The sequence below is a fragment of the uncultured Brevundimonas sp. genome (assembly GCF_947305955.1).
In the GTDB taxonomy this organism is placed as follows: Bacteria; Pseudomonadota; Alphaproteobacteria; order Caulobacterales; family Caulobacteraceae; genus Brevundimonas.
Genome location: NZ_CAMZFB010000017.1, coordinates 1 through 47,667, shown reverse-complemented (window position 1 = coordinate 47,667; position 47,667 = coordinate 1). Strand labels below are relative to the sequence as shown.

Sequence of the window (47,667 nt, the reverse complement as noted above, 5' to 3'; positions counted from 1 at the left end):
CAGGCTTCACAATCACCGAGATCGAACCGCGCCTTTTCTCGTTCAACAATCCGTTCGGGGCCTGTTCCAAATGTGATGGTCTGGGTGTGAAGCTGGCGTTTGATGCCGATCTGGTCGTGCCGGATCGCGACAAGTCGCTGCACCATGGGGCCATCGCGCCTTGGGCCAAGGGCCAGTCGCCGCTCTATACCCAGACGCTTCAAGCGCTGTCGCTCCACTATGGCTTCTCCATGGATGTGGCGTGGCGCGAACTGCCGGAAGAGGCGCAAAAGGTCATCCTGCGTGGCACCGGAACTACCAAGATCAAGTTCGTCTATGACGACAATGCCCGGAAGTACGAGGTTTCCAAGCCGTTCGAGGGTATCCTGCCCAACCTCGAGCGTCGCTGGCGCGAAACCGATTCCGCCTGGGTGCGCGAGGAACTGGGCCGCTATCAATCGGAAACGCCGTGCGATGCCTGTGGAGGCAAGCGCCTGAAGCCCGAAGCGCTGGCCGTTAAGGTCGGCGGTGAGGACATCGCCGACATCTCCGAGCTGTCGATCAGCAAGGCCTTCCTGTGGTTCTCGACGCTGGAAGAGACCCTGACCGAGAAACAGGCCGAGATTGCGCGTCGTATCCTGAAGGAAATCACGGACCGGCTGCGGTTCCTGAACAATGTCGGCCTCGACTACCTGAACATGTCGCGCTCGTCCGGCACCCTGTCGGGCGGCGAGAGCCAGCGCATCCGCTTGGCCAGCCAGATCGGTTCGGGTCTAACGGGCGTGCTGTATGTGCTGGACGAACCGTCAATCGGCCTGCACCAGCGCGATAACACCCGCCTGCTGGAGAGCCTGAAGGGTCTGCGCGACCTCGGCAACTCCGTGCTGGTGGTTGAACACGACGAAGAAGCCGTGCTGTCAGCCGACTATGTCATCGACATGGGACCGGGGGCCGGTGTTCACGGCGGCCACGTCTGCGCCCAGGGCACGCCCGAAGAGATCATGGCCAACCCCAAGAGCCTCACAGGTCAGTATTTGACCGGCGAGCGCGAGATTGCCCTGCCCGTCGATGGCCGTCGCCCCGTCAACCGCAAGCGGATGCTCAAGGTCTCCGGCGCGACCGGCAACAACCTGAAGAATGTGACGGGCGAAATCCCCGTTGGTCTGTTCACCTGCATCACGGGTGTGTCGGGCGGCGGTAAGTCCACCTTCACCATCGAGACCTTGTACAAGGCGGCGGCGCGTCGTCTGAACAATGCCTCGGCGGCACCTGCGCCGTTCGACCGGATCGAGGGCCTGAACCACTTCGACAAGGTCATCGATATCGACCAGTCGCCGATTGGCCGTACCCCGCGTTCCAACCCCGCGACCTATACGGGGGCCTTCAACCCGATCCGCGACTGGTTTGCCGGACTGCCGGAATCCAAGGCGCGCGGATATGGGCCGGGTCGTTTCAGCTTCAACGTCAAGGGTGGCCGCTGCGAAGCCTGTCAGGGCGATGGCGTCATCAAGATCGAGATGCACTTCCTCCCGGACGTCTACGTCACCTGCGACGTCTGCAAGGGCAAACGCTACAACCGCGAGACGCTGGAAATCCTGTTCAAGGGCAAGAGCATCTCTGACGTTCTCGAGATGACGGTCGAGGAAGCCGCCCGCTTCTTTGATGCGGTGCCGTCCATCCGCGACAAGATGCTGACCCTGACCCGCGTGGGGTTGGGCTACGTCAAGGTTGGCCAGCCCGCGACAACCCTGTCCGGAGGCGAAGCCCAGCGTGTGAAACTGGCCAAGGAGCTGTCACGCCGCGCAACGGGCAAGACGCTATATATCCTCGACGAGCCGACGACCGGTCTTCATTTCGAGGACATCCGCAAACTTCTGGAAGTGCTTCAGGAGCTGGTCGAGCACGGCAACACCATTGTGGTGATCGAGCACAACCTCGATGTCATCAAGGTGGCCGACTACATCCTCGACTTCGGCCCTGAGGGCGGTGACGGTGGCGGCGAGATTGTTGCCGTCGGCACGCCGGAAGAAGTGGCGGAGAACAAGAACAGCTGGACGGGCCGCTACCTCAAGGAGGTACTGGATCGACACGAGCAACGCCGCAGGGCCCGCGTGGCCGCGCTTGAAAAGGCTCCCAAGTCTAAAACCGCATAGAAAAAGGCCGGAGAGATTGCTCTCCGGCCTTTCTTCTATCCAAGGGCCGACGAGGTTAGCCGCGGAATGCTTTCCAGGCTGCCGCCACCGGCGTGTAGAGCAGCAGCGACTGGACGGCATAAGCGACCGCTGACGTTACGGCCCACACAAACAGGGCTGTCATCAGCATCCCGCTCAGGTTCGTATCGTTTGCCAGTGCGGCAATGCCACCGCCCGTCAGCAGGGTCAGGGGCGTCGTGATGATCGACAGCAGGATGCTGACCACGATCACCAGCACACCCGTCAGGATCATCATCCCCAGCAACGGCCAGAAGCGGCCCTTCGTCACGCGGAAGCTGTCGGCAATGCCGATCTTGCCTTCCGTAAAGCTGATCGGCACCGACAGGCTCAGCTTCACCGCCAGCCAGATCAACGCGGCCACCAACGGGAACACCAGCAGGGCGCCGATGACTGCCACGATCGGGAAGCCGTTCATGCCGAAACCAAAGAGCACACCCACCACGCCGAAGCCCACCATAGAGACAGCCGCTACGATGAGCGTGATCAGCAGGTTGACGATGGTCAGGCGGGCTTCATCCTTGCCCAGACGGATGTAGCCGTAACGCTTGTCTTCCGGACGGAAATAGGCGCGCAGAATGGCGGCCTGCATGATCGAGCCAACGATAAGGTTCGGCACAAAGGTGATGCCCATGATTTTGCCGTACGCCGACATCATCGCCATCATCTCGGCTTCGTCGGGTTGGGCACCGCCTTCCATGGCGGTGACCATGGTCATCACCTCCCTCATCGGACCGTATGTCGCGACGAGGAACAGCGCGGTGAAGACAAAATAGAGCAGCCCCAAGGAGACAATCATCTGCGGCTCGCGGCGCGTCAGACGAAAACCTTCAAAGGCGGCGTCGGTAGGCGAAAAAGTCATTCAGTCTGGCCTTCAGGCTTCGATCTCGGTTGCGGGCGGCACGACTTCGGCGGGAGCCAAGACCCCAGCGCGAGTCATCTGCGCCCAAACGGAGTACCACGGCACAGCATACATCACGACTGAAACTGCTTGCAGGAAGCTAAGCAGAAGGAAGCCGAGAATAGCTGCGGGAATGCCCAGCCCAAACGCCAAGGCGGTATTGGCCGTACCCCAGTCGCCCCCTGACATGAAACCGAGAGGCAGGGCGACAACCAAAACAATGATCCCGAGGATCACCACGGCCAGAATGGAGAAGGCCACCAAGGCCAAAAACGACAGAAGTCCCACCGCAAACAGAGGCCAGAAACGGCCCTTGCTGGCCTTCCAGCCCTCGACGAAGGCAAAGGTTTCACTGTCCACACTGGCTGGCAGGATCAGGACCGCGCGAATGCCGACCCAGACAAAGCCAGCAAAGGCGGCTAGTCCCCCGAGCACTCCGACAAGGATTCCCAGTGGCTTGGACACCATAGCCAAAGGCACGCTGATCAGGCCGATAGCCACAATCGCCACAAACATCACCAGAAACACGCCGAAGTAATAGGCGATGACCAGAACCAGAACGCGAAGCTCATCCATGCCATAACGCATGCCCAGCCACGTCTTCTTCGCTCTGGGGCGCTGCCAGACCATAAAGGCCAGCGCGGCAATGGCAGGCACGATGATAGCCAACTGCGCTAGCTGTCCCAGATTGGAAGCAGCCTGCACAAGAATGGCACTGGCCGGACTGGGATCACCGCCGCCATTGGCTTCCAGTTGGGCCATCTCGACGAACATGGGCACCAAAGCCAGCATGACGACCAGCATCGGCAGATACATCAGCAGCCCCCAGCCCAGCATCCGCCACGGATGCCGCCGGACGATGTTGATCGCGTCGACAACAGCAACGCCAGGGTCGAAACCAGTTTTGTGCATAAGATAGCCAGCCCCTTCGGTGATCCATCGACGCTATACTAACGGATACCAACATGACAGCGGCGCCATAGACGTTTAGAAGCGCCCCCATGTCCACCAACACCCCTATTCGCCCTGTCCACGTCATCGGCGGCGGCATGGCCGGCTCTGAAGCCGCATGGCAAATCGCCAACGCTGGCGTTCCCGTCATCCTCCACGAGATGCGCCGCGACGAGACGACCGCTGACGGCGAAGTCGTAAAAATTCGTACCGACGCGCACCAGACGGCCGGTTTTGCCGAGCTGGTCTGCTCCAACTCGTTCCGCTCGGACGATTGGGAATACAACGCCGTCGGCCTGCTGCATCAGGAAATGCGCGAGCTGAACTCGATCATCATGGCCTGTGGCCACGAGCATCAGGTTCCGGCAGGCGGCGCGCTGGCCGTTGACCGCGAGGGTTTCTCCGCCGACGTGACCAAGCGCCTGATGGAGCATCCGCTCATCACCGTGGTGCGCGAAGAGATCGCAGGCATTCCGCCGGAAGACTGGGACAATGTCATCGTGGCCACCGGCCCCCTGACGTCGGAATCGCTGGCCAACGAGATTCTGAAGCTGGGCGGCGAAGAAGGCCTAAGCTTCTTCGACGCCATCGCACCGATCATCCACGCCGACAGCATCAATTTCGACATCGCGTGGCGCCAGTCGCGCTATGACAAGGAAGGCCCCAGCGGCGAGACGGCGGCCTACGTCAACTGTCCGATGGACAAGGAACAGTACGACGCCTTCATCGACGCTCTGTTGGCCAGCCCGACCGCGGTATCGAAGGAATGGGAACACGTCCCCTATTTCGACGGCTGCCTGCCGATCGAGGTCATGGCCGAACGTGGCCGCGAGACCCTGCGCCACGGCCCGATGAAGCCCGTCGGCCTGACCAATCCGCGCAACCCGACGGTGAAGTGCCACGCCATCGTCCAACTGCGTCAGGACAATGCGCTGGGCACGCTGTTCAACATGGTCGGCTTCCAGACCAAGATGAAGTACGGCGCACAGACCGAGGTCTTCCGCATGATCCCGGGTCTGGAGAATGCCCAGTTCGCCCGCCTCGGCGGCCTGCACCGCAACACCTATCTGAACAGCCCCAAACTGCTGGACAAGCAACTGCGCCTGAAGGCCATGCCGCGCCTGCGCTTTGCCGGTCAGGTCACGGGCGTCGAGGGCTATGTCGAAAGTGCCGCCATGGGCCTGCTGACGGGCCGTCTGGCTGCCGCACAGGCTCTGGGTAAGGAACTGGCCCCGCCGCCGCCGGAAACGGCCATCGGCGCACTGGTGGAACATATCACCGGCGGCCACATGGAAGGCTCGAAATTCCAGCCGATGAACATCAACTACGGCCTGCTTCCGCCTCTGGAAGCCCCCAAGGTGGATGAGGACGGCAAGCGCATCCATCCCAAGGAACGCGGCCGCGCCAAGAAGCGTCTGCAATCCATCCGCGCCCTCAATGCCCTAAAGGCATGGCGCGATAACCAAGCCTGATAGGACAAGGGCGGCTGATCACCTCAGCCGCCCTTTTTCTTACAGCGCCATGATAGCCCGCCATCCGACATAGATGGCAACCAGCAGGATCAGGACCGCGAACATCTGCCGTCCCAGACGGGCGTGCTGGCCCAGCCGCTTGGATATGGGCAGCCCGATCAGGGTACCAAACACGCCGCCCGCAGCCATAGCGCCCACAACCCACCAATTCATCAGGCCGGAAAGGCTGTAGTTAATCGCAGTGCTGGCCCCGAAGGCGACGACGCTGAGCAAGGAGGTAGCCTGCGCCGCCGCCAGCGTCATGTTCGTGGCCCACAGCAGGCCCGGCACGATCAGAAAGCCGCCACCAATACCAAAAAAGCCTGCCATTCCGCCCACGCCCGAGGCCGTAAGGGCGATGCGCGGCGCGATCTGGCGGTTCAGGCGAACCGCCGGATTGCCCTGCCCCTTGGCCGGACGAAGCATCGAGCCGCCGATCAAAGCCATTGCCACAGCAAATGCCAGCAACAGGCTGTCACCGTCGATGGCCTTTGCCAAACTGGAGCCCGCCCACGCGAACGTGGCCCCGACCACGGCGAACAGGATGGCACAGGGCCAGCGGACCCGCCCTGCCCGTGCCTGTCCGGCCAAGGCCGTCAGCCCGTTCAAGGCAACGCCCGCCGCAGACGCCGCAATGGCCACGTGCGGCTGATCAATCCCGACGAGATAGATCAGAAGCGGCACGGCCAGAACCGATCCACCGCCTCCGAACACCGTCAGCAACAGGGCCACCAGCCCTCCACTGAGGGCGGCCAGAAGCAGTTGGATCGGCTCCACGACCTCAGGCCTTCTTCATGGCGCGGTTCCACGGCATCAGCTTCAGGATATTAGCCATGCCGCAGAAACCCGTGGCCCCTGCCACGAACAGGCCCGCGCCGACAAAGGCGCTGATACCCCAGAATGCCTGACTGATGGTCGTGCCGAGCACTGCGCCCAGCAAGATCAGGCCACCGGCAAGCATTTGCACCTGACGCATCAGTTCCAGCGGCTGTTTGGCGTCGACTTGCAGAGGCAGGCCTGCAGCCTTCCAAGTCTCGACACCGCCCTCAAGCACATAGGCGGTGCCCGAAATACGCGCGGCCAGACGCGCGGCGGCCGTACCCGTGCGATTACCCGTGCGGCAGGTGAAGATCACATCCTTGCCAGCCACAGCGGACAGGTCAGCCTTATCGAAGACCGACAAAGGCGACGAGACAGCATTAGCGATATGGGCGCGGGCGAACTCGTCCGGCTCGCGGATATCGACAACAACGGCCCGACCGGATGACAGGCGCGTTTGAACATCCTTCGGCTGAAGGGGGATAAGAGCGTTCATGGGGGAAGTCCTGTTTAGTGAGTGACCGCGCGCCTATCCGGCGGCAGGGGGACAGTAGATTTCGGCCAGGGTGCCAATGACCTTGAGCGCGGAAAGATCGCTTATGCGGTAAAACACCGCCGTCCCATCCCGACGCGAGGTCACCAGCCCGTCATCACGCAGCCGTGCCAAATGCTGCGACAACGCCGACTGGGAAAGACCCAGCTTCAGATCACCGACCTGACATTCGCCCTCGCCGATCTGGCAAAGGATCATCAGGCGGTTTTCATTGGACAAGGCCTTTAACAGTCCCGCGGCATCGGCAGCCCTGGCCTGAAACTGGTCCAAACTCATCTGTGCGAAATCAACCATGGCCCCTATATATTAGGTCTTGCTAAATTAGCAAGTGCTAATATTTTAGCACCATAAGGAGGCCACCATGACGCTTCATTCCTCGGCCATTCGCCCCGATGTCACCGGCTTTTTCGATGACGCGACCAACACCGTGACCTACGTCGTTGCCGATCCCGCGACGGGGGATGCCGCCATCATTGATCCCGTGCTGGATTACGATGCAGCGGCAGCCAGAACTTCGACCCGTTCGATTGAACGCGTCCTTGAATACATCAAAGACAGGGGGCTCAAGCTCGTCCGCGTGTTGGAAACCCACGCGCACGCCGATCACCTGACCGGCGCGGACGAAATCCGAAATCGCACGGGCGTACCCATCGGTATCGGCCGTGAGATTACCAAGGTCCAAAAGGTTTTCGGCACCCTGTTCGATGCCCATGACGTCACGCCCGACGCTGTGGTTTTCGATGAAACCTATGCGGATGGTGATCGCTTCAGCATCGGTTCGCTGCAGGCGCAGGTTCTGCACACACCGGGCCACACCCCCGCATGCGTGACCTATGTCATTGGCGACAGTGCCTTCGTCGGCGACACCCTGTTTATGCCGGACTTTGGCACCGCCCGCTGCGACTTCCCCGGTGGGGATGCGCGGACGCTGTACCGCTCGATCCAAAAGATACTGTCCCTGCCGGACAGCACGCGCATCTTTGTGGGCCACGACTATCTGACGGCCCAACGCAAAGAGTTTAAGTGGGAAACCACGGTGGAAGCCCAGAAGCGGGACAACATCCACGTCGGCCAAGGCCGTAGCGAGGACGAGTTCGTCGCCCTACGCGAGGCCCGCGACGCAGGACTGTCCGCGCCGAAGCTGATACTTCCAGCGCTTCAGATCAATATCCGAGCCGGTGCGCTGCCACCAGCAGAAGCAAACGGCAAACAGTTCCTGAAGCTGCCGCTCAATCAACTTAGCTAAGCTTCTGAACGATAATGCTGATGCACCACATCAGGATAGGTGGCGTGGCAACCACCAGCGATGCCAGATAGTGACGGCGTAGCAAAAGCCACCATGCGACCAAGGGGCAGATCATCAGGCTGACGTAGGGAATCATGGTCCCCATGACCTGCGCCAACCCGATCTGCCCCTCGCGGAACAGCCCCCACGTCAGGACGACGGGCAACAGACCCACAACAGTGCCCGCAAGGCCGAACAGGGTCGTGACCGCCAGCCACATCGCAGCCGGACGTCGAAGTTGTTCCTGTGTCATCAGATGCGGCCCCTCACCGTCGCCCAGAAGATCTGCAGTCGTTTAAAGGGTTCGGGAGCCTGACGCGATAGCGCGGCGTGCGCCACCGCCGGAAACGCTGTCGCAGGCAGTCGTGCCAGATCGCGATTGGCCTTGGCCTTTGCGGCCTTGGCTTCGGTTTCCTGCCCCGTTTGCATCAGGCCAAAGACCTGCCCCGCCCCTGCGACCGTCTCATCGTGCCCCTCGCCCGCCAGAATGCGGACTGCCATCTGCATCGGCCCGACAAACAAGGCCGCCAGATCATGCGGATGGCCATTCACGCGATCCACATGGGCGTCGATCAAAGCCTCAAACGGCGCGCGGGGCAGCGCATGCCGCGTGACCACAGAGGTCAGTGCCTCCAGTACCGGATGGCCAATGCGGGGATTGTTGGAAAAAACACCATCCAGCTGTTCCGACCACCACGTGTAACGCATCTCCGCCAGCATCGGCTGTGTCACCCGCGTGGGGATGGCCAACAGCTCGGCTTCGAGGGCGTAAAGGGCGATCAGGTCCGCACGCTTTTCCGCATCGTCGACGAAGCGGCTGGAAAGCCAGCGGTCGTGTTCGGCGGCGCGCACCTGCGCATCAAGGTCATATCCGGTCATTGCCCCACCCGATGGCCCAAGCCGCAGCATCAGGCAAGGCAAAGGCTCAAAGAAAAAGGCCCGCTCGCGAACGAGCGGACCTTTATTCCATCTGGCCTGACTGCCCCTTACGGGCGGCTGGCCATACCGAACTTCACCGGTTTCAGGTCGTCATCGTCGCCCTTGCCGATCTTGCCACGCCTCACACCCCATAGGAGCACAACCGGCGTACCGACATAGATCGACGAGAAGGTACCGATGATGATGCCGACCATCAGGACGATGGAGAAGCCGAACAGGGCCTCGCCACCGAACAGGGCCAGAACGGCCAGAACGCCCACGGCCGTCACACCGGTGATGATGGTGCGCGACAGGGTTTCGTTCAGCGTCAGGTCGATCAGGTCCTTGAGCGGCATGGTCTTGTACTTGCGCAGGTTCTCGCGCAGGCGGTCGAACACCACCACGGTATCGTTCATCGAATAGCCGATAACCGTCAGGATAGCGGCCACGGTATTCAGGCTGAACTCGAACCGGAACAGGACGATCAGACCGAAGGTCAGGATCACATCGTGCAACAGGCCGATGATGGCACCGAAGCCGAACTGCGGTTCAAAGCGGAACCAGATGTACAGGAACATCAGGAAGATTGCCGCGCCCAGAGCATAGATACCCGAGCGGAACAGCTCGCCCGAAACCTTGGAGCCAACAACGCTCACGTTCGAATAGCTAACCTCGCCCACAGCACCGGCGATGGCGTCCTCGACACGTTTCACGACGACATTCTGGTCCTGTCCCTTGGGAACCTGGAAGCGGACAATCGCCGACGAGGCGCTGTCGATACCTTGGACCTGGACATCGCCAAGACCGAGCTCGCCCACGGCACCGCGCACCTGATCCAGTTCCAGCACCTGCCCTGCGGGCTTGGACACTTCAAGCGAAGCGCCACCGCGGAAATCGATGCCCAGGTTCAGGCCGGGGATGAAGCAGCCCACCAGTGAAGCGATGCAAAGCGTCGCGGCGAGAACGCCCATCGGCTTGGCATACTTCACAAAGTGGAAGTTGGTTTTCTGCGGAAGCAGTTTGATGAGAGGCCATCCACGCATCGGCATTACTCCGCAATCGGCAGTTTTTTCGGCTTGGCCACTTTGAGCCAGTAGCCGAGCAGGACTTGGGCGACCATCACCGACGAGAACATCGAGGTGAACACGCCGATGGTCAGGGTCCATGCGAAGCCGCGCACAGGGCCGGCACCGAACATGAACATGATGATGGCGGCCACGAGGGTCGTCAGGTTGGCGTCGACGATCGTGCCCATGGCGCGGTTGAAGCCCGCATCCATGGTGGCGACCGGCGAGCGGCCCAGGCGGGCTTCATCGCGCATGCGCTCATAGATCAGCACGTTGGCGTCAACGGCCACGGCGAAGGTCAGAACCAGACCGGCGATGCCCGGCAGCGTCAGGGTGGCACCGATGACAGACATCGAAGCTACAATGAGAATGCCGTTCAGGATCAGGCCCAGCACCGAGATGCCGCCGAACAGGAAGCCATAGGCACCGATCATGAAGACGATGATCAGGGCGAAACCGATCAGGGTCGAGATAGCGCCAGCCTTAACGGCGTCCGCACCCAGCTCGGCCGTCACGACGCGGCGTTCCTCGACTTTAAGCGGAGCCGGAAGCGCACCGCCATTCAGCAGGTTTACCAGCTCCGATGCCGAAGCGATGGTGAATTGACCCGTGATCTGGCCGCTGCCGCCGGTGATCGCCGACTGGATGGTCGGAGCCGAAATGACCTTGCCGTCCAGAATGATGGCGAAAGGCTTGCCAATGTTCTGGGCCGTGGCCTCGCCAAAGCGGCGGGTGCCTTGACCGTCGAACTGGAAGTCGATCGACGGACGGCCATTTTGGTCGGAGCCCACGCTGGCGCGGGTCAGGTTTTCACCCGAGACGAGAACGCGACGCTTCACCAGATAGGGCTGGCCTTGGTCGTCAACGAGCAGTTCGGCATCCGGCGGCACACGGCCAGCCAGAGCGTCCTGAAGGCCCGTCGGCGAGGTATCCACCATCTGGAAGGTCAGTTGGGCGGTTTGCCCGACCAGACGCTCCAGTTCGGCCGGATCGCTCTGGCCCGGGGCCTGAACAACGATACGGTCGGCACCCTGACGGGTGATGGAGATTTCCTTGGTGCCCGAGCTGTCCAGACGGCGGCGAACCACTTCAATCGACTGGTCGACGGCCGTCGCGCCCATACCGGCCAAGCCGGCCTCGGTGAAGCCGTAGCGGATACGGTTGCCGCTCAGCTTTGCAGCCGTACGGTCCGAAACGCCTTGGGCACCTGCGCCGGTGTTGGCCATATCGCGCAGAGCCTTGAAGGCTGCGTCATACTGGCTGGCGTCATTGACGGTCACGACCACGCCACCGTCTTCGCGTTGCAGGTTGCCGATGGCAATCTGCTTTTCGCCAAGCGTAACGCGAACGTCTTCCATCAAATTGGTCACGCGCTTTTGACGCATGGCCGGAACGTCGACTTCGAGCAGCAGGTACGAACCGCCCTGCAGGTCGAGACCAAGGTTTACGCCGTTTTTGGGCAGCCAGCCCGGCAGCGCAGCGCGCTGCTCGGGCGAAAGCATGCTGGGAAAGGCCAGCAGTAGCCCGATAACGAGCGACAGCACGACCACGACGACTTTCCAGCGTGAAAGCTGAATCATGTCAGGGCATCTCCGGGCGGAAATCCGCCGTTAAAGGGCCTTAGCCCTTGTCGTTTGCAGCGATTGCGGTGCGGTTACGCACTTCGGCAATCATAGAACGGACCACGCGGACCGAAACGCCTTGGGCGATATCGACCATGGCTTCGTTTTCCTCGACGCGGGTCACCTTGCCGACCATGCCGTTCGACAGAACCACTTCATCGCCGCGCTTCAGGGCTTGCAGCATGGCCTGATGGGCCTTCATGCGCTTCTGCTGCGGGCGGATCATGAGGAAGTAGAAAAGGACGAAGATGAGTACAATCGGTCCGAACTGGACGATTGCCGCCATGGTACCAGCGTCTTGAGTAGGCAAAGTCGTAACTCCCCGAGGTGGGCCGCTCCCCACCGTGGGGGGCCCATTGGAATGAGGCGCGAAAACTAGGGCGCGCTACAGCTATTTGCAACGCGCCCCCCTCGCAGGGACCGGCCATTTCGACCAATAAGTCCCCATTATTCTAGATTATTGACGTTTTAGCGCGGCAAAATGCTCAGCGGGTCGATCGCAATCGGATCATCGCCGCGCATTTGGCGCACCTCGAAGTGGATCGAGGGACGACCGTCACCCGCCGTCAGACCGACGGTGCCGATCGACTGGCCCGCGCGGACCGTGGCACCATCACGCACCGTGGATGAGCCAAGGTGGCTGTAAACTGTGCGCCAGCCGTCGCGGTGGACGATCAAGACCGTCAGCCCCTGCCCCACGATATCATCGCCGACATAGGCCACCGTGCCATCAGCGGCTGCCTTGACCTCGGCTCCCGCAGAGGCACCGATGTTGATGCCGTTATTGCGCTCGCCCAGACCGCTGGGACCAAAGCGACGCAGGATCTCGCCGCGCACTGGCCATTGCAGGCTGACGCGCTGGCCACTGGCGGTCGACGGTGCTGGTGCGGACGGGGCCGCAGGAGTAGGAGTCGGGGCCGGAAGCGGGCGCGGCGGCAGCGGCGCATTACCGCTGGGTGGGGGTGGCGGCGGCGGTGCCGAAGCCCCTGCGGCCACCGAAACGCCCGACGGGGTCGGACCAGTCGCATAGGGGTCCACGCCGCGATCAATAGCCGTGGACGGCAGGGTCAGGCGCTGGCCAGCGGTGATCGCACCGCGCGGACCAAGGTTGTTCAGGTCAATCAGAGACTGGACCGGAACACCAAAGCGGCGACCGACGCCGGAAATCGTATCGCCCTGTTGAATCACATAGGCCGCGCCAGCCTGAACCGGAGCCGATGGGGCCGGCGCCGGAGCGGGTGTCGGCGCGTACGGCGAGCTCGGTGCGGGCGCAGGCGCGGGAGCCACCGAACCACCAGCCGGAGGCAGGCCGCCGCCTTCAATCGATCCGCTGGAGGCAATCGGCCCCTGCTCTACGATCGGTCCAGTGTCTGGACGGTAATAGGGGTTGGCCGGAGCCGTGGGCGCAGCCGGTTGTGCGGGCGGCGCATAGGGATTCGGTGCCGTCGAACCCTGCGCATACGGCGACGGCAGTTCACTGACGGGGACCGGATGGGTCGGATAGCGCGGCTCTGTCGGATAGGTTGAGCAGGCTGCGAGGGTTATTGCACTGCCCGCAAGCAATCCCGCCTTCATCCAGTTGCGGCTGCTAAGCATTCCGGCCTCCGTCGTCACTAATCACAAATGGAATATCCGGGTTGGCCGGATTCGAATCCAGACCAAAACGGGTAACTCGCGCGAAAGTGGGGCGAAATGGTTAAGGGCGGATTTACCCTTCCTTGGCCATGCCCTCGACCAGAGGCACGAAACGCACCTCGCACAGGCTTTCGCGGGTAAAACTGCCGTCTTCTTGACCGGTATAGCGGTTCAGCATCTGCACCGAGGTCCGGCCCACAGGCGCGACCAGCACGCCATTGGGCTTGAGCTGTTTCAGCAGTTCGGTGGGTTCGTGCGGGGAAGCCGCCGTCACCATGATGCGGTCGAACGGAGCTTGCTCGTTCCACCCCTGCCCGCCATCGCCGTGACGAGTGAAGACGTTTTCGATACCCAGACGTTTCAGACGGCTTTCCGCCTCGGTCAGCAGGCTCTTGTAGCGTTCGACCGTATAGACGAAGCGCGCCATGCGGCTGAGGACCGCGCACTGATAGCCGCTGCCCGTACCGATCTCGAGAACACGGTGGCGCGGGCCGACATTGAGGGCCTGGGTCATCAGACCGACGATATAGGGCTGGCTGATGGTCTGGGCGCAGTCGATCGGCAGGGCCTGATCTTCCCACGCCTGATCCAGAAACTTCTCATGGACGAAGAGCGAGCGGTCGACCTCCTCCATGGCCTTGAGGACGCGCGCATCCGTCACCCCCTGTCGCCGTAGCGACAGGATTAGGCGGCCAGCGCGATCGTCCCCGAGGTTCATTGTCAGTCTCTTATTGCTCGTTCGGGCCCTTGGGCGGCGCACCGCCCAGAACCTTCTTCAGGTCGTTGATCATCGGCATGTGCGTCAGATCGATATGCAGCGGCGTGACCGAGATACGGCCTTCTTCCATGGCGCGCAGGTCCGTGCCCTGTGCGTGCTCGTGCGGCGTGCCACGGAAGGCCATCCAGTAATACGGACGACCGCGCAGGTCATCACGGCGGATGGCATGCAATTCGCCGATGTCACGGAAACCCTGACGGGTGATCTCGACTTCCTTCACCAATTCAATCGGAAGGCGCGGGAAGTTCACGTTCATGATTACGCCGTCAGGCCATTTCTGGTCCAGCAGCTTCTGGATGATGCCCGGCGCAAAGGCTTCGGCGGTTTCCCAATGTGCCACGGCCTCGTCGTGGAAACGCTCCAGCGACTGCGACAGGGCTATCGAACGGATGCCAAAGGCCATGCCCTGCAGCGCACCGGCAACGGTACCCGAATAGGAGACATCCTCGCCCACGTTGTGGCCGCGGTTCACGCCCGACAGAACTAGATCCGGCTTTTCCGGCATCAGTTCATTGACCGCCAGAATGACGCAGTCGGTCGGGGTGCCCGTGACAGAGTAGCGCTTTTCGCCGTGCTTGTTGACGCGCAGCGGCTCGGTCAGGGTCAGGCCACGGCCCTTGCCCGACTGTTCAACTGCCGGAGCCACGATCCAGACATCGTCGGACAGGGTCCGTGCGATATTTTCCAGACAGGTCAGGCCCTCGGCGTCGATGCCGTCGTCGTTCGTCAGAAGAATACGCATGAATACTCTTTATGCAGCGGCGATGACGGTCAGACCGCCCATGTACGGTTGCAGCGCGGTCGGAACAGCGATGCTGCCGTCTTCCTGCTGATAGTTTTCCATAACGGCGACCAGGGTGCGGCCAACCGCCAGACCCGAGCCGTTCAGGGTGTGCAGATACTCGGTCTTCTTCTCGCCAGCACGCTTGAAGCGAGCGTCCATACGGCGGGCCTGGAAGTCACCGCAGTTCGAGCAGGAGCTGATCTCGCGATAGGTGTTCTGCGACGGCAGCCAAACCTCGAGGTCATAGGTCTTGCGGGCCGAGAAGCCCATGTCGCCCTTGCACAGCAGCACCTTGCGGTACGGCAGTTCCAGCGCTTGCAGAACGGCCTCGGCACAGCCGGTCATGCGCTCATGCTCGGCTTCGCTGTCTTCCGGCTTGCAGATCGAAACCAGCTCGACCTTTTGGAACTGGTGCTGGCGGATCAGACCGCGCGTGTCACGGCCTGCCGAACCGGCCTCGGCGCGGAAGCAATAGGTCAACGCGGTCATGCGGATCGGCTGGGCGACCTCTTCATCGCTCAGCACCTGCTCGCGCACGAGGTTGGTCAGCGAAACCTCGGCGGTCGGGATCAGCCAGCGGTTGCCTTCGATGTGCTCGACATCGGCGTCCGGATCGCCGTCGGCAGCGCGGAACAGGTCTTCCTTGAACTTCGGAAGCTGACCAGTGCCGAACATGGTGTGGTCGCGAACCAGCAGCGGCGGGTTCACCTCGGTGTAGCCGTTCTGGCTCGTCTGCAGGTCCAGCATAAACTGGCCCAGAGCGCGTTCCAGACGGGCCAGTTGGCCCTTGATGACAGCAAAGCGCGCACCCGACATGCGGGCGGCACCTTCAAAGTCGATCATCTTGAGCGCTTCGCCCAGATCGGCGTGATCCTTGGCCGGACCTTCGGTGCGCGGCGTGCCCCACTTGCTGACTTCGACGTTGTCGTTTTCGTCCGCGCCATCGGGCACATCATCGGCGGCGATGTTCTTTAGACCCGCCAGCAGGTCGCGTAGTTCACCGCCCTTGGCGGCTTCGGCTTCGCCCGCCTCGGCGATGACGCCCTTGAGGGTTTCGACCTCGGCCTTCAGGCGATCGGCCTCGGCCATGTCCTTCTTGCCCATGGCCGCGCCAATGGCCTTGGAAGCCGCGTTGCGCTTGGCAAGGGCTTCCTGACCGGCGGTCTGGGCTGCGCGCAGATCGACGTCCAGCGCCAGAATCTGGTCGACCACAGACTGGACGTTCTCGACACCGCGCGACGACCAGCCCGCTACGAAAGCTGCGGGGTTGTCTCGGATCGCTCTGATGTCGTGCATGATCTTGGCCTAAAGCTAGGGCAGTTAATGAAAGGCCCTGCTCTACCGTTACTGACGCTATCAGGCAAACCCGTTAGCCATAATAGGCGGTAAGATTACGCCGCTTTTTTAGCGCGAACACTGATCTCGACCTCAATCATCTTCGAGACCCAGCCTGCGGCGGCGTCCGACACCATACCCAGGTCCAGTTCGGTACGATCAACCGACACCTTGCCGCTGACGGTCGCGGTGCCTGACGCTTCATCGAAGGTGAACGGCAGAGTCACGGATCGAGATGTCGATTTGATTCGCAGCGTCCCCCGCGCCTCGTAACGGTTGCCGCCAAGAGCGACGAACTCGTTAGCCACGAAACGGGCCTCGGGGAACTGGGCCGGATTGAACCACTCCGCACCCTTCAGGGCACCGTCCTTGGTGGCATCGCCCGTTTCCGCCGAAGCGGTCCGGACGGTGACGATAGCGGTCGAGCCTGCCAGATCGTTTGGATCGAAACGGATGTCCGCCGTCCAGTCATTGAACTTGCCCGTGAACGGCGCGCCGGAATGAGTGCCGGAAAAGGTGATCGAGGATGCGGCCGCATCGACGGTCCAAGCCGTGGCGGAACCCGCTTGGATGGTGACTTCGGAAGCGGCGACTTCGGCGCTCTGCGACGCAGTTTCCGACGCCAGCGGCGCAGGTCTGGCCGCGATACCCGTTGCCGCGCCAAGGATCACCACGAAAGCGATACCCGCGAGCGCTTCCGTCCATTTGGCCGCCGCCGAAGGTTCATGGGCCAGCGGCACACGGGCGTGCGCCAGCACAGGCACCATATGGGCCAGAACGCCATCGCGGTCGAAGAACTGGTGCTTCAACGCGGCCCCGACGTGCAGGACCACCAGAACGATCGCACCCCACGCCAGCTTGCTGTGCGCGCCCATCGCCACATAGGCGATGGTTCGCCGCGCCGCCTCGCCCGCGTTCTCGATAAAGGGAAGATGCGGAATGCCGAACAGACCGAGCCAGCTGGTCGGGACGGCCAGAGGCGTATCGGTCGCGACCGCCCACCCACTGGAAACATAGGCCCATCCCGTGAGCGGCAGGCCGATCATCAGGGCATAGAAGGCAACGTGCGTGGCACGCGCCGCAAAACGCTCCCATCCGTGCATCTGCGCGGGCAAGGCCGGGACCGGGTGGGTGATCCGCCAGACCAGCCGCAGCACCGACAGCGCAAGGATCAGAAAGCCGATCGACTTGTGGATCTGGAACACCCGATAGGCCAGCGCCTGCGTTTCCGGCTGCTCAATAGCGTCCGACATCCACCATCCCATCGGGATCATGGCCAGGATCGACAGGCCGATAAGCCAGTGCAGCAGAATGGCGACCGCGGAATAACGATCACGACGGCGGGACGGTGCGAATGTCATGGGGGAGGAACGCTGGATCAGGGGAATAAAATGCGGGTGGAGGCCATCCCCCACCCGTCTGGTCGTTTATTGGGCGGCGGCCGGAGCAGCGTCTGCCTGCTTCAGGAACTCGCCGTCGAAACGCACGGTCACTTCATCACCGACATAGCCCAGAGCCATACCGAAATCGGTACGCTTGAAGGTGCCTTCAGCGGCAAAGCCGATGGCCGGAACCTGCAGGAACGGATGGCTTTCGATCTCGCCGTTAAAGGTGGCCTTGAAGGTCACCGGCTTGGTCACGCCGAGGAAGGTCAGATCGCCCGTCACGTCTGCCGTGCGTTCACCGGTCTTGGTGACCTTGGTCGATTTGAAGGTCATTTGCGGGAACTGGCGGGCGTTCAGGTTCGACGGGCTGTTGGCGATATCCTCGTTCCAGCTCTTGAAGCCGCTGTTGACGTGGGTGCCGGTGTAGTCGCCCGGATAGTTGGCATCGACCGAGGACGGATCGACAGTGAACTCGACCGAGCTGTTCTCGAGGTTGGCCGGATCCAGCGTCACCTTGCCGTCAATCTTGTTGAAGCGAACCGTATAGTTCGAAATCGAGTTGTGCAGGACCGAGGCTTGCAGCGTGGCGTGGGTCGGGTCCAGCGCATAGACGCCAGCGGGGGCCTTCAACTCGACCGGAGCCGAAGCGGTGGTGGCAGCAGCGCCTTCGTTCTGCGCGGCAGGCTGGCCGCAAGCAGCAACGAGGGCAGCAAGAGATACAGCGATCAAGCTGGCTTTGATTTTCATAACGGACCTTCTTCGTTGGCTGTGCCCGCCATCGACGGGCGTGGATCAGCAGCAGCAGCCGCCTGATAACGGTATCAGTATATGTATCAGTTATGGTTCTGCAAGACGGTCGCGAATAAAAATCACAGCGAAATGTTAGGTTGGCGCAAACGGGTGATGCAAGCCCTGATCGACCCGCCTATCTTGGATTCGCATGCCTATTCGTCGTCTCCCGCCCGAAACCGTCAACCGCATCGCCGCCGGCGAGGTGGTCGAACGTCCTGCCAGCGCCATCAAGGAACTGGTGGAAAACGCTATCGATGCGGGCGCGACCCATATCGAGATACAGGCGGACGGCGGTGGCCTGACCCGCATCCTGATCGCCGACGACGGCAAGGGCATCCCCAAGGACGAACTGCCCATCGCGGTCGAGCGCCATGCGACGTCCAAGCTGGAGCCGGATGATGCGGGCGACGTGGACCTGCTGCGTATCTTCACGCTGGGCTTCCGTGGCGAGGCCCTGCCCTCCATCGGCTCGGTCGCACGCCTGACCATCACCACCCGCGCCAAGGCCGAAACCCAGCAGGACGCCTGGGCCATCACCGTCGAGGGCGGTGAACACAAACCCGTTTCCCCCGCCGCCTTCCCCGGCCCGCACGGCGCCCGCGTCGAGGTCCGCGATCTTTTCTACGCCACGCCTGCCCGACTGAAGTTCATGAAGTCGGAACGCTCCGAGGCCATGGCCATCTCGGAGGAGATCAAGCGTCAGGCCATGGCCCACGAGGATGTGGCCTTCACCCTGACACTGGACGGCAAGACCACTCTGCGCCTGCCCGCTGAACATAAGGGTGATGAGGGGCGTCTTCGCCGTCTCGGGGCCATTCTGGGCCGAGACTTCGAGGCCAACGCCCTGCTAATCGATCAGGAACGCGATGGCGTACGCCTGTCGGGTTATGCAGGCCTGCCGACCTATTCGCGTGGCAATGCCGCCCACCAGTTCCTGTTCGTCAATGGTCGCCCCGTGCGAGACCGACTGCTGCAAGGGGCTCTGCGCGGGGCCTATGCCGACTTCCTCGCCCGCGACCGCCATCCGGCCGCGGCGCTCTTTATCGACATCGATCCGCTTTACGTTGACGTGAACGTCCATCCGGCCAAAGCCGAGGTGCGTTTCCGCGATCCCGCGCTGGTACGGGGCCTGATCGTCGGGGCACTGAAACATGCGCTTCATGCGGCGGGCCACCGCGCTTCAACCACCGTGGCCGCAGATGCCCTGTCGGGCTTCCAGCCGCATACGGGCGTCCAGACCTATGGCGATCAGCCTGCCCTGCCCCCGTCCGCCGCCGGATTTTCCGGCTGGGCGGGATGGTCAAAGCCCGAGGCGGTCACCCAGATCATTCCCGGGCTGTCGGAACGCTCTGCCCGCGTCGAACACACATGGTCCGGCCAGCAGGCCGCGCCGACCTTCCGCACTCTGGCCGAGGTTCAAGCTGAACACGCCGGACAGATTGCCCCGCAGCCGGACACGCCCGTCGATCCTATCGACTTTCCCCTGGGTGCCGCCCGCGCGCAGCTTCACGCCACCTATATCGTGGCCCAGACCCGCGACGGCCTCGTCATCGTGGACCAGCACGCCGCACACGAGCGCCTCGTCTATGAGCGGATGAAGGTCCAGATGGAGGGCGGCCACGTCACCCGCCAAGCCCTTCTGACGCCCGAAGTGGTCGAACTGGACCCCGCCGAGGCTGAGCGCATCGCCGCCAAGGCTGACGAACTGGCCGAAATGGGCCTGATCGTCGAGCCGTTCGGTTCGGGTGCGGTCCTTGTACGCGAAACGCCCGCCTTGCTGGGCGACACCGACGTGCAGGGCCTGATCCGCGACATCGCCGACGACCTGTCCGAACATGGCGCTGCGCTGTCGCTAAAAGAGCGGATGGCCGAGGTCTGCGGCACCATGGCCTGTCACGGATCGGTGCGCTCTGGCCGCGTGCTCAGCGCGCCGGAAATGAACGCCCTGCTGCGTCAGATGGAAGCCACGCCCCACTCCGGCCAGTGCAACCACGGCCGCCCGACATATGTGGAGCTGAAGCTCAACGACCTCGAAAAGCTGTTCGGTCGTCGTTAAGCGACGCAACCCATTAAAAAGCCCCGCCAAAAACCTGTTCTGGCGGGGCTTTCTGTTTTCGAGGCTTAGCGCGCCGGAAGGATCACGGCTTCACAGGGGCCAAAGCCGATGGGCACATAGCCCTCTGCCTTGGCGGTCGCCGACAGCGCGATCAGGTCGCCATCCTCGGCGAAGGCGCGGGTACCACCGGGGATTTCGACCGGCTCGGCACCACCGCGCGTGATTTCCAGCAGACTACCGTAACCCGAGCGTTCCGGTGCGGAGATCGTCCCCGATCCCAAGAGGTCGCCTGCATTCAGGTTGCAACCGTTGGAGGCGTGGTGGGTCACGATCTGGGCCACCGTCCAGTACATATTGGTGGACGGCCCTTCGCTGAGTTGCACCGCAGGCGTTCCTGCCTTTCGCATCTCCTCGCTGGCGATATGGACCTTGAGCTCCATCGACAGGGCACCACCGGATTGATCCGCGTCGCTCCAGAGATAGGGAAGCGGCTTGGGATCACCTTCCGGACGCGGCTTTTGCGCCGTGAAATACGGGGCCATGGCCTCGATGGTGACGACCCACGGCGAGATGGTGGACATGAAGTTCTTGGCCTGAAACGGACCAAGCGGCTGGTATTCCCACGCCTGTAGATCACGCGCAGACCAGTCGTTCAACAGGCAGAATCCCGCCACATGGTTCAGCGCATCGTCAATGTCAATCGGTTCGCCCAGCGCGTTGCCCTGCCCGATCCAGACGCCGATCTCCAGTTCATAGTCCAGACGCTTGCACGGACCAAAGGTCGGTGCATCCGCCGTCGGTGCCTTGGTCTGCCCCTTGGGGCGCACCACCGGCGTACCGGAGACACGGATCGAAGAGGCGCGGCCATGATAGCCGATCGGCACGTGCTTATAGTTCGGCAGCAAGGGGTTATCGGGCCGGAACAGCGCCCCCACGTTCATGGCGTGGTGAATGCCGACGTAAAAGTCAGTGTAGTCGCCGATGCGCGCCGGAAGATGCATGGTGCAGTCCGACGAAGGCACCAGCAGCGGGCTGACCTGTTCCGCCATGGCTTCATGCGATAGCAGCGCCGAAAAGCGATGACGCAGCGCCAAACGCTTGGCCGGAGCCATGTCCATATAGGCGTTCAGCGTGTCCGCGCTCAGGACTTCAAGGTCATGCCCTGCCAGCAGGCCCGCAGCCGCCGCGGCTTTCACATCCAGCACATAATCGCCAATGGCCACGCCAATACGCGGCGCATCGCCCCTCACCGAGAATATGCCCAGCGGCAGGTTCTGGATCGGGAAATCCTTATGACCATTAGCGCTTTCAACCCAACTCTTCAGATCGACTGAGTGGGTATGGTCGATGACTGGACGGCTCACGCGTTGGGGTTTCCTTTTTCGAAGTTCGACCAGACGTCGTCATAGTCGAGCTGCATGGACGGAGAGTTCATGGCGAAGTCGGTGGTGCGGATGACCGCACGGCTCTCGAACATGAAGGCCATGGTGTTTTCTTGTTTGTGCGGCTTCAGCTCGGCGTTGACCGCCGCGTTGTAGCTGGCCTGATCGGGGCCGTGGCCGCTCATCTGATTGTGCAGCGAAGCGCCCCCCGGCGTGAAGCCATCGGCCTTGGCGTCATAGGCGCCGGTGATCAGGCCCATGAACTCGCTCATCACGTTGCGGTGGAACCACGGCGGACGGAAGGTGTGCTCTGCCACCATCCAGCGCGGCGGGAAGATCACGAAATCGCAGTTGGCGGTTCCGGGCGTTTCCGACGGGCTGGTCAGCACCGTGAAGATCGACGGATCGGGGTGATCGAAGCTGACCGTGTTGATGGTGTTGAAGTTCCGCAGGTCATAGCGATACGGCGCGAGGTTGCCGTGCCATGCCACCACGTCAAACGGCGAGTGATCCAGCGTCGTCGTCCACAGTCCGCCCTGGAACTTCTGGACCAGTTCAACCGGCCCATCGATGTCCTCATAGGCCGCAACCGGCGTCTCAAAGTCGCGCGGATTGGCCAGACCATTGGCACCGATGGGGCCCAGATCCGGCAGGCGGAACACCGCGCCATAGTTCTCGCAAATATAGCCGCGCGCCGACGTGCCCTTCAGCTCCACACGCATCCGCACACCGCGCGGGATGACCGCAATCTGCTGCGGTTCCAGATCGATGATGCCGAACTCGGTCACGATGGTCAGATCGCCCTGCTCCGGCACGATCAGCATTTCACCATCGGCGTTGAAGAAGACGCGCTGCATCGAGACGTTGCAGGCATAGACGTGGATGCCGATGCCAACGCCCGTCCCCACATCACCATTGCCACCATAGGTGATCAGGCCGTCAATAAAATCCGTCGGCGCGGTTGGGATCGGCTGGGGATTCCAGCGCATCCGGTTGGGCGAAGGCGGCGCATGGAAGGGGGCCGTCTCCAGCAGGGACTTCCTGCCAAAAGGCTTGAAGGCCCCGTGATTTGCGGACGGGCGCAGGCGGTAAAGCCAGCTGCGGAAATTCTCCTTGCGCGGCGCGGTGAAGGCCGTGCCCGACAGCTGTTCGGCATAGAGGCCGAACGGCGTCTTTTGCGGCGAGTTCTGACCGACCGGCAGCGCACCGGCGACCGCTTCGCTGGCGAAATGGTTGGCGAAACCGACCATATAGCCGCGGCTATTCTGGGTACCCATCAGCGCTCCTCCATTTTAGTTTCATTTGAAACCAGTTTGACGAGAGGCCCGTGCGGTGTCAACTGTGGCGCAATGCAGAACCCCGCCACATTCCGTCTTGATGACTTCCTGCCCTATCTGCTGTCGGTGGCGGCCAACGCGGTCAGCGACGCGGTATCGGCGACCTATAGCGCCTCGCACCAACTGAAGACGCCGGAATGGCGGCTGATCGCCGTGACAGCGCAGGACGGAGCCCTGACCCCGCTAGCGATTGGACAGCGCACCCGCATGGACAAGGTGACGGTCAGCCGCGCGGCCATGGCGCTGGTCGAGCGCGGATTTCTGCGCCGCTCGCCCAATCCTGACGACCAGCGCTCGCATCTGCTCAGCCTGACACCCGCCGGACGCGAGGTTTATGAGCATGTCGTCCCCCGCGCACTGGCCATCGAAGCCGAGATATTTGCTGATTACAGCGATGAAGAGCGGCGCGTCTTGGCCGAATTGCTCAAGAAGGCCCAGCAAGCGGCGCGTTAAACAACAGCCCCGTTGGCGTGAGCCGAACTGCCTTGCTAGGCTAACACCATGTTCAAGTCCGTTCTCTTCGTCTGTCTGGGCAACATCTGCCGCTCGCCTCTGGCCGAGGGCGCTTTCCGTGCCGAAGTCGCGCGCCGCAAGCTTCCCGTCGTGACCGACAGTGCGGGCACGGCGGCCTATCATATTGACGAAAAGCCGGACCCGCGCGCCATTGCGACCGCCAAACGAAACGGCGTGGATATTTCGGGACTTCGCGGGCGTCAGGTCAAACCTGCCGACTTCATGCGGTTTGACCACATCGTCGCCATGGATGCCGATAATCTGGCCAATCTGAAACGCATCATGCCTGCGGACGCGACCGCACAGCTCAGCCTGATGCTGGACTGGGCAGGTCGCCACGGGGAAAGCGTTCAGGACCCCTATTACGGCGATGATGACGGCTTCAACGTCACATGGTCCGATGTTGTCGAGGGGTCGAAGGGCCTCGCTGACCACTTAGAACAGAACCGATAGGCTCAGGCTGCAACCGAGCGGATTTGCAGAGGATCGGCACCGTCTACAATCGCGAACAGACGATCGATGTTCGGATGGGCACCGGGGCGGTTACGGGCATCCGGCGTGTGTTCGGCAAAGACGTCGATGCCATGCGATGCCGCCACGGCATCCAGAACACCAAACGTCTGTTGCAGATAGTTATAGACCGCCAGCGATCCCTGCTTGCCCGGCGCATTCTCTATGGTCGCGACAATGGCACCGTCAGCATCCAACAGCTCGATCCGTGCCAGCCCCTCAACGGACGGAAGAAGTTGCAGATTGTCTTTGAACGAGGCGGTGGGCTGGATCATCGAAGCGACTCTGTTGGCTGGGTGCGCCTGTCGTAACAGCTTGGTGCGGCCAGCCAAGCGGCATTAAAGCCGCAGGGCCTCGACCACGCCGCTGGCCTTGCCGCCCGAATAGACCTCGCCACCCGCCAGCGCATAGACGACGCCGTCAACCGAGCCCCCCGCCAAGCCGTGACGCGGCACGCCCATATCCGGGCCCCGCGTCCACTCATCGGCGGCGATGTCGTAAATCCACGTCTCGGTAAATACGCCGCCCGGTCGGGTCAGCCATTCCCCGCCAAAGGCCACCAGCTTGTCGCCAACAGTCGCCATCGCCAGACCGCCACCGACCTGATGGCCGCTTTCGGATGCCGGAATAGGTCGCAGGGTCACCCAGGTGTCGCTATGCGCGTCATAGCGGTCCAGCCGCCCTGTCCCCCGCCCGCCTTCGACCATGCGGCCACCCGTGACATAGATATGTTGGCCATGCACACTGGCAGCCGCACTGTTGCGGGCCTCGGGAGCCGGACGAGCGGTTTCCCACACGCCTTCGGACGCATCGAACACCAGCTGGGTCGTAACATCCGCCTGATCGTTCCACTGTCCATTCTTGCCGCCAGCGGGCGACCGCCCGCCGATTAGGTGGATGCGGTCATCGACGGTCGCGCCGACAGTCTCGGCCAGCGGCTGCGGCATCTGGCCCACAGGCCGCCACAGATCGCCATCCAGCACCCACACGTCGGTCATGGAGGTCCACTCGCCACCCTCGCGTCGGTCATACCCGCCCAAGGCCCAGACGTGACCCTTGGCGGTTGCCATCATCGGGTGATGGCGGGGCTGTGGCAGACGCGCTGCCTCGCTCCAGCTATCGGACGCGGGGTCATAGACGCCGACACGGTCGTTGATGCGGGTATGGAGGCGATCGCGAACCAAGCCCCCGGCGACATAGCTCTTGCCGTCCAGAACCGTGCAGTAAACTTCCTGCGTCGCCCACGGCATATCGGCTCGTCGCTGCCAGCGCGGGCTTGTTTGGCTGATGGCGATGTTGGGAAGGGCCGCCGTTGCGGCGACCGAGGCGATGAGGCTGCGGCGATGAATCATCATACGCCGCAGCCTATCAGCGTTATTGGGCCGCTGCGACCTTCAGGAACAGCACGCGTGCCGCGCCATAGTCGCGGGCATCCATGCGTTCATAGCCGGGGGTTTCGATCTCCGGCTCGTCAGAGCCGCGCTCGAAGACCACCACCGCATTCGGGGCCAGCCAGTTGCCTTCCAGCAGCTTGGCCAGCGTCTGCTCGCCCAGACCCTTGCCATAGGGCGGATCAAGGAAGGCCAGAGTGAAGGCTTCGCCTGCCGAGCCGGGGCGCGGGCCAAGGTCGGTCGCACTGCGGCGATGGACGCGGGTCCGGCCGAACAGGCCATAGGCGTCCATGTTCTCGCGGATGGCACCGCGCGCACCGTCGTCGGTCTCGACGAACAGGCAGAAGGCACCACCGCGCGAGATGGCCTCATAGCCCAGAGCGCCCGATCCGGCGTACAGGTCGATGATCCGTGCGCCGTCCAGTACGTCTTCGGCCCATGCGGCGTGTTCCAGCACGTTAAAGATGGCCTGCCGTGCGCGGTCGGAGGTCGGGCGGGTGCCCTGCCCCTCCGGCGCCACGATAGCGCGGCCTTTCAGACTGCCAGCGACAATCCTCATACGGCTGCGTCCTTACGAACGGCCACGCGGGCCGCCACGACCGCCCGACGGCTTGCCGCCAAACGGCTTGCCACCCGACGGACGCCCAGCGGGTTTGCCGCCAAAGGACTTGCCACCCGAACCGCCACGACGCTCGCCGTCACGGCCTTGCGGCTTGCGGCGGTCGTCGATGAACTGGTCGGCGCGCGGTTCGCGGTTGAACGGCTTGCGCGGACGATCACCGCCGAAGCCTTCACCCTCGGCACGTTCCGGACGGGCACGTGGCTTGAAGGTCTTCTTGTGCTCGAACTTCGGCGTGGCCTTGGCCCAGCCTTCCTTCTTCACAGGCTTGGCGGGCTTCTCCGGCACACCTTCCTCGGCAGCCTTGGCAGCGGCGCGGACGCGGCTGGGCTTACGCGACGGATCGGACATGGCCGAGCCCGAACGGCCCTTGATGATGGCACCAGCCGGACGACGGCCGGGAATCGGCGCCGGCGTGGCGACCGAGTTACCGGTCGGCAGGTTCTCGGGGCGGATATATTCGCTCAGCAGTTCGCGGATCACACGCGGGCCGACTTCCTCGACCGTGTTGACCGGCAGGGTGCCGAGGTTGAACGGACCGTAGGCCAGACGGATCAGACGGTTCACCTGAAGGCCGACGCTCTCCAGCACCTTACGGACTTCGCGGTTCTTGCCTTCGGTGATGGAGACGCTGATCCAGAGGTTAGCCGGACCCTTTTCCTCGCCGTCGACCTTTTCCTTGACCTTGTCGATGGTGGCTTCGATCGGGCCATAGCGGACGCCGTCCACTTCACAGCCGTCCTTCAGCTTGTCCAGACGTTCCTGAGTGATGCGGCCACGGGCGCGGGCGCGGTACTGACGGACCAGCGAGGTTTCCGGCAGTTCCAGAGCGCGGCTCAGCTCGCCGTCGTTGGTCAGCAGCAGCAGACCTTCGGTCGCCAAATCGAGGCGACCAACGGAGATCACGCGCGGCAGATCGGCCGGAAGCGCGTCCCACACGGTCGGGCGACCTGCCGGATCGTTGTGGCTGGTGATCAGGCCAGCGGGCTTGTGATAGCGCCAGACGCGGGTGGCCTCTGCGGCACCTACCGGCTTGCCGTCGACGGTGATGACGTCATCCCGCTTCACCAGCACGGCTGGCGTGTCGAGGATGCGACCGTTCACGGCGACCTTGCCCAGGCCGATCAGACGTTCCACCTCACGACGCGAAGCGATACCGGCGCGCGCCAAAGCCTTGGCGATACGTTCGGTACGTTCCGGGGTCGCGGGCTTCCCAGCCGGCTTGCCTGTTCTCGGGCCGCGATTCTCGAAACGGTCACCACGTTCAGGGCGATTCTCATCGCGCGAACGGGGGCCGCGATCGTCGAACTTGCGGTCTTTCTTGTCACCGGAGCCGAATTTCGGGCCCTTATCGGCGAATTTACGGGGACCACGCGGGGCGTCACCTTGACGCGCGCGGGGCTTCTTGTCGTTGTCTCGGGGATGGCGATCCATGATGAGCGGTTCATGAGCATGGCGCTGGATTTGGCGCAAGCGGCAGCTGAAGCTGGCGAGGTGCCTGTCGGCGCCGTGATAGTGAACGAAAAAACCGGCGAAGTGATAGGTAAAGGGCAAAATTGCCCAATCACAAGCCATGATCCGACAGCTCACGCTGAAATCGTGGCTCTGCGCGACGCTGCGGCCACGGTCGAGAATTATCGACTAACGGACCTCACTTTATATGTAACGCTGGAACCTTGCGCCATGTGCGCGGGCGCGATCAGCCATGCCCGCATCGGGCGCGTGGTCTGGGGAGCCGATGATCCCAAGGGCGGCGCGGTCCTGCACGGACCCAAATATTTCGATCAGCCTACCTGCCACTGGCGTCCCGAAACCGATCACGGTTTGCGGGCGGACGAAGCGTCCAGCCAGCTGAAAAACTTCTTCAAGGCGCGACGGAAAAAGGGAACGTTACGGTAAACCTTGAGTTAACCCACACTATCTGGGCGTGTTTCGTTCGCCGGAACGACGCGGCCCGCCAGATTGGATGGGATAAAGGTATTGCTGAAACGCACCGCCATTATAGCGGTATCCGTGGCTGTGTGCGGATGCCAGCAACACCCTAGCGCCGAAAAGTCTGCCGAGAGCATGCCGACAACGGCGGCCATACCGGCCAATCTGAACCCGTCGAAATATGCAGAATGGTTCCTGTCCTGTCAGGACGGCCAGCGCCTGACGGTCATGTTCGACCACCCGCGCAACATGGCGACGGTGCGGCGATCCGACGGACTGGCTTTCGACCTTGTGCGCCGCCCTACTTCGGGGGCCTATACCTATACGTCCGGCGGGAATGAGCTGAAGTCCGAGGGACAGACGGTCGCGTGGCGCACCGAACGTCTCAACGACACGCACTGCGAAATCTACGAAACCAAGCCCGTCGCCTGACGGAAGCGGTCCAGCCGCTGGATCAGGCCCTGTCGAACGGTTGGATAGTCATCGTCGAGTACAGCGAACTGGACCGTGTCGCGCATTCGTCCGGTCCAGGTGCGCTTATGCTTCCTCAGCGTACCCTCATAGACCGCGCCCAGCTTGCGGATCGCCGCCTGACTGGCCGCGTTGTTCGCGTCGGTGATGATCTCGACCCGCACCATACCGTGGTTGAAGGCATGCTCCAGCAGCAGAATCTTGGCCGCCGGATTGACGGCGCTGCCCCGCGATGAAGGCCGATAAAAGGTCGAGCCGATCTCGCACCGCAGGTGCTCTGGCTTGATCTCATAGAGGCTGGTGGTCCCGACCACCGCATTGTCCACCTTGCTTCGAACGGCATAGGCGATGCGCGATCCTGAAGCCATAGCCTTGAGCGCCGACGCCCACCAGACGTCAAAGTGCGGGCCGTAACCCGCAGAGACCATCCCTGACCATGCGTCGGGGTCATGATCCAGCGCCGCACGGACCTCTTCTTTTAGCGCGTCGCTGAACGGCTCAAGGTGTACGAAGTCGTTCTCGAGATCGCACACCGGAAGCATGTCAAAACGCCCCTTCGGCTTTGAGGAAGTCTAGCACGTCGCTTGCCTCTGCCGTCCGGTCGACAAAGGCGTCGCCGATCCCCTTGGCAAGGATCAGGGTCAGACGGCCTCCCTCGGCCTTCTTGTCCCCCAGCATCCGTTGCAGCAGTGCCTCGGCATTGAAGGTGTGCGCGATATCGGCAATGCGGGTCGGCAGGCCCGCGGCGCGGATGCCCTGCTCTGCCCGCTCGGCGTCCTGCGCCGAACACAGGCCATGGCGTGCAGAATAACGGAAGGCCATGGCACATCCGACGGCAACCGCCTCGCCATGGGTCAGTGTGTCATCAAAACCGACCTCGACCTCCAGCGCGTGACCGAAGGTGTGACCAAGGTTCAGCAGCGCACGGCGACCGGCCTCTTTCTCGTCTTCCCCGACCACCTGCGCCTTGATCTCGACCGAGCGCACCACAGCGGCCTTCAGCGCCTCGACATCGCCCTTGGCCCCCGCGGCCCCCTCGCCGGACAGCCAGTCGAAATAGGCGCGATCACAGATCAGGCCATGCTTCACAATCTCTGCCCAGCCCGAGCGGATCTGTCGTGCGGGCAAGGTGCCAAGCAGGTCGATATCGGCCAGCACCAGACGCGGCTGGTGGAAGGCCCCGATCAGGTTCTTTCCGCGCGGCGAGTCGATCGCCGTCTTGCCGCCCACCGATGAATCCACCTGAGCCAACAGAGTGGTCGGCACCTGAATGAAGTCGATGCCGCGCATATAAAGCGCCGCCGCCAGACCGGCGAGGTCGCCGATAACGCCGCCGCCCAGCGCCACGACCATGCTCTTACGGTCCAGCCCAGCGGCTATGGCGCTATCCAGCACGCGCTCAAGCTGTTCAAAGGATTTGGACGCCTCGCCCGCCGGAACAACGATCAGCTCTGCCGGAATGCCCGCTTCAGCCAGCGAGGCCATAGCCGTCACCGCGTGAAGTTCCGCGACGTTGGAATCGGTGACGACCACCATCTTCGTCGGCGCAAAGGCACGGGCCTCTGCCCCCAGTCCCGACAGCAGGCCGCGACCGACCTTAACCTCGTAACCGCGGAACGAGCCGCCCTCGACCGGGATGGATGTCGTCATGATTCAGCTATTCTTTTTCGCGTAGCGCCGAAGTTCGGTCAGCATGGCCTCGACCGCCACGCCATGCGAACCGCCGCCGACATCAACAGTCAGGTCGGCTTCGGCATAGATCGGGTAACGCTTCTCGGACAGTTCACGCAGAACTTCCAAGGTATCTCGCCCACGCAGCAAGGGCCGCGTGTCGCGCCGCCCCACGCGCTCGGCGATGACTTCCAGATCGGCGCGCATCCAGACGGTGACAGCGTTCTGTTTCAGGGCCGCGCGCGTTTCGGGGTTCATCATCGCGCCGCCACCGGTGGCCAGCACAATCGGCGGCCCTTCCAGAAGACGTTTCATCACGCGGGCTTCGCCCGCGCGGAACTCGTCCTCGCCTCGGGTCGCAAAAATTTCGCTGACGGTCATGCCCGCAGCAGCTTCGATCTCGTGATCGCCATCCGCGAACGGCAGGCCGAGCCGCATGGCCAGACGACGGCCCACTGTCGACTTGCCAACGCCCATGAGCCCCACCAACGCAATGGTGCGGTTCAACTTCAAAATAGGAGAATCGGGCGAAGCAGCGCAGTTCATGTTCTTAACGCCCTCTTCTATACACGGATGACCGAACCTCGCACCCCTAAGCCGCGCCAATGACCCCACAAATCGAAGCCTTTTTGGAAATGATGGCGGTTGAACGCGATGCCTCACCGCACACGCTGGCTGCCTATGGTCGCGACCTTGCGGATGCAGAAACAAATTTGTCCGACGCCGGAGGATTGTTGAAGGCGGCGCAGGAGGATGTCGAGGGCTGGTTCTCCGACTTGTCGCGGCGCGGATTGTCCGCAGCTACGGCGGCCAGACGCCGCGCATCGGTACGCCAGTTCTACCGCTTTGCCGTCGGCGAAGGCTGGCGCGAGGATGATCCCTCACGACGGCTGGACGCCCCGAAACAGGGACGCCCTCTGCCCAAGACACTCAGTCGCGAAGAGGTCGAGCGTCTGCTTAAGACCATCGCCAAGGAAGACAGCCATTCCGCCCTGCGTCTGATGACCCTGATTGAACTGACCTATGCGTCGGGCATGCGGGTATCGGAGGTGCTTGGCCTCAAGGTCTCGGCGGTACAGCGTGATCCGGCCTATCTGATCGTCACCGGCAAGGGGAACAAGGAACGGCTGGTGCCACTGAACGATTCCGCCCGCGAGGCCGTGAAGTCTTGGCTGGCGGTGCGCGCCCTGCCCCGTGGCAAGTCTCCGACTAAGAAGGCCGAGGCGGCGCTGGCGGCCAATCCGTGGCTGTTCCCGTCTTCGGGACGTTCCGGCCATCTGACACCGCGTCGCTTCGAGCAACTTCTGGATCAGGCCGCCATCGCGGCGGGCATTGATCCGGCACGTGTCAGCCCGCACGTCCTGCGGCACGCCTTTGCCACCCACCTGCTGGAAGGCGGCGCGGACCTGCGTGTGGTTCAGACCCTTTTGGGCCATGCCGACATCTCGACCACCCAGATCTATACCCACGTGGCGACAGACCGTCTTTCGCAGGTCGTGCATTCGTCGCACCCGCTGGCGCGCAAAAACTGATATGCTGCTGTCTCTTGCCCCGAAGCCCGACGGGTTTTAGGGTCCGCCACCTTTCCGTAGCGCCAAGATGGCGCGGTCGTTACACGGGCGCTTTATGGCCACGCACTATCTCGAATTCGAAAAACCCATCGCCGAACTGGAAGCAAAGATCGCCGAGCTTTCGCAGCTCGCTCCGTCCAGCGGTGACTTTGGCGAAGAGATCGAGACCCTGAAAGCCAAGGCCAAGGCCTTGCGCACCGAAACCTATCAGAACCTCGATCCGTGGATGCGTACGCAGGTGGCACGCCACCCTCAGCGTCCGCACTTCATCGACTATATCGACGGCCTGTTCACCGATTTCGAAGAACTGCACGGCGACCGCCAATTCGGCGACGACCAAGCTATCCTCGGTGGTGTGGCCCGTTTCCGTGGTCAGGGCGTGGTTATCATGGGCCACGAAAAGGGCCACGACACCCAAACCCGCCTGAAGCACAACTTCGGCATGGCCCGCCCCGAGGGCTATCGCAAAGCGGTGCGCCTGATGGACATGGCCGAGCAGTTCGGCCTTCCGGTTCTCAGCTTCGTCGATACCGCGGGTGCTTATCCGGGCCTCGGCGCGGAAGAGCGCGGTCAGGCCGAGGCCATCGCCCGCTCGACCGAGCGCGGCCTGACGCTGGGCGTGCCCTATATCGCCACCGTTACGGGTGAAGGCGGTTCGGGCGGTGCCATCGCCATCGCCGCGGCCAACCGCGTGATGATGCTGGAACACTCGATCTATTCGGTCATCTCGCCGGAAGGTGCCGCAGGTATCCTGTGGCGCGACGGCAGCCGCGCCAAGGATGCGGCTATGGCCATGCGAATCACCGGCCCCGACCTGATGGAGCTGAAGATCGTTGATCGCGTGATCAAGGAACCGCTGGGCGGTGCCCACACCGCTCCGGACGCCGCCATCAAGTCGGTCGGTGATGCCCTTGAGGAAGAGCTAAAATCCCTGTCGGACCTGAGCGAGCAAGAGCTTCGCGCACAACGCGCTGATCGCTTCTACGCCATCGGCCGACTGGGCTAATCCGACACCGATAGCTTTGCCATGGGCCAAGTGCAGTTTATGCATTATGGCAAAGCTATTGAGTGTTTTTGGAGACGGTTGGCTTGTCCTACCTGACGTCGCGTTCACCCGGCATCGGTGAATCACTGCCAGAAAGTGCCGTCTTCAACTTTGAAGGCGCGGTGACCATGGTCATCGACGATTCCCCGTTCGCCCGCGAGTTGACCATGAGGGCGCTCGCGGGCTTTGGCCTTAAAACCCGCCACGCTTGCAGTTCGGCGGTGGAAGCCATCGAAATCCTGCGCGACAACCCCGTGGACCTGATCCTCGTCGATTCCGACATGCCCGGCATGTCCGGCTTCGAGTTCGTCCGCTGGCTGCGCCGCTCAAAGCTGGAACCGAACGCTTTTGCGCCGGTGATCCTGACAGCGGCCCACGTGCGCCAGTCCAAGGTGCAGGAAGCGCGGGACTGTGGTGCCAACTATCTGATCACCAAGCCCTTCAGCTCGCTTACCCTTCTGGAGCGAATTGTCTGGGTTTCGCGCGATAACCGTCCATTCCTCGAGGTTGGCGACTATCTGGGCCCCGACCGTCGTTTCCGTACTGAACCCTATGCCGGCCCCGAGCGTCGCGCGTTGGAAATCCGCAAGAAGGAAGGCAAGGAATGACGACCGTTATCACCCACAACCGTCGCCGCTCGCGCCTGTCGGACCTGATTGACCAACCCGGCGGCCTCAGCACCGTGATAGCCCTGAAACAGGCCCGCGCGAACCTTTCCGAGGTCGAAGGCGAAAGTGTGGATCTGGTGTCGGAAGCCATCCAGAAACTGTCGGAACTGCCCGCGCCGCAAACGGTCGAGGAAGTATCCGAGGCCCTGCTCAATGCCTACCGCCTGACGACGGACATTATCGATTCCGCCGGACCGTTCGACCGTGATGATCTGTGCCGCGCGGCGACCAATCTGTGCGACCTGCTGGACGGCTCGCCAACGGACCGGATGTTCGATTGGCGCATCATCACGGTGCACGCTCAAAGCTTCCGCCTGCTGCTGAACCTGCCGCTGGAAGAGAAGGCTGCCCGCCAACAGGTGCTGGACAGCCTCAAGGAAGTCCTGCGCGCCAAGCTGGGCGGTTAATCGGCGTCGCCTGATCGCGTTTGCTTGCGCCACAGCTGGGCGTATTCACCACCCTGACGGGCCACCAGTTCGTGGTGGGTGCCACGCTCGATGATCTGGCCCTGCTTCAGGACCAGTATCTGGTCGGCATCCACAATGGTGGACAGGCGGTGCGCGATAACCAGAGTGGTTCGACCATTACGGGCCTTTTTCAGCGTCTGCTGGATTGAGGCCTCTGTGCGACTGTCGAGCGCGCTGGTCGCCTCGTCCAGAATGAGCACGCAAGGATCGGCGATCAGAGCCCGCGCTATACCGACGCGTTGACGCTCGCCACCGGACAGTTTCAGGCCCCGCTCACCGACACGGGTTTGAAGCCCCTCCGGCAGAGTGCGGATGAAATCGCCCAACTCGGCCGCTTCTACTGCTGCCCAAATCTCGGCTTCCGACGCGGATGGACGGGCAAAGGCGATATTGGCCGACAGCGTATCGTTGAAGAGCGCCACGTCCTGCGGGACCAAGGCCACCGACTGGCGCAATGACGTCTGGCGCACTTCTCGCAGATCACGGCCATCAAGCGACACCACGCCGGACTGCGGGTCCAGCAGACGCAGGGCCAGCTTCACAATCGTCGATTTGCCCGAACCGGAAGGCCCGACCAGCGCCGTCGTAGTGTGCGCGGGAACGACAAAACTGACATCGGTCAGTCCATTTGCACGGGCATCGTGACGGAAGCTGACATGCTCGAATTTCAGCTCGCTGCCACAGCCACAGTCAGGCCGTTGCAGGTCCAAAGCGTTGGGCGCATCCGACACCTTCGGAACCTCACGCATAACTTTAAGCATTTCTTCCATATCAATGAAAGATTGGCGAATTTCTCGATACGCAAAGCCTAGAATATTCAGCGGCTGATAAAGCGAAGTCATGATCAGAACCGCAGCGGTAACGTCCCCCGGCCCCATACGGCCCGCTGCGGCCTCGAAGCCTGCCAGCACTGCCAGAACACCCAGACCCAGGTTCATGATCAGGGCTTGAATCATGTTCAGCGCCGCCAGCGAGGCGTTCGCCTTCAGCGATGCGCGGGCATAGTTGCTGAGCGCCTCTTCATAGGCACCGGACGTGCGCTGCTCGGCACCGAACGACTTCACCGTCTCATAGTTCAGCAGAGCATCGACAGACAGGCCCGCAGCCTCTGCGTCCGCCGCATTCATCGTGCGACGATGCTCAAGTCGCCAGTTGGCCATACCGAACGTCACGGCGGCATAGACGGCCACCACGACAATCGCGACCAAGGCAAAGCGCCAGTTGTATTTCCCGCCCAGAACGGCAGCGGCCAAGATCAACTCGAGCGCCGTTGGCCCGAGGTTGAACATCAAGATACGCAAAAGGAAATCGACCGCCCTAGCCCCGCGATCCATCACGCGTGAGAGGGTGCCGGATCGCTTGGTCTGGTGAAAATCTAGCGACAGATTCAGCGCGTGGGCAAAGGCATCGGATGCCGTCTGCTTTTGCGCCGCCGCTCTAACAGGCGCGAATACAAGATCGGACAGCTGTGGCGTGGCCGAGGCCAGAAAGCGGATTAAAGCCCAGCCGACAGCAAAGGCCGCAAAGCCAAGCCCGACCGATACCGCAGCCCCCTGCCCTTCGGACAGTTTGTTGACGGCAGCACCCAAGACCAACGGAGCCAGAACACCCAAACCCTTGCCGGCAAGAGTCAAACCGGTCGATCCGGCCAGACGCCAGCCCAGATAAGGCGCGCGCGACCGTGCGACCAGTTTGATCAGGCTGCCGATCGCTTGGAAGGTACCGGGCGCTTCACTAGGCGGGGCAACGCCCGCATTCATGGCCTTGGCGGTCACATCCCCGCCGCGCGAACCACCTCTATCACCCCGCATGGTCCGCTCCTTGCCGATACCCGATAGCCTTAGACCCGACCTAAACCGCCAAGCACGGCGATGAGTTCATCAACCGCTGCTTCTTTCGTCGCCCAAGAGCATACGAAACGCGCCGAGCCATCGTCAAAAGCATAGGCCGCGAAACCTTTGGCACGGACAGCCTCCAGCGCTTCTGGCGGCATGCGGACAAAGACCGCATTGGACTCCACCGGATGGGCCAGAACAAAGGGTGTGTTTGCCTCAATGCCATCGGCCAGCTTTTGCGCCATTGCATTGGCGTGTTGGGCACCTGACAGCCATTCGCCGCTGGCCAGCAATCCCGCCATCGGCGCGGACAACAGACGCCCCTTGGAGGCGGTCTGTCCGGCCTGTTTGATGCGGTTATCAATCCGGCGGGACAGTGACCGGTTTAGAACGACAAGCGCCTCGACACCGTTCGCCCCTGCCTTGGCACCGCCCAGACTGATGATATCCACGCCCATGCGACCCAGCACGTGCGGGTCAAACCCCGCAGCCACAGCATTGGCCAAACGGGCACCATCCACATGGACGCCCAGCCCAGCGGCCTTAGCCATGCGGACCAGCCGCGACATCTCTTCCTCGGAATAGACGGTCCCGTATTCCGTGCACTGGGTCAGTGTCAGGGCCGCCGCCGGTTGGCGATGCCCAACGACAGGCTCCTCCAACGCTGCCGCCAGCGCGTCTTCATCGATCTTGCCCGAATATCCCGGCAGGCCGATCAGCCCCACGCCATGGCCGAAGAAACCGGGTGCCCCCGTCTCATCCGTGCAGACGTGCGCCGTATGGTGGGCCAGAACGGCCTCGAACGGCTGGGCCAGCATGGACAGGGCGATGGAATTGGCCGCCGTCCCGCTGAACACAAAGCGCACATCCGCCTCTACATCCAGCAACTGGCAAACCAGTTCGGCAGCCTTACGGGTATATTCGTCTGCGCCATATCCGGCGGCAAAATCGCTATTGGCGTCGATCAGGGCCTGTAGGGCCGAAGGCGCCATTCCAGCCGTGTTGTCGGACGCAAAATCGTATCGCAAGGCACTCAGTCTTTCTGGGAGGACAGTGACGCCTGCTCTGTCTCAGCAGGCCCACCGTGTCCATAGTTGATTGCGACCTGGTGGGGATAGGGGATTTCGATACCGGCCTTGTCCAGCGCCTCCTTGCCCGCCTGCAACATATCTGCGGACGTCTGGAAGTGGTCGTCGGAACGGACCCACGCATGGACCGTGATCTCGACCGCACTATCCAGAAGAGCGGATACGCCGGTCCAGATGGCGGGTTCTTTCAGGACAGCGGAATGGTTCTCGGCTACCGTTTGCAGGACCTTGCGCGCCTTGTTCAGATCATCGCCATAGCCGACAGTAAACTTCAGCTCGACACGGCGCATCGCCTGCCCACTCAGGTTGATGATAATATCACCAAGTACCTTCGAATTTGGCACTACAATCTTGTTATTGTTGCCATTTCTAAGCTGGGTCGTGAACAGGTCGAGCTTCTGGACAGAGCCGACAACGCCGCCCAAATCGATCACATCACCGACGCGATACGGACGCAGCAACAGCAGCATGACGCCCGCCGCAACGTTGGACAATGTCCCCTGAAGCGCCAGACCCACGGCCAGCGACGCGGCACCCAGAACCGCGATGATCGAGGTGGTCTGGACGCCCAACCGTTGCAGCACGGCGATCATACCGATGATGATCACGACCACCCGTACAATCTGCACGAGGAAGGCGAGAACCGTCGGATCGCGACGGACGGTACGCGTGCGCGACAATATCTTTCGCGCAGCCGAACTCGCCCACTTTGCGGCGATCAGGGTGAGGACAAAGATGATCGCCGCGATCGTGAAGTTGACCGCGAACGCCCCCAAAAGGTCGATGGCTTTAGCGATCAAAACCGCATCTACGGACAAACGCTGGTCAATGGCCTCTAGTGTGGGTGCAAGCGATTCTGGGGGCGTACCGATATTCGTCATGGGACAAGGCTAACGCCTTGGCGGCTGATTGGAACCACAAACTCTACAGTTTTCCGATCAGGCCGCCTCTTCGCGGATATCCGTCACCGGTGCCAAACGGCGCAGCGCATCACGCCCGAAAGTCGCGCGCTGCATATAGGTGGCCAACTGGCGGAAATCGATCGGCTTGTTCAGATAGGCATCCGCCCCGGCCGCAAATCCCGCACGATGGTCCTCTGCCCGCGCAGACGCTGAGAGCACGATCACCGGCGTGTCGGCATTCGGATTGTCACCCTCGCGGATGCACCGTGTTGCCTCCAGGCCATCCATAATCGGCATGTTCACATCCATAACGATCAGGTCAAAGGCATAGAGTTTGGCCAGATCTAATGCGGCTTGCCCGTTCTCCGCGCTGACCGCCTCGTGACCGTTACTGCCCATCCACGCTTCGAGGATCATACGGTTCACCGGATGGTCTTCCACGACCAGCACACGCATGCCCGAAACCTGTGTCGTGTCAGTATCCGCTTCCAGAGTCGGAGCCTCATCCGACCATGCCACGACCTCGGCTTCGACCGAGAAGGTGAAGACAGAGCCCTTCCCAACTTCAGACGACACATGAATATCGCCATGCATAATGTTGGCAAGACGACGGGAAATGGTCAGCCCTAGCCCCGTGCCGCCGAACTTGCGCGTCGAGGAATTGTCGATTTGGGTGAACGGCTGGAACAGTCTTTGCAGGTCATCCTCAGATATGCCTGCCCCGCTGTCAGCCACCGAGAAATCAAATGCGACGCGATTGTCGCTCAGCTTCTGGGCGTGCACGCCATACCGGATTCCACCCGTTTCAGTGAATTTCACCGCGTTGGACAGGAGGTTCGACAGTATCTGCGACACGCGTAGCGGGTCACCACGCACAACGGTCGGGACGTCGCCGGTGAACTCTGCAGTGATAGTCAGGCCCTTGGCCTTGGCCTGTGCCTCGAACGGCGACAGCAGGCGGCGGTGAAGCGCATTCAGGTCGATATCCACCACTTCAAACGCCATCTTGCCAGCCTCGATCTTGGTCAGGTCGAGGATGTCGTTCAACAGCGACAACAGGCTGTCGCCCGAGTTGCGGATGATCGACAGCATTTCGCGCTGTTGCGCGTCCAGACGTGATGCGCTCAGCAACTGGGCTGCACCGAGTACGCCATTCATAGGCGTACGCAGTTCATGCGAGATGACGCCAAGGAAGTTGGACTTGGCTTGGTTGGCCGCATCGGCCTTGTCACGGGCGGCTTCAAGCTCGCTGATCAGGTGGTTCTGATGCTCCTGGAAGGCCACGATCCGCTCTTCACGCAGCATGGTCATCAGAACCAGCACCACCAGACCGCCCATCATCAGCGGTCCAAGCGACAGAAAGGCCCAGAACTCGTTCGTTCCCCACAGCGACGCAGCCATAACCATGGCCGCCACACCATAAGGTGATGAAATAAGAACAGCTTGTCGCGGAGAGTTGCGAAGTTGCGCGAAGACGAGCACATAGCCCGACGCCAGCAAGGCCACGGCCATTTCACGCCCGAACGAGCGCGTCGAGAACCACGCCAACAGCGGCGCAACCGCCCAGACAGCCGTCGTCACCGTCGCAACGATCGGCAGCACAGTGCCCCAGCCCTGACGCTCGCGTCGGCTGGCACGGCGCTCGGCCGCACTACGAATTGTTCCTGCAATCAAGGTGGCCACCAGCCACCCCAGTCCCGTCACCCAACCCAGCGCGGCGCATACTGCGACACCCCAACTCAGAATGATCAGGTAGCGCAGATATTGCGTTTCGAGAATCGCACTTAACGCCTGCGCTGCTGCACCCGGTGCGTCGCCCCCAAGGCCACGACCGATACTGCCTCCACCAACCATTTAGACCGCCCCCATTCCCCACGGCGATTTGAACGATGGCGACATTAGGGCGGAGTCGCTAAGACACCGTGAACGCCATCCCGAACAATGTTCTTTTTGAAAAGTCCTTTAGTCCGAAGGACTTAATGCCTTGATTGAGAGCGCATGGACAGGCCCCGCAAGCTCGTCTGCCAGTATTTTTTGAACCAGACGTTGTCGTTCGATGCGCGACAGGCCCTCGAATTTCTCGCTCACCACTACTAGATTGAAGTGGGATTCACCGCCCTCGGTCCCATCCACGCCGCCATGCACAAAATGGCCGCCGTGGCGCGCGCTGTCGTCTTCCAACTCGATCCGTTGCGGAGATAACGCGGCAGACAGCTTTTCTCGGATTATTTGGGCAACTTGGCCGTTAGCCATCGATCAAGTCCTTGAAGCAACACAAATCGGCTCTACACTTTACGGAATGTCTGCGTCATTCGAATACAAACCCCGTTTCACCGATATCCGGGTGAAGCCGCCCAAGCCCGAAGAGGAAGCGGCGGAGAAAGACGTACTGCACCTGAAGCCCGGCGAGAAGCCATGCGACTTCGAAGGCTGTTCAAAACCGGCCACCGCCCGCGCGCCCAAATCGCGCGAGCGCATGAACGACTTCTATAATTTCTGCCAAGCCCACGCCGCCCAGTACAACAAGAGCTGGAACTTCTACGCCGGTATGACCGAGGCGCAGATCCGTGCGGCGCAGGAAAACGAGGCCATGACTGGCGGACGCCCGACATGGGACATGAAGGTCAGCCGCAATTCCCGCGTTACCGCCGCCATGAACGCCAAGATGGGTGCCAAAGGTGCTGCCAGCGGCTGGCAGGACAGCTTTGGTCTGTTCGAGCGCCGCGTGAACGATCAGGCTGGGCCTGTGATGTCCGAGGCCGAGGCCCGCCTGGGCCGTCTGGAACGTCAGGCCATGGCCGATCTGGGGCTGGACGCCAGCGCCACCAAGGAAGAGGTCAAGGCCCGCTATCACGAGCTGCTGAAACGCTTCCACCCCGACACCAACGGCGGCGACCGCGCCACCGAGGCAAAACTCCAAAACGTGATCAAAGCGTACAAGACGCTTAAAAAGGCCGGACACGCGGCCTAACACTCTGCCCGTAACAGTTTATGGCGGTTGAGCCATGAACGCGCCCGCACTAAGGGAGTGCAATGACCTCTCCGCTCGAAAACACCGCTGATACCCTGCTGACGCTCGCACCGCACCGCAAGGCGACCGTGCGCGAGATTTTCGGCATCGATTCCGACATGGTTGTGCCGGTCTTTGACGAGCGCGACAGCCATGTGCCCGAGATCGATCCGACCTATCAGTTCGATCCCCAGACCACGATCGCCATTTGCGCGGGCTTTGCGTTTGACCGCCGCGTCATGGTTCAGGGCTATCACGGCACCGGTAAGTCGACCCACATCGAGCAGGTCGCCGCCCGCCTGAATTGGCCGCTGGTGCGTATCAACCTGGACAGCCACGTCAGCCGTATCGACCTGATCGGCAAGGACGCCATCGTCCTGAAGGACGGCAAGCAGATCACCGAATTCCGTGAAGGCATCCTGCCGTGGGCGCTGCAACGCCCCGTCGCCCTCGTGTTCGACGAATACGATGCCGGTCGCCCCGATGTGATGTTCGTGATCCAGCGCGTTCTGGAGGCCCAAGGGGCCCTGACCCTGCTGGACCAGAACCGCGTCATCCGCCCGAACCCCTATTTCCGCCTGTTTGCCACGGCCAACACCGTGGGTCTGGGCGACACGACGGGGCTGTACCACGGTGCGCAGCAGATCAACCAAGCCCAGCTGGACCGCTGGAACATCGTCACCACGCTGAACTATCTGGATCACGACGTGGAGGCCGAGATCGTGGCCGCCAAGGTGCCGCAGTACGCCGACGAGAACGGCCGTCGCCAGATCGCGGCCATGGTCCGCGTGGCTGACATGACCCGCAACGCCTTCATGAACGGCGACATCTCGACCGTCATGTCGCCGCGTACGGTCATCACCTGGGCCCAGAACGTCGAGATCTTCGGCGATGTGGGCACGGCCTTCCGCCTGACCTTCCTGAACAAGTGCGACGAGCTGGAACGCCCGACCATCGCCGAGTTCTATCAGCGCGCCTTCGGCGAGGACCTGCCCGAAGCCGCCATGCGGGTGAAGGTGGGCTAAAGCCCCCTCGCCTCTCCGCACATACAAAAAGGCCCGCCACGGATCACCGCGGCGGGCTTTTTTATGGGTTGGTCAGGGCCGCGTTCAGCGCAGGCCCGTGCCTTCATCGAGGCCCAGCATGATGTTCAGGTTCTGGACCGCAGCGCCCGATGCGCCCTTGCCCAGATTGTCCAGCATGGCCACCAGTCGCGCCTGTCCGCCATTGCGGTCACCGAACACATGCAGACGCACGGTATTGGTGCCGTTCAGGGCTTCCGGCTCGATGCCGGTCATGGCCTCGGACGCTTCCAGATCGACGACCTCGACGAAACGCTGGCCCGCATAGGCTTCGACCAGAGCGCCGTGGATGCGTTCGATCGACGGCGTTTCCGGCAGGGCCGACAGGTGCAGCGGCACCTCGACCAGCATGCCCTGGCGATAGTTGCCGACAGCCGGCGAGAACAGCACCGGGCGGTTCAGGCCCGTGTGCTTGGTCATTTCCGGCACATGCTTGTGCTTCAGCGACAGGCCGTAGCCACGGAAGGCGGTCGAAGCGCCCTCGGCTTCAAACTCGGCGATCATGGCCTTGCCGCCGCCCGAATAACCGGACACGGCATTGATGGTCACCGGATGATCGGCCGGAACGATGCCTGCCTTCACCAGCGGACGCATCAGGGCGATGAAGCCGGTCGGATAACAGCCGGGGTTCGACACGCGGGTCGAGTTGGCGATGGCGTCGCGCTGGCCCTTGTCCATCTCGGCAAAGCCGTAAACCCAGTTCGGATCGACGCGATAGGCGGTCGAAGCGTCGATCACGCGCACCTTGTCGTTCTCGATCATCGAGACAGCCTCGCGCGCGGCATCATCCGGCAGGCACAGGATGACGGCATCGGCGCTGTTCAGCGCCTCGCGTCGGGCTTCCACATCACGGCGTCGGTCGCCCAGCAGCATCAGTTGCAGGTCGGTGCGCGCCTCTAGGCGTTCGCGGATTTCCAGACCGGTCGTGCCGGCCTCGCCGTCGATGTAGATGGTGTGGGTCAACTCACTCTAATCCCTAAGCCGCAACGGTGCGGCGACGCTGACATAATAGGCTTGGGCGCGGGCCACAATCCGCCCAAAGCCCAAAAGAAAAGAGCGCCCCGGATTTCTCCGGAACGCCCCTTCCAAATACCGATCGCGGTAAAGCGATTAGCGCTTCGAGAACTGGAAGCTGCGGCGTGCTTTCGCGCGGCCGTACTTCTTACGTTCAACGACGCGGCTGTCGCGGGTCAGGAAGCCGTGCGGCTTCAGAACCTTGCGCAGTTCCGGCTCGTAGTGGGTCAGAGCGTGCGACAGGCCGTGGCGGATAGCACCAGCTTGGCCCGACAGGCCCGAACCGGTGACGGTGCAGACGACGTCGTACTGGGTAGCACGGTCAGCAACGTTCAGCGGCTGAGCAACCATCATTTGCAGAACCGGACGAGCGAAGTAGTCAGCGACGTCCTTGCCGTTGACGGTGATCTTGCCGGTGCCGCGCTTCACCCACACGCGGGCGATGGCGTTCTTACGCTTGCCGGTCGAGTACGAACGGCCCAGGGCGTCGATCTTCGGCTCGCGGACGATGGTTTCAGCAGCTTCGGTGCCGAGGCCCTTCAGGGCGTCGAAACCAGCGGCGGTTTCTTGAGTCACGTCGGTCATGATCAGACGCTCCGGGTGTTCTTGGCCGACATCGACTTGAAGTCGATGGTTTCGGGCTGTTGAGCTTCGTGATCGTGGTTCGGACCAGCGAACAGACGCAGGTGAGTCATTTGCTTACGAGCCAGCGGCGACTCTTTCGGCAGCATGCGCTCAACGGCCTTCTCGAGGACGCGCTCCGGGAAACGACCGCCCAGAACCTTCTCCGGGGTGGTTTCCTTGATGCCGCCCGGGTGACCGGTGTGGCGATAGTAAACCTTGTCGGTGTTCTTCTTGCCGGTGAAAACAACCTTGTCGACGTTGGTGACGACGACGTAGTCGCCCATGTCAACGTGCGGGGTGTAGGTCGGCAGGTGCTTACCGCGCAGGCGGTTAGCGATGAAGGTCGCGAGACGGCCAACAACGACGCCTTCAGCGTCGATATGGATCCACTTCTTCTCGACCTCAGCCGGCTTTTGTGCAGCCGTAGTGCTCTTCAGCATATTGAGGGTCCTAAAGACAAAAAACAGTCCGTCCCCGAGGGGAGGACATTGGCGGGCTTGATAATGCGGGTTGCACAAAAGGTCAACGTCAATCCACAGGCTGAAAAATAGCCAATAGATTGAAATTTAAGCACTTTTTGTGGTTGGTATTAAAATACCCAGCATTTGGTATTAAAATACCACATCAACCTACCACCCTTGGCTCTGGGCCTCGCGCTCTTCCAGATGACCGTCCTTCAGGGCGAAGACGCGGTCCATATGTCCTGCCAGTTCCATATTGTGCGTGGCGATCAGCGCGGCCACGCCCTCTTCTTTTGCCAAACGGCGCAGGGATTCAAACACGGTATGGCTGGTGCTGGGGTCGAGGTTGCCTGTCGGCTCGTCGGCCAGCAGCAAGCGCGGATTGTTGGCCAGCGAACGCGCAATGGCCACGCGCTGCTGCTCACCGCCCGAAAGCTGGGCAGGCTGGTGCAGCACACGGTCGGCCAGACCCAGGGCGGACAACATTTCGGTGGCGCGGGCGCGGGCGGCCGCTTCCTTCACGCCTGCGATACGCATCGGCAGGGCCACGTTGTCGCGGGCGTCAAACTCGGGCAGCAGGTGATGGAACTGATAGACGAAGCCGATACGGCCCAGACGGATGCGCGTGCGGGCACGTTCATCCAGAGCGCCAACGTCCTCGCCGTCGATCAGAACCTGACCCGAAGTCGGGCGCTCCAGCAGGCCCGCCGCGTGCAGCAGCGACGACTTGCCCGAGCCGGAAGGACCGATCAGGCCGACCACCTCGCCCGGCATGATGTCCAGATCGACACCCTTGAGCACGGTCAGCTCCCCCTGCCCCGTCTTGTAGGTGCGGGTGACGCCACGCAGCGACAGGGTCGGTGCGCCCTCGACACGAGCGGACGAGGCCTTCTTTTTCAGCAGATTATTCAAAGCGCAGGGCCTCCACCGGATCGATCCGCGACGCATTCCACGACGGCGGCAGGCTGGCGAGGCAGCTCATGAAGAAGGAGAAGACGGCGACCCAGGTCACATCCCACGGGTCCACATCCGCCGGAACCGAGTCCAGCATATAGACGTCGGCATTGAACAGCTGGACACCCAGCAGGGCCTCAAGGAAGTGCTGGATCGAGCCGATGTTCAGGCAGAACAGCAGACCCAGCGTAAGGCCTGCGATCGTGCCGCCGATGCCGATGGCCGCACCCGACACGAAGAAGATACGCAGGATGGCCGACTGGCTGGCCCCGATGGTGCGCAGGATGGCGATGTCGCGGGTCTTGTTCTTCACCAGCATGACGATGCCGCTGATGATGTTCATGGCAGCGATGGCGACCACCATGCCCAGAATGATGCTCATGGCCACGCGCTCGACCTTCAGCGCGCCCCAGATGGCGGCCTGGCGGTTGCGCCAGTCGCTGACGACCGAACCCGGACCGGCGGCGCGGGCGACCGCATCGGTCAGCTGCTCGACCTTGTCCGGCTCATCGACCTTCAGCTCGATGACGTCCCAGACGCCATCCTTGCCAAAGAAGAGCTGGGCCTGTTCCAGCGGCATGAAGACATAGGCGCGGTCATAGTCCGAAGCGCCAGAGGAATAGATACCGCCGACGATATAGGTCTTTTCCAGACCGCCCAGATTACCGAATGCGCTGTCGGCACCCGTCGGGGAATAAAGGGTAATCGGGTCACCGACGCGCAGACCCATTTCATTGGCCAGCGTCTTGCCGACGAGAACGTTATCGCCGCCCCACTCGCCCTTGCCGAAGCTGGCCTTGGCCTGTTCGTCGAGGGATTCATAAATGTATTTGCTGGCCTGCAGGTCCTGCGGGCGGACGCCACGCACGATGCCGCCGGTCGCGGCACCGGCCACGCGGAACATGGCCGCGTTTTCGGTATAGGGGCTGACCGATGCCACCCCCGGCAGGTCGCCGATGCGTTTCAGGGCGTCGTCACGATCGCCCGCCCACAGCACCGGCCCCTGAACATACATATGACCGTTGAACGACAGGATCCGGTCCATCAACGTGCCGCGGAAGCCCGCCATGATGCTCATCACACTGATGAGCACAGCCACCGCCAGCATGATGCCGACGAAGCTGATGATGGCGATCAGGGCCACCCCGCCCTCCTTGCGCTTGGCGCGGAGGTAACGCAGGGCCAGTCCGATCTCCCACGAGGAGAACGGACCGGACGAACGTGCGGGGGACGGCGACGGAGCGGATCCGGTCGCGAGTTCGGTCATTTCGTCAGCAGCTCCACAGCAGCTTCCAGAGACAGGGTTTGCTTTTCACCGGTCGCGCGGCGCTTCAGCTCGACAACGCCGTCAGCCAGACCCTTCGGACCGATGACCAGTTGCCACGGAATACCGATCAGATCGGCGGTGGCGAACTTGCCGCCCGGACGCTCGTCGGTGTCGTCGTACAGGACGTCCTTGCCGGCGGCTTCCAGCATCTTCACGGCCTGCTCGCAGGCGGCGGTGACAGCTTCGTCGCTGTTACGCATGGAGATGACGGCCACGTCGAACGGAGCGACCGAATCCGGCCAGATGATGCCGTTGTCGTCGTGGCTGGCTTCGATGATCGCGCCCAACAGACGCGACACGCCGATGCCGTACGAGCCCATGTGGACTTCGGTGTCCTTGCCGTCCGGACCGGCCACCTTGGCCTTCATCGGGGCCGAGTATTTGGTGCCGAAGTAGAAGATGTGGCCGACTTCGATGCCACGGGCCGACAGACGGTCGCCCTCGGCGGTTTCGCTCTCGAAACGAGCGGCGTCGTGCATTTCTTCGGTCGCTGCATAAAGCGCGGTACGCTCGTCAAAGACGGCTTCCAGCTGCTCGACGCTCAGGTCGTGGCCCGGAGGTGCCATTTCGACCAGCTTGCGGTCGCAGAAGACTTCGCTCTCGCCGGTGTCGGCCAGCACGATGAACTCGTGCGACAGGTCGCCGCCGATCGGGCCGGTGTCGGCGCGCATCGGCACGGCCTTCAGACCCAAACGCGAGAAGGTGTTCAGATAGGCCGCAAACATACGCTTGTAGGCGATGCGGGCCGATGCCTCGTCGATGTCGAACGAATAGGCGTCCTTCATCAGGAACTCGCGGCCACGCATCACGCCGAAGCGCGGACGGCGCTCGTCGCGGAACTTCCATTGGATGTGGAAGAGGTTCAGCGGCAGCGACTTGTAGGACTTCACATAGCCACGGAAGATGTCGGTGACCATTTCCTCGTTGGTCGGGCCGTACAGCAGCTCGCGCTCGTGACGGTCGGTGATGCGCAGCATCTCCGGACCATAGGCGTCATAGCGGCCCGACTCGCGCCACAGGTCCGCCAGTTGCAGCGTCGGCATCAGCAGCTCGACGGCACCGGCCTTGGTCTGCTCTTCGCGGACGATGTTCTCGATCTTGCGCAGCACACGCAGACCCAGCGGCAGCCAGGCATAGATGCCAGCGGCCTTAAGATCCTCCATGCAAGCAGGAGCACCAGCAACAACGAACATGGCGCGACCATTCAAGTAC

The 47,667-nt window shown here is 62.3% G+C and carries 50 protein-coding genes; 14 read left to right on the top strand and 36 right to left on the bottom strand.

Annotation, left to right across the window (positions count from 1 at the left end; genetic code table 11):
• The coding region (uvrA, locus tag Q0Y42_RS06355) for an excinuclease ABC subunit UvrA (RefSeq protein ID WP_297801380.1) at positions 1 to 2,132 on the top strand (2,132 nt) is incomplete at its 5' end.
• Positions 2,133 to 2,187: 55 nt separating this feature from the next.
• Here uvrA and Q0Y42_RS06350 read toward each other — a convergent pair.
• Positions 2,188 to 3,051, bottom strand: a complete 864-nt coding sequence (locus Q0Y42_RS06350; protein WP_297801378.1) for a hypothetical protein — start codon at positions 3,049 to 3,051, stop codon at positions 2,188 to 2,190.
• Between the two features lie 12 nt (positions 3,052 to 3,063).
• On the bottom strand, positions 3,064 to 4,002 hold the full coding sequence (locus Q0Y42_RS06345; protein WP_297801376.1) for a hypothetical protein: 939 nt from the start codon (positions 4,000 to 4,002) through the stop codon (positions 3,064 to 3,066).
• Between the two features lie 89 nt (positions 4,003 to 4,091).
• Between Q0Y42_RS06345 and trmFO the strand changes: the two genes are divergently transcribed.
• Entirely contained in the window at positions 4,092 to 5,513 is a 1,422-nt protein-coding gene (trmFO, locus tag Q0Y42_RS06340) for a methylenetetrahydrofolate--tRNA-(uracil(54)-C(5))-methyltransferase (FADH(2)-oxidizing) TrmFO (protein ID WP_297801374.1), read from the top strand.
• A 39-nt stretch (positions 5,514 to 5,552) separates the two neighbouring features.
• Here the strand turns inward: trmFO and Q0Y42_RS06335 are convergent, their stop codons facing one another.
• Genes Q0Y42_RS06335 through Q0Y42_RS06325 form a run of 3 tightly spaced genes read right to left on the bottom strand, consistent with a single transcriptional unit; the run spans position 5,553 to position 7,218 of the window.
• On the bottom strand, positions 5,553 to 6,329 hold the full coding sequence (locus Q0Y42_RS06335) for a sulfite exporter TauE/SafE family protein (RefSeq protein ID WP_297801372.1): 777 nt from the start codon (positions 6,327 to 6,329) through the stop codon (positions 5,553 to 5,555).
• 4 nt (positions 6,330 to 6,333) lie between these two features.
• Positions 6,334 to 6,867 carry a rhodanese family protein gene (locus Q0Y42_RS06330; protein ID WP_297801369.1) on the bottom strand — a complete coding sequence of 178 codons (534 nt, stop codon included), beginning with the start codon at positions 6,865 to 6,867 and terminating at the stop codon, positions 6,334 to 6,336.
• Positions 6,868 to 6,900: 33 nt separating this feature from the next.
• Positions 6,901 to 7,218 carry a metalloregulator ArsR/SmtB family transcription factor gene (locus Q0Y42_RS06325; RefSeq protein WP_297801366.1) on the bottom strand — a complete coding sequence of 106 codons (318 nt, stop codon included), beginning with the start codon at positions 7,216 to 7,218 and terminating at the stop codon, positions 6,901 to 6,903.
• Positions 7,219 to 7,285: 67 nt separating this feature from the next.
• On the opposite strand from Q0Y42_RS06325, the gene Q0Y42_RS06320 reads away from it, so the two are divergent.
• A complete protein-coding gene (locus tag Q0Y42_RS06320; RefSeq protein WP_366108117.1) occupies positions 7,286 to 8,170 on the top strand; it encodes an MBL fold metallo-hydrolase in 885 nt (294 codons plus the stop codon).
• Here Q0Y42_RS06320 and Q0Y42_RS06315 read toward each other — a convergent pair.
• From Q0Y42_RS06315 to Q0Y42_RS06265, 11 genes are all read right to left on the bottom strand, one after another.
• Entirely contained in the window at positions 8,163 to 8,462 is a 300-nt protein-coding gene (locus Q0Y42_RS06315; RefSeq protein ID WP_297801364.1) for a hypothetical protein, read from the bottom strand. The genes Q0Y42_RS06320 and Q0Y42_RS06315 overlap by 8 nt on opposite strands.
• Positions 8,462 to 9,088, bottom strand: coding sequence for a squalene/phytoene synthase family protein (locus tag Q0Y42_RS06310; protein WP_297801362.1), 627 nt, complete (start codon positions 9,086 to 9,088; stop codon positions 8,462 to 8,464). The genes Q0Y42_RS06315 and Q0Y42_RS06310 overlap by 1 nt, the downstream gene beginning before the upstream one ends.
• Before the next feature lie 107 nt (positions 9,089 to 9,195).
• Positions 9,196 to 10,176: a protein translocase subunit SecF gene (secF, locus tag Q0Y42_RS06305; protein WP_297801359.1), complete on the bottom strand. Its 981-nt coding sequence runs from the start codon at positions 10,174 to 10,176 to the stop codon at positions 9,196 to 9,198.
• A complete protein-coding gene (secD, locus tag Q0Y42_RS06300; RefSeq protein ID WP_297801357.1) occupies positions 10,176 to 11,774 on the bottom strand; it encodes a protein translocase subunit SecD in 1,599 nt (532 codons plus the stop codon). The genes secF and secD overlap by 1 nt, the downstream gene beginning before the upstream one ends.
• 40 nt (positions 11,775 to 11,814) lie before the next feature.
• Positions 11,815 to 12,102 carry a preprotein translocase subunit YajC gene (yajC, locus tag Q0Y42_RS06295; protein ID WP_297801355.1) on the bottom strand — a complete coding sequence of 96 codons (288 nt, stop codon included), beginning with the start codon at positions 12,100 to 12,102 and terminating at the stop codon, positions 11,815 to 11,817.
• Between the two features lie 182 nt (positions 12,103 to 12,284).
• Positions 12,285 to 13,412: a M23 family metallopeptidase gene (locus Q0Y42_RS06290; protein WP_297801353.1), complete on the bottom strand. Its 1,128-nt coding sequence runs from the start codon at positions 13,410 to 13,412 to the stop codon at positions 12,285 to 12,287.
• A gap of 112 nt (positions 13,413 to 13,524) precedes the next feature.
• Positions 13,525 to 14,169 carry a protein-L-isoaspartate(D-aspartate) O-methyltransferase gene (locus tag Q0Y42_RS06285; RefSeq protein WP_297801351.1) on the bottom strand — a complete coding sequence of 215 codons (645 nt, stop codon included), beginning with the start codon at positions 14,167 to 14,169 and terminating at the stop codon, positions 13,525 to 13,527.
• A gap of 10 nt (positions 14,170 to 14,179) precedes the next feature.
• Positions 14,180 to 14,971: a 5'/3'-nucleotidase SurE gene (surE, locus tag Q0Y42_RS06280; protein WP_297801348.1), complete on the bottom strand. Its 792-nt coding sequence runs from the start codon at positions 14,969 to 14,971 to the stop codon at positions 14,180 to 14,182.
• Positions 14,972 to 14,980: 9 nt separating this feature from the next.
• Positions 14,981 to 16,309 (bottom strand): serine--tRNA ligase, encoded by a 1,329-nt coding sequence (serS, locus tag Q0Y42_RS06275; protein ID WP_297801346.1) that lies wholly within the window; start codon positions 16,307 to 16,309, stop codon positions 14,981 to 14,983.
• A 95-nt stretch (positions 16,310 to 16,404) separates the two neighbouring features.
• Complete coding sequence (locus tag Q0Y42_RS06270) at positions 16,405 to 17,709, bottom strand: YceI family protein (protein WP_297801343.1); 1,305 nt, start codon at positions 17,707 to 17,709, stop codon at positions 16,405 to 16,407.
• Positions 17,710 to 17,775: 66 nt separating this feature from the next.
• A complete protein-coding gene (locus Q0Y42_RS06265) occupies positions 17,776 to 18,480 on the bottom strand; it encodes a YceI family protein (protein ID WP_297801341.1) in 705 nt (234 codons plus the stop codon).
• A gap of 193 nt (positions 18,481 to 18,673) precedes the next feature.
• Between Q0Y42_RS06265 and mutL the strand changes: the two genes are divergently transcribed.
• On the top strand, positions 18,674 to 20,581 hold the full coding sequence (mutL, locus tag Q0Y42_RS06260; protein WP_297801338.1) for a DNA mismatch repair endonuclease MutL: 1,908 nt from the start codon (positions 18,674 to 18,676) through the stop codon (positions 20,579 to 20,581).
• A gap of 65 nt (positions 20,582 to 20,646) precedes the next feature.
• Here mutL and fahA read toward each other — a convergent pair whose 3' ends face one another.
• Together fahA and hmgA are read right to left on the bottom strand one after the other, a co-directional pair.
• On the bottom strand, positions 20,647 to 21,945 hold the full coding sequence (gene fahA / locus Q0Y42_RS06255; RefSeq protein ID WP_297801336.1) for a fumarylacetoacetase: 1,299 nt from the start codon (positions 21,943 to 21,945) through the stop codon (positions 20,647 to 20,649).
• Entirely contained in the window at positions 21,942 to 23,240 is a 1,299-nt protein-coding gene (gene hmgA, locus Q0Y42_RS06250) for a homogentisate 1,2-dioxygenase (RefSeq protein WP_297801333.1), read from the bottom strand. The genes fahA and hmgA overlap by 4 nt, the downstream gene beginning before the upstream one ends.
• 72 nt (positions 23,241 to 23,312) lie before the next feature.
• Between hmgA and Q0Y42_RS06245 the strand changes: the two genes are divergently transcribed.
• Both Q0Y42_RS06245 and Q0Y42_RS06240 read left to right on the top strand, forming a co-directional pair.
• A complete protein-coding gene (locus tag Q0Y42_RS06245; RefSeq protein ID WP_297801331.1) occupies positions 23,313 to 23,753 on the top strand; it encodes a MarR family transcriptional regulator in 441 nt (146 codons plus the stop codon).
• Between the two features lie 48 nt (positions 23,754 to 23,801).
• A complete protein-coding gene (locus Q0Y42_RS06240; protein ID WP_297801328.1) occupies positions 23,802 to 24,266 on the top strand; it encodes a low molecular weight protein-tyrosine-phosphatase in 465 nt (154 codons plus the stop codon).
• A gap of 2 nt (positions 24,267 to 24,268) precedes the next feature.
• On the opposite strand, the gene Q0Y42_RS06235 is transcribed toward Q0Y42_RS06240, so the two are convergent.
• The 4 genes from Q0Y42_RS06235 to Q0Y42_RS06220 form a co-directional block, all read right to left on the bottom strand.
• Positions 24,269 to 24,598, bottom strand: coding sequence for a DUF2322 family protein (locus Q0Y42_RS06235; protein WP_297801326.1), 330 nt, complete (start codon positions 24,596 to 24,598; stop codon positions 24,269 to 24,271).
• A 63-nt stretch (positions 24,599 to 24,661) separates the two neighbouring features.
• Positions 24,662 to 25,678 (bottom strand): kelch repeat-containing protein, encoded by a 1,017-nt coding sequence (locus tag Q0Y42_RS06230; RefSeq protein WP_297801323.1) that lies wholly within the window; start codon positions 25,676 to 25,678, stop codon positions 24,662 to 24,664.
• A 19-nt stretch (positions 25,679 to 25,697) separates the two neighbouring features.
• Positions 25,698 to 26,273 (bottom strand): 16S rRNA (guanine(966)-N(2))-methyltransferase RsmD, encoded by a 576-nt coding sequence (rsmD, locus tag Q0Y42_RS06225; RefSeq protein ID WP_297801321.1) that lies wholly within the window; start codon positions 26,271 to 26,273, stop codon positions 25,698 to 25,700.
• Positions 26,274 to 26,285: 12 nt separating this feature from the next.
• Positions 26,286 to 27,767 carry a pseudouridine synthase gene (locus tag Q0Y42_RS06220; RefSeq protein ID WP_297801318.1) on the bottom strand — a complete coding sequence of 494 codons (1,482 nt, stop codon included), beginning with the start codon at positions 27,765 to 27,767 and terminating at the stop codon, positions 26,286 to 26,288.
• A gap of 12 nt (positions 27,768 to 27,779) precedes the next feature.
• On the opposite strand from Q0Y42_RS06220, the gene tadA reads away from it, so the two are divergent.
• Positions 27,780 to 28,232: a tRNA adenosine(34) deaminase TadA gene (tadA, locus tag Q0Y42_RS06215; protein WP_297801316.1), complete on the top strand. Its 453-nt coding sequence runs from the start codon at positions 27,780 to 27,782 to the stop codon at positions 28,230 to 28,232.
• 81 nt (positions 28,233 to 28,313) lie between these two features.
• On the top strand, positions 28,314 to 28,697 hold the full coding sequence (locus Q0Y42_RS06210; RefSeq protein ID WP_297801313.1) for a hypothetical protein: 384 nt from the start codon (positions 28,314 to 28,316) through the stop codon (positions 28,695 to 28,697).
• On the opposite strand, the gene Q0Y42_RS06205 is transcribed toward Q0Y42_RS06210, so the two are convergent.
• From Q0Y42_RS06205 to Q0Y42_RS06195, 3 genes are read right to left on the bottom strand one after another with little or no spacing between them, the layout of a single operon-like run.
• Positions 28,673 to 29,278: a GNAT family protein gene (locus Q0Y42_RS06205; RefSeq protein WP_297801311.1), complete on the bottom strand. Its 606-nt coding sequence runs from the start codon at positions 29,276 to 29,278 to the stop codon at positions 28,673 to 28,675. The two genes, Q0Y42_RS06210 and Q0Y42_RS06205, sit on opposite strands and share 25 nt — an antisense overlap.
• Position 29,279: 1 nt before the next feature.
• Positions 29,280 to 30,386 carry a 3-dehydroquinate synthase gene (gene aroB, locus Q0Y42_RS06200; RefSeq protein WP_297801309.1) on the bottom strand — a complete coding sequence of 369 codons (1,107 nt, stop codon included), beginning with the start codon at positions 30,384 to 30,386 and terminating at the stop codon, positions 29,280 to 29,282.
• A gap of 3 nt (positions 30,387 to 30,389) precedes the next feature.
• The gene (locus tag Q0Y42_RS06195) at positions 30,390 to 30,953 is read right to left on the bottom strand and encodes a shikimate kinase (protein ID WP_297801307.1); all 564 of its coding nucleotides are present in this window, start codon (positions 30,951 to 30,953) and stop codon (positions 30,390 to 30,392) included.
• Between the two features lie 59 nt (positions 30,954 to 31,012).
• On the opposite strand from Q0Y42_RS06195, the gene Q0Y42_RS06190 reads away from it, so the two are divergent.
• The 4 genes from Q0Y42_RS06190 (at position 31,013) to Q0Y42_RS06175 (ending at position 34,098) form a co-directional block, all read left to right on the top strand.
• Positions 31,013 to 31,939 carry a site-specific tyrosine recombinase XerD gene (locus tag Q0Y42_RS06190; RefSeq protein WP_297801305.1) on the top strand — a complete coding sequence of 309 codons (927 nt, stop codon included), beginning with the start codon at positions 31,013 to 31,015 and terminating at the stop codon, positions 31,937 to 31,939.
• A 94-nt stretch (positions 31,940 to 32,033) separates the two neighbouring features.
• Positions 32,034 to 32,984, top strand: a complete 951-nt coding sequence (locus tag Q0Y42_RS06185) for an acetyl-CoA carboxylase carboxyltransferase subunit alpha (RefSeq protein WP_297801303.1) — start codon at positions 32,034 to 32,036, stop codon at positions 32,982 to 32,984.
• Between the two features lie 83 nt (positions 32,985 to 33,067).
• The gene (locus Q0Y42_RS06180) at positions 33,068 to 33,631 is read left to right on the top strand and encodes a response regulator (RefSeq protein WP_297801301.1); all 564 of its coding nucleotides are present in this window, start codon (positions 33,068 to 33,070) and stop codon (positions 33,629 to 33,631) included.
• Positions 33,628 to 34,098 (top strand): chemotaxis protein CheE, encoded by a 471-nt coding sequence (locus Q0Y42_RS06175; RefSeq protein WP_297801298.1) that lies wholly within the window; start codon positions 33,628 to 33,630, stop codon positions 34,096 to 34,098. Before Q0Y42_RS06180 ends, Q0Y42_RS06175 begins: the two co-directional genes overlap by 4 nt.
• On the opposite strand, the gene Q0Y42_RS06170 is transcribed toward Q0Y42_RS06175, so the two are convergent.
• The 5 genes from Q0Y42_RS06170 to Q0Y42_RS06150 all read right to left on the bottom strand — a co-directional run bounded on the left by Q0Y42_RS06170 (position 34,095) and on the right by Q0Y42_RS06150 (position 40,236).
• Positions 34,095 to 35,918, bottom strand: coding sequence for an ABC transporter ATP-binding protein/permease (locus tag Q0Y42_RS06170; RefSeq protein WP_297801389.1), 1,824 nt, complete (start codon positions 35,916 to 35,918; stop codon positions 34,095 to 34,097). The two genes, Q0Y42_RS06175 and Q0Y42_RS06170, sit on opposite strands and share 4 nt — an antisense overlap.
• 80 nt (positions 35,919 to 35,998) lie before the next feature.
• Complete coding sequence (locus Q0Y42_RS06165) at positions 35,999 to 37,021, bottom strand: beta-eliminating lyase-related protein (protein ID WP_297801295.1); 1,023 nt, start codon at positions 37,019 to 37,021, stop codon at positions 35,999 to 36,001.
• A 5-nt stretch (positions 37,022 to 37,026) separates the two neighbouring features.
• Positions 37,027 to 37,881 (bottom strand): mechanosensitive ion channel domain-containing protein, encoded by an 855-nt coding sequence (locus tag Q0Y42_RS06160; protein ID WP_297801293.1) that lies wholly within the window; start codon positions 37,879 to 37,881, stop codon positions 37,027 to 37,029.
• Between the two features lie 138 nt (positions 37,882 to 38,019).
• Complete coding sequence (locus Q0Y42_RS06155) at positions 38,020 to 39,837, bottom strand: ATP-binding protein (RefSeq protein WP_297801291.1); 1,818 nt, start codon at positions 39,835 to 39,837, stop codon at positions 38,020 to 38,022.
• Positions 39,838 to 39,945: 108 nt separating this feature from the next.
• On the bottom strand, positions 39,946 to 40,236 hold the full coding sequence (locus Q0Y42_RS06150) for a BolA family protein (protein WP_297801289.1): 291 nt from the start codon (positions 40,234 to 40,236) through the stop codon (positions 39,946 to 39,948).
• Between the two features lie 46 nt (positions 40,237 to 40,282).
• Here Q0Y42_RS06150 and Q0Y42_RS06145 point away from each other — a divergent pair, with 46 nt between their 5' ends.
• Complete coding sequence (locus Q0Y42_RS06145; protein ID WP_297801287.1) at positions 40,283 to 40,954, top strand: J domain-containing protein; 672 nt, start codon at positions 40,283 to 40,285, stop codon at positions 40,952 to 40,954.
• A 62-nt stretch (positions 40,955 to 41,016) separates the two neighbouring features.
• A complete protein-coding gene (cobS, locus tag Q0Y42_RS06140) occupies positions 41,017 to 42,018 on the top strand; it encodes a cobaltochelatase subunit CobS (RefSeq protein ID WP_297801285.1) in 1,002 nt (333 codons plus the stop codon).
• 84 nt (positions 42,019 to 42,102) lie between these two features.
• On the opposite strand, the gene argC is transcribed toward cobS, so the two are convergent.
• The 6 genes from argC to proS all read right to left on the bottom strand — a co-directional run bounded on the left by argC (position 42,103) and on the right by proS (position 47,648).
• On the bottom strand, positions 42,103 to 43,038 hold the full coding sequence (argC, locus tag Q0Y42_RS06135) for an N-acetyl-gamma-glutamyl-phosphate reductase (RefSeq protein WP_297801284.1): 936 nt from the start codon (positions 43,036 to 43,038) through the stop codon (positions 42,103 to 42,105).
• A 147-nt stretch (positions 43,039 to 43,185) separates the two neighbouring features.
• Entirely contained in the window at positions 43,186 to 43,674 is a 489-nt protein-coding gene (gene rpsI, locus Q0Y42_RS06130) for a 30S ribosomal protein S9 (RefSeq protein WP_292054399.1), read from the bottom strand.
• A gap of 2 nt (positions 43,675 to 43,676) precedes the next feature.
• The gene (gene rplM, locus Q0Y42_RS06125) at positions 43,677 to 44,153 is read right to left on the bottom strand and encodes a 50S ribosomal protein L13 (protein ID WP_292054400.1); all 477 of its coding nucleotides are present in this window, start codon (positions 44,151 to 44,153) and stop codon (positions 43,677 to 43,679) included.
• A gap of 189 nt (positions 44,154 to 44,342) precedes the next feature.
• A complete protein-coding gene (locus Q0Y42_RS06120; RefSeq protein ID WP_297801386.1) occupies positions 44,343 to 45,077 on the bottom strand; it encodes an ABC transporter ATP-binding protein in 735 nt (244 codons plus the stop codon).
• A gap of 1 nt (position 45,078) precedes the next feature.
• Entirely contained in the window at positions 45,079 to 46,395 is a 1,317-nt protein-coding gene (locus Q0Y42_RS06115; protein WP_297801280.1) for a lipoprotein-releasing ABC transporter permease subunit, read from the bottom strand.
• Complete coding sequence (proS, locus tag Q0Y42_RS06110; protein WP_297801383.1) at positions 46,392 to 47,648, bottom strand: proline--tRNA ligase; 1,257 nt, start codon at positions 47,646 to 47,648, stop codon at positions 46,392 to 46,394. The genes Q0Y42_RS06115 and proS overlap by 4 nt, the downstream gene beginning before the upstream one ends.
• Positions 47,649 to 47,667 lie beyond the last annotated feature (19 nt).

Bases quoted from the DNA above. Each gene is read 5' to 3' on its own strand.
- yajC (WP_297801355.1), bottom strand. From the start codon at position 12,102: ATGGCGGCAATCGTCCAGTTCGGACCGATTGTACTCATCTTCGTCCTT.
- Q0Y42_RS06350 (WP_297801378.1), bottom strand. From the start codon at position 3,051: ATGACTTTTTCGCCTACCGACGCCGCCTTTGAAGGTTTTCGTCTGACG.
- proS (WP_297801383.1), bottom strand. From the start codon at position 47,648: ATGTTCGTTGTTGCTGGTGCTCCTGCTTGCATGGAGGATCTTAAGGCC.
- mutL (WP_297801338.1), top strand. From the start codon at position 18,674: ATGCCTATTCGTCGTCTCCCGCCCGAAACCGTCAACCGCATCGCCGCC.
- Q0Y42_RS06325 (WP_297801366.1), bottom strand. From the start codon at position 7,218: ATGGTTGATTTCGCACAGATGAGTTTGGACCAGTTTCAGGCCAGGGCT.
- Q0Y42_RS06220 (WP_297801318.1), bottom strand. From the start codon at position 27,767: ATGGATCGCCATCCCCGAGACAACGACAAGAAGCCCCGCGCGCGTCAA.
- Q0Y42_RS06330 (WP_297801369.1), bottom strand. From the start codon at position 6,867: ATGAACGCTCTTATCCCCCTTCAGCCGAAGGATGTTCAAACGCGCCTG.
- Q0Y42_RS06265 (WP_297801341.1), bottom strand. From the start codon at position 18,480: ATGAAAATCAAAGCCAGCTTGATCGCTGTATCTCTTGCTGCCCTCGTT.
- Q0Y42_RS06245 (WP_297801331.1), top strand. From the start codon at position 23,313: ATGCAGAACCCCGCCACATTCCGTCTTGATGACTTCCTGCCCTATCTG.
- Q0Y42_RS06150 (WP_297801289.1), bottom strand. From the start codon at position 40,236: ATGGCTAACGGCCAAGTTGCCCAAATAATCCGAGAAAAGCTGTCTGCC.
- Q0Y42_RS06310 (WP_297801362.1), bottom strand. From the start codon at position 9,088: ATGACCGGATATGACCTTGATGCGCAGGTGCGCGCCGCCGAACACGAC.
- Q0Y42_RS06185 (WP_297801303.1), top strand. From the start codon at position 32,034: ATGGCCACGCACTATCTCGAATTCGAAAAACCCATCGCCGAACTGGAA.
- Q0Y42_RS06320 (WP_366108117.1), top strand. From the start codon at position 7,286: ATGACGCTTCATTCCTCGGCCATTCGCCCCGATGTCACCGGCTTTTTC.
- surE (WP_297801348.1), bottom strand. From the start codon at position 14,971: ATGCGTATTCTTCTGACGAACGACGACGGCATCGACGCCGAGGGCCTG.
- rplM (WP_292054400.1), bottom strand. From the start codon at position 44,153: ATGCTGAAGAGCACTACGGCTGCACAAAAGCCGGCTGAGGTCGAGAAG.
- Q0Y42_RS06240 (WP_297801328.1), top strand. From the start codon at position 23,802: ATGTTCAAGTCCGTTCTCTTCGTCTGTCTGGGCAACATCTGCCGCTCG.
- secD (WP_297801357.1), bottom strand. From the start codon at position 11,774: ATGATTCAGCTTTCACGCTGGAAAGTCGTCGTGGTCGTGCTGTCGCTC.
- Q0Y42_RS06195 (WP_297801307.1), bottom strand. From the start codon at position 30,953: ATGAACTGCGCTGCTTCGCCCGATTCTCCTATTTTGAAGTTGAACCGC.
- Q0Y42_RS06345 (WP_297801376.1), bottom strand. From the start codon at position 4,002: ATGCACAAAACTGGTTTCGACCCTGGCGTTGCTGTTGTCGACGCGATC.
- trmFO (WP_297801374.1), top strand. From the start codon at position 4,092: ATGTCCACCAACACCCCTATTCGCCCTGTCCACGTCATCGGCGGCGGC.
- rsmD (WP_297801321.1), bottom strand. From the start codon at position 26,273: ATGAGGATTGTCGCTGGCAGTCTGAAAGGCCGCGCTATCGTGGCGCCG.
- Q0Y42_RS06290 (WP_297801353.1), bottom strand. From the start codon at position 13,412: ATGCTTAGCAGCCGCAACTGGATGAAGGCGGGATTGCTTGCGGGCAGT.
- Q0Y42_RS06315 (WP_297801364.1), bottom strand. From the start codon at position 8,462: ATGACACAGGAACAACTTCGACGTCCGGCTGCGATGTGGCTGGCGGTC.
- secF (WP_297801359.1), bottom strand. From the start codon at position 10,176: ATGCCGATGCGTGGATGGCCTCTCATCAAACTGCTTCCGCAGAAAACC.
- Q0Y42_RS06230 (WP_297801323.1), bottom strand. From the start codon at position 25,678: ATGATGATTCATCGCCGCAGCCTCATCGCCTCGGTCGCCGCAACGGCG.
- Q0Y42_RS06235 (WP_297801326.1), bottom strand. From the start codon at position 24,598: ATGATCCAGCCCACCGCCTCGTTCAAAGACAATCTGCAACTTCTTCCG.
- Q0Y42_RS06190 (WP_297801305.1), top strand. From the start codon at position 31,013: ATGACCCCACAAATCGAAGCCTTTTTGGAAATGATGGCGGTTGAACGC.
- Q0Y42_RS06170 (WP_297801389.1), bottom strand. From the start codon at position 35,918: ATGAATGCGGGCGTTGCCCCGCCTAGTGAAGCGCCCGGTACCTTCCAA.
- Q0Y42_RS06155 (WP_297801291.1), bottom strand. From the start codon at position 39,837: ATGGTTGGTGGAGGCAGTATCGGTCGTGGCCTTGGGGGCGACGCACCG.
- serS (WP_297801346.1), bottom strand. From the start codon at position 16,309: ATGCACGACATCAGAGCGATCCGAGACAACCCCGCAGCTTTCGTAGCG.
- aroB (WP_297801309.1), bottom strand. From the start codon at position 30,386: ATGACGACATCCATCCCGGTCGAGGGCGGCTCGTTCCGCGGTTACGAG.
- Q0Y42_RS06205 (WP_297801311.1), bottom strand. From the start codon at position 29,278: ATGCTTCCGGTGTGCGATCTCGAGAACGACTTCGTACACCTTGAGCCG.
- cobS (WP_297801285.1), top strand. From the start codon at position 41,017: ATGACCTCTCCGCTCGAAAACACCGCTGATACCCTGCTGACGCTCGCA.
- Q0Y42_RS06285 (WP_297801351.1), bottom strand. From the start codon at position 14,169: ATGAACCTCGGGGACGATCGCGCTGGCCGCCTAATCCTGTCGCTACGG.
- Q0Y42_RS06145 (WP_297801287.1), top strand. From the start codon at position 40,283: ATGTCTGCGTCATTCGAATACAAACCCCGTTTCACCGATATCCGGGTG.
- rpsI (WP_292054399.1), bottom strand. From the start codon at position 43,674: ATGACCGACGTGACTCAAGAAACCGCCGCTGGTTTCGACGCCCTGAAG.
- tadA (WP_297801316.1), top strand. From the start codon at position 27,780: ATGAGCATGGCGCTGGATTTGGCGCAAGCGGCAGCTGAAGCTGGCGAG.
- hmgA (WP_297801333.1), bottom strand. From the start codon at position 23,240: ATGGGTACCCAGAATAGCCGCGGCTATATGGTCGGTTTCGCCAACCAT.
- Q0Y42_RS06115 (WP_297801280.1), bottom strand. From the start codon at position 46,395: ATGACCGAACTCGCGACCGGATCCGCTCCGTCGCCGTCCCCCGCACGT.
- Q0Y42_RS06175 (WP_297801298.1), top strand. From the start codon at position 33,628: ATGACGACCGTTATCACCCACAACCGTCGCCGCTCGCGCCTGTCGGAC.
- Q0Y42_RS06270 (WP_297801343.1), bottom strand. From the start codon at position 17,709: ATGACATTCGCACCGTCCCGCCGTCGTGATCGTTATTCCGCGGTCGCC.